54 protein-coding genes (1 of these 54 only partly in view) are annotated in these 56478 nt (G+C 65.6%); 35 read left to right on the top strand and 19 right to left on the bottom strand.

Features of this window, described 5'->3' with window-relative positions:
- Together glyA and V5F77_RS17840 are read right to left on the bottom strand one after the other, a co-directional pair.
- A protein-coding gene (gene glyA / locus V5F77_RS17845; RefSeq protein ID WP_429006688.1) for a serine hydroxymethyltransferase crosses the window boundary here: on the bottom strand, window positions 1-946 show its 5' portion. Its footprint begins 335 nt before the window's first position; the window shows 946 of its 1281 coding nt (coding positions 1-946); it begins with the start codon at window positions 944-946; its stop codon lies off the left edge, out of view.
- 101 nt (window positions 947-1047) lie between these two features.
- Window positions 1048-2397: an L-serine ammonia-lyase gene (locus tag V5F77_RS17840; protein WP_429006687.1), complete on the bottom strand. Its 1350-nt coding sequence runs from the start codon at window positions 2395-2397 to the stop codon at window positions 1048-1050.
- 206 nt (window positions 2398-2603) lie between these two features.
- Between V5F77_RS17840 and V5F77_RS17835 the strand changes: the two genes are divergently transcribed.
- On the top strand, window positions 2604-3680 hold the full coding sequence (locus V5F77_RS17835) for a GlxA family transcriptional regulator (protein ID WP_429006686.1): 1077 nt from the start codon (window positions 2604-2606) through the stop codon (window positions 3678-3680).
- A 9-nt stretch (window positions 3681-3689) separates the two neighbouring features.
- Here V5F77_RS17835 and V5F77_RS17830 read toward each other — a convergent pair whose 3' ends face one another.
- Together V5F77_RS17830 and V5F77_RS17825 are read right to left on the bottom strand one after the other, a co-directional pair.
- Window positions 3690-4199 (bottom strand): prolyl-tRNA synthetase associated domain-containing protein, encoded by a 510-nt coding sequence (locus V5F77_RS17830; RefSeq protein WP_429006685.1) that lies wholly within the window; start codon window positions 4197-4199, stop codon window positions 3690-3692.
- 120 nt (window positions 4200-4319) lie between these two features.
- Window positions 4320-5213, bottom strand: a complete 894-nt coding sequence (locus V5F77_RS17825) for a LysR family transcriptional regulator (protein ID WP_429006684.1) — start codon at window positions 5211-5213, stop codon at window positions 4320-4322.
- A gap of 124 nt (window positions 5214-5337) precedes the next feature.
- Between V5F77_RS17825 and V5F77_RS17820 the strand changes: the two genes are divergently transcribed.
- Genes V5F77_RS17820 through V5F77_RS17790 form a run of 7 tightly spaced genes read left to right on the top strand, consistent with a single transcriptional unit; the run spans window position 5338 to window position 11570 of the window.
- Window positions 5338-6042 (top strand): isochorismatase family protein, encoded by a 705-nt coding sequence (locus tag V5F77_RS17820; protein ID WP_429006683.1) that lies wholly within the window; start codon window positions 5338-5340, stop codon window positions 6040-6042.
- 44 nt (window positions 6043-6086) lie between these two features.
- Window positions 6087-7154: an ABC transporter substrate-binding protein gene (locus V5F77_RS17815; protein WP_429006682.1), complete on the top strand. Its 1068-nt coding sequence runs from the start codon at window positions 6087-6089 to the stop codon at window positions 7152-7154.
- Entirely contained in the window at window positions 7127-8068 is a 942-nt protein-coding gene (locus V5F77_RS17810; RefSeq protein WP_429006681.1) for an ABC transporter permease, read from the top strand. Before V5F77_RS17815 ends, V5F77_RS17810 begins: the two co-directional genes overlap by 28 nt.
- A gap of 1 nt (window position 8069) precedes the next feature.
- Window positions 8070-8876, top strand: a complete 807-nt coding sequence (locus V5F77_RS17805) for an ABC transporter permease (RefSeq protein ID WP_429006680.1) — start codon at window positions 8070-8072, stop codon at window positions 8874-8876.
- Between the two features lie 30 nt (window positions 8877-8906).
- Window positions 8907-9968, top strand: a complete 1062-nt coding sequence (locus V5F77_RS17800) for an ABC transporter ATP-binding protein (RefSeq protein WP_429006679.1) — start codon at window positions 8907-8909, stop codon at window positions 9966-9968.
- A 55-nt stretch (window positions 9969-10023) separates the two neighbouring features.
- On the top strand, window positions 10024-10998 hold the full coding sequence (locus V5F77_RS17795; protein ID WP_429006678.1) for a dipeptidase: 975 nt from the start codon (window positions 10024-10026) through the stop codon (window positions 10996-10998).
- A 44-nt stretch (window positions 10999-11042) separates the two neighbouring features.
- On the top strand, window positions 11043-11570 hold the full coding sequence (locus V5F77_RS17790) for a DUF5943 domain-containing protein (RefSeq protein ID WP_429006677.1): 528 nt from the start codon (window positions 11043-11045) through the stop codon (window positions 11568-11570).
- 27 nt (window positions 11571-11597) lie between these two features.
- On the opposite strand, the gene V5F77_RS17785 is transcribed toward V5F77_RS17790, so the two are convergent.
- Window positions 11598-11735 carry a hypothetical protein gene (locus tag V5F77_RS17785; RefSeq protein WP_429006676.1) on the bottom strand — a complete coding sequence of 46 codons (138 nt, stop codon included), beginning with the start codon at window positions 11733-11735 and terminating at the stop codon, window positions 11598-11600.
- A 271-nt stretch (window positions 11736-12006) separates the two neighbouring features.
- Window positions 12007-12219 (bottom strand): cold-shock protein, encoded by a 213-nt coding sequence (locus V5F77_RS17780; RefSeq protein WP_429006675.1) that lies wholly within the window; start codon window positions 12217-12219, stop codon window positions 12007-12009.
- Between the two features lie 409 nt (window positions 12220-12628).
- Between V5F77_RS17780 and V5F77_RS17775 the strand changes: the two genes are divergently transcribed.
- A complete protein-coding gene (locus V5F77_RS17775; RefSeq protein ID WP_429006674.1) occupies window positions 12629-14122 on the top strand; it encodes a carboxypeptidase M32 in 1494 nt (497 codons plus the stop codon).
- A gap of 3 nt (window positions 14123-14125) precedes the next feature.
- Here V5F77_RS17775 and V5F77_RS17770 read toward each other — a convergent pair whose 3' ends face one another.
- The 5 genes from V5F77_RS17770 to V5F77_RS17750 all read right to left on the bottom strand — a co-directional run bounded on the left by V5F77_RS17770 (window position 14126) and on the right by V5F77_RS17750 (window position 19821).
- On the bottom strand, window positions 14126-15652 hold the full coding sequence (locus V5F77_RS17770) for an AMP-binding protein (RefSeq protein ID WP_429006673.1): 1527 nt from the start codon (window positions 15650-15652) through the stop codon (window positions 14126-14128).
- A 20-nt stretch (window positions 15653-15672) separates the two neighbouring features.
- Window positions 15673-16653 carry a quinone oxidoreductase family protein gene (locus V5F77_RS17765; protein ID WP_429006672.1) on the bottom strand — a complete coding sequence of 327 codons (981 nt, stop codon included), beginning with the start codon at window positions 16651-16653 and terminating at the stop codon, window positions 15673-15675.
- 82 nt (window positions 16654-16735) lie between these two features.
- A complete protein-coding gene (gene mmsB, locus V5F77_RS17760) occupies window positions 16736-17644 on the bottom strand; it encodes a 3-hydroxyisobutyrate dehydrogenase (RefSeq protein ID WP_429006671.1) in 909 nt (302 codons plus the stop codon).
- 27 nt (window positions 17645-17671) lie between these two features.
- Window positions 17672-18874: an ABC transporter substrate-binding protein gene (locus V5F77_RS17755; protein ID WP_429006670.1), complete on the bottom strand. Its 1203-nt coding sequence runs from the start codon at window positions 18872-18874 to the stop codon at window positions 17672-17674.
- A gap of 122 nt (window positions 18875-18996) precedes the next feature.
- Window positions 18997-19821 (bottom strand): enoyl-CoA hydratase/isomerase family protein, encoded by an 825-nt coding sequence (locus tag V5F77_RS17750; protein WP_429006669.1) that lies wholly within the window; start codon window positions 19819-19821, stop codon window positions 18997-18999.
- 112 nt (window positions 19822-19933) lie between these two features.
- Between V5F77_RS17750 and V5F77_RS17745 the strand changes: the two genes are divergently transcribed.
- Together V5F77_RS17745 and V5F77_RS17740 are read left to right on the top strand one after the other, a co-directional pair.
- Window positions 19934-20614, top strand: a complete 681-nt coding sequence (locus tag V5F77_RS17745) for a GntR family transcriptional regulator (RefSeq protein WP_429006721.1) — start codon at window positions 19934-19936, stop codon at window positions 20612-20614.
- A gap of 79 nt (window positions 20615-20693) precedes the next feature.
- Window positions 20694-22181, top strand: coding sequence for an aldehyde dehydrogenase family protein (locus V5F77_RS17740; protein WP_429006668.1), 1488 nt, complete (start codon window positions 20694-20696; stop codon window positions 22179-22181).
- Here the strand turns inward: V5F77_RS17740 and V5F77_RS17735 are convergent.
- Window positions 22178-23098, bottom strand: coding sequence for a LysR family transcriptional regulator (locus V5F77_RS17735; protein WP_429006667.1), 921 nt, complete (start codon window positions 23096-23098; stop codon window positions 22178-22180). The genes V5F77_RS17740 and V5F77_RS17735 overlap by 4 nt on opposite strands.
- Window positions 23099-23217: 119 nt before the next feature.
- On the opposite strand from V5F77_RS17735, the gene V5F77_RS17730 reads away from it, so the two are divergent.
- The 8 genes from V5F77_RS17730 to speB (V5F77_RS17695) are packed head-to-tail and all read left to right on the top strand — an operon-like array spanning window position 23218 to window position 30130.
- On the top strand, window positions 23218-24213 hold the full coding sequence (locus V5F77_RS17730; RefSeq protein WP_429006666.1) for an ABC transporter substrate-binding protein: 996 nt from the start codon (window positions 23218-23220) through the stop codon (window positions 24211-24213).
- Window positions 24210-25088 carry an ABC transporter permease gene (locus V5F77_RS17725; protein ID WP_429006665.1) on the top strand — a complete coding sequence of 293 codons (879 nt, stop codon included), beginning with the start codon at window positions 24210-24212 and terminating at the stop codon, window positions 25086-25088. The genes V5F77_RS17730 and V5F77_RS17725 overlap by 4 nt, the downstream gene beginning before the upstream one ends.
- Before the next feature lie 10 nt (window positions 25089-25098).
- Complete coding sequence (locus V5F77_RS17720; RefSeq protein ID WP_429006664.1) at window positions 25099-25872, top strand: ABC transporter ATP-binding protein; 774 nt, start codon at window positions 25099-25101, stop codon at window positions 25870-25872.
- The gene (locus tag V5F77_RS17715; protein ID WP_429006663.1) at window positions 25869-26639 is read left to right on the top strand and encodes an SDR family NAD(P)-dependent oxidoreductase; all 771 of its coding nucleotides are present in this window, start codon (window positions 25869-25871) and stop codon (window positions 26637-26639) included. Before V5F77_RS17720 ends, V5F77_RS17715 begins: the two co-directional genes overlap by 4 nt.
- Window positions 26633-27358: an SDR family NAD(P)-dependent oxidoreductase gene (locus V5F77_RS17710; protein ID WP_429006662.1), complete on the top strand. Its 726-nt coding sequence runs from the start codon at window positions 26633-26635 to the stop codon at window positions 27356-27358. The genes V5F77_RS17715 and V5F77_RS17710 overlap by 7 nt, the downstream gene beginning before the upstream one ends.
- Window positions 27359-27369: 11 nt before the next feature.
- Complete coding sequence (locus tag V5F77_RS17705; protein WP_429006661.1) at window positions 27370-28143, top strand: creatininase; 774 nt, start codon at window positions 27370-27372, stop codon at window positions 28141-28143.
- Between the two features lie 42 nt (window positions 28144-28185).
- Complete coding sequence (speB, locus tag V5F77_RS17700) at window positions 28186-29163, top strand: agmatinase (RefSeq protein ID WP_429006660.1); 978 nt, start codon at window positions 28186-28188, stop codon at window positions 29161-29163.
- A 10-nt stretch (window positions 29164-29173) separates the two neighbouring features.
- The gene (speB, locus tag V5F77_RS17695) at window positions 29174-30130 is read left to right on the top strand and encodes an agmatinase (RefSeq protein WP_429006659.1); all 957 of its coding nucleotides are present in this window, start codon (window positions 29174-29176) and stop codon (window positions 30128-30130) included.
- A 2-nt stretch (window positions 30131-30132) separates the two neighbouring features.
- Here the strand turns inward: speB (V5F77_RS17695) and lhgO are convergent, their stop codons facing one another.
- Both lhgO and V5F77_RS17685 read right to left on the bottom strand, forming a co-directional pair.
- Window positions 30133-31332 carry an L-2-hydroxyglutarate oxidase gene (lhgO, locus tag V5F77_RS17690; protein ID WP_429006658.1) on the bottom strand — a complete coding sequence of 400 codons (1200 nt, stop codon included), beginning with the start codon at window positions 31330-31332 and terminating at the stop codon, window positions 30133-30135.
- A 239-nt stretch (window positions 31333-31571) separates the two neighbouring features.
- Complete coding sequence (locus tag V5F77_RS17685; protein WP_429006657.1) at window positions 31572-32543, bottom strand: D-2-hydroxyacid dehydrogenase family protein; 972 nt, start codon at window positions 32541-32543, stop codon at window positions 31572-31574.
- Window positions 32544-32691: 148 nt separating this feature from the next.
- On the opposite strand from V5F77_RS17685, the gene edd reads away from it, so the two are divergent.
- From edd to V5F77_RS17640, 9 genes are all read left to right on the top strand, one after another.
- Entirely contained in the window at window positions 32692-34533 is a 1842-nt protein-coding gene (edd, locus tag V5F77_RS17680; RefSeq protein ID WP_429006656.1) for a phosphogluconate dehydratase, read from the top strand.
- Window positions 34534-34772: 239 nt separating this feature from the next.
- Entirely contained in the window at window positions 34773-35792 is a 1020-nt protein-coding gene (locus tag V5F77_RS17675; protein WP_429006655.1) for a LacI family DNA-binding transcriptional regulator, read from the top strand.
- Between the two features lie 220 nt (window positions 35793-36012).
- Window positions 36013-37494, top strand: a complete 1482-nt coding sequence (locus tag V5F77_RS17670) for an FAD-binding oxidoreductase (protein WP_429006654.1) — start codon at window positions 36013-36015, stop codon at window positions 37492-37494.
- 26 nt (window positions 37495-37520) lie between these two features.
- Window positions 37521-39035, top strand: a complete 1515-nt coding sequence (xylB, locus tag V5F77_RS17665) for a xylulokinase (RefSeq protein WP_429006653.1) — start codon at window positions 37521-37523, stop codon at window positions 39033-39035.
- Window positions 39036-39070: 35 nt separating this feature from the next.
- A complete protein-coding gene (locus V5F77_RS17660; RefSeq protein ID WP_429006652.1) occupies window positions 39071-40162 on the top strand; it encodes an ABC transporter ATP-binding protein in 1092 nt (363 codons plus the stop codon).
- A gap of 79 nt (window positions 40163-40241) precedes the next feature.
- Window positions 40242-41570: an ABC transporter substrate-binding protein gene (locus V5F77_RS17655; protein ID WP_429006651.1), complete on the top strand. Its 1329-nt coding sequence runs from the start codon at window positions 40242-40244 to the stop codon at window positions 41568-41570.
- A 114-nt stretch (window positions 41571-41684) separates the two neighbouring features.
- The gene (locus V5F77_RS17650; RefSeq protein WP_429006650.1) at window positions 41685-42545 is read left to right on the top strand and encodes a carbohydrate ABC transporter permease; all 861 of its coding nucleotides are present in this window, start codon (window positions 41685-41687) and stop codon (window positions 42543-42545) included.
- Between the two features lie 5 nt (window positions 42546-42550).
- A complete protein-coding gene (locus V5F77_RS17645; RefSeq protein WP_429006649.1) occupies window positions 42551-43378 on the top strand; it encodes a carbohydrate ABC transporter permease in 828 nt (275 codons plus the stop codon).
- A 55-nt stretch (window positions 43379-43433) separates the two neighbouring features.
- A complete protein-coding gene (locus V5F77_RS17640) occupies window positions 43434-44513 on the top strand; it encodes a glycerol dehydrogenase (RefSeq protein ID WP_429006648.1) in 1080 nt (359 codons plus the stop codon).
- A gap of 111 nt (window positions 44514-44624) precedes the next feature.
- On the opposite strand, the gene sdhC is transcribed toward V5F77_RS17640, so the two are convergent.
- Complete coding sequence (sdhC, locus tag V5F77_RS17635) at window positions 44625-45014, bottom strand: succinate dehydrogenase, cytochrome b556 subunit (protein ID WP_429006647.1); 390 nt, start codon at window positions 45012-45014, stop codon at window positions 44625-44627.
- A gap of 137 nt (window positions 45015-45151) precedes the next feature.
- Here sdhC and V5F77_RS17630 point away from each other — a divergent pair, with 137 nt between their 5' ends.
- A complete protein-coding gene (locus V5F77_RS17630; protein ID WP_429006646.1) occupies window positions 45152-45706 on the top strand; it encodes a TetR/AcrR family transcriptional regulator in 555 nt (184 codons plus the stop codon).
- A 137-nt stretch (window positions 45707-45843) separates the two neighbouring features.
- Here the strand turns inward: V5F77_RS17630 and V5F77_RS17625 are convergent, their stop codons facing one another.
- Together V5F77_RS17625 and V5F77_RS17620 are read right to left on the bottom strand one after the other, a co-directional pair.
- Window positions 45844-47097: a Zn-dependent hydrolase gene (locus tag V5F77_RS17625; protein ID WP_429006645.1), complete on the bottom strand. Its 1254-nt coding sequence runs from the start codon at window positions 47095-47097 to the stop codon at window positions 45844-45846.
- Window positions 47098-47231: 134 nt separating this feature from the next.
- A complete protein-coding gene (locus V5F77_RS17620; RefSeq protein WP_429006644.1) occupies window positions 47232-47891 on the bottom strand; it encodes a GntR family transcriptional regulator in 660 nt (219 codons plus the stop codon).
- Window positions 47892-48003: 112 nt separating this feature from the next.
- On the opposite strand from V5F77_RS17620, the gene V5F77_RS17615 reads away from it, so the two are divergent.
- Genes V5F77_RS17615 through V5F77_RS17590 form a run of 6 tightly spaced genes read left to right on the top strand, consistent with a single transcriptional unit; the run spans window position 48004 to window position 53847 of the window.
- Entirely contained in the window at window positions 48004-48411 is a 408-nt protein-coding gene (locus V5F77_RS17615; protein ID WP_394083697.1) for a cobalamin B12-binding domain-containing protein, read from the top strand.
- A gap of 14 nt (window positions 48412-48425) precedes the next feature.
- Window positions 48426-49859 carry a phenylacetate--CoA ligase family protein gene (locus tag V5F77_RS17610; RefSeq protein WP_429006643.1) on the top strand — a complete coding sequence of 478 codons (1434 nt, stop codon included), beginning with the start codon at window positions 48426-48428 and terminating at the stop codon, window positions 49857-49859.
- Window positions 49859-50845: a methylmalonyl Co-A mutase-associated GTPase MeaB gene (gene meaB / locus V5F77_RS17605; RefSeq protein WP_429006642.1), complete on the top strand. Its 987-nt coding sequence runs from the start codon at window positions 49859-49861 to the stop codon at window positions 50843-50845. The genes V5F77_RS17610 and meaB overlap by 1 nt, the downstream gene beginning before the upstream one ends.
- Window positions 50832-52520, top strand: coding sequence for a methylmalonyl-CoA mutase family protein (locus V5F77_RS17600; RefSeq protein WP_429006641.1), 1689 nt, complete (start codon window positions 50832-50834; stop codon window positions 52518-52520). Before meaB ends, V5F77_RS17600 begins: the two co-directional genes overlap by 14 nt.
- 2 nt (window positions 52521-52522) lie before the next feature.
- Entirely contained in the window at window positions 52523-52801 is a 279-nt protein-coding gene (locus V5F77_RS17595) for a hypothetical protein (protein ID WP_429006640.1), read from the top strand.
- Entirely contained in the window at window positions 52798-53847 is a 1050-nt protein-coding gene (locus tag V5F77_RS17590) for a gamma carbonic anhydrase family protein (RefSeq protein WP_429006639.1), read from the top strand. The genes V5F77_RS17595 and V5F77_RS17590 overlap by 4 nt, the downstream gene beginning before the upstream one ends.
- Before the next feature lie 229 nt (window positions 53848-54076).
- Here the strand turns inward: V5F77_RS17590 and V5F77_RS17585 are convergent, their stop codons facing one another.
- Both V5F77_RS17585 and V5F77_RS17580 read right to left on the bottom strand, forming a co-directional pair.
- Entirely contained in the window at window positions 54077-55282 is a 1206-nt protein-coding gene (locus V5F77_RS17585) for an ABC transporter substrate-binding protein (protein WP_429006638.1), read from the bottom strand.
- A 498-nt stretch (window positions 55283-55780) separates the two neighbouring features.
- A partial coding sequence (locus V5F77_RS17580) for a hypothetical protein (RefSeq protein ID WP_429006637.1) occupies window positions 55781-56478 on the bottom strand: 698 nt, incomplete at its 5' end.

Here is a 56478-nt window from a genome sequence, read left to right as displayed (position 1 = left end):
CGGTGCCGCCGGAAACGATGGCCGCGCCGCGTTCGCTGAGCCGCGCCGCGAGTGCTCTTGCATTGGAGACCACCTGGAGCGCGTAGGTGCGGAAATCCTCTTCCAGCGCCTCGCCGAACGCCACCGCCTTCGCGGCGATCACATGCATCAGCGGGCCGCCCTGGAGGCCGGGGAAGACCGCCGAATTCAGCTTCTTCGCCAGCGCCTCGTCATTGGTCAGGATCATGCCGCCGCGCGGGCCACGCAGGGTCTTGTGGGTGGTGGTGGTGACGATATGGGCGTGCGGGAAGGGGGAGGGATAGGCCCCCGTCACGATCAGCCCGGCATAATGGGCGGCATCCACCAGCAGATGGGCCCCCACCATGTCCGCTATGGCGCGGAAGCGGGCGAAATCGATGATGCGGGGATAGGAGGAGCCGCCGGCGATGATCAGCTTGGGGCGATGCTCCAGGGCGAGGCGCTCGACCTCGTCATAATCGATCAGCGCCGTGTCCGGCTTCACGCCATAGCCGATGGCCTTGAACCATTTGCCGGAGAGCGTGGGCGGGGCGCCATGGGTGAGATGGCCGCCGGCGGCCAGCGACATGCCGAGGATGGTGTCGCCGGGCTGGAGCAGGGCCATCATCACCGCCCCGTTGGCCTGCGCGCCCGAATGCGGCTGCACGTTCGCGAACCCGCAGCCGAACAGCGCCTTGGCGCGGTCGATGGCGATTTCCTCCACCACATCCACATGCTCGCAGCCGCCGTAATAGCGCTTGCCGGGCAGGCCTTCGGCATATTTGTTGGTCAGCACCGAGCCCTGGGCGGCGAGCACCGCCTGCGAGACGATGTTCTCCGATGCGATCAGCTCAATCTGATCCTGCTGGCGGGCGAGTTCGGCGCCGATGGCGGCGAATACGGCCGTGTCGGCGAACGGGGCGGCACTTGCTTTCACCTGTATGTTCATGGGTTTTTCCTCTGGATTTGGGCAATGGAAAACCGTTCGGCCAGCGGCTGAGCCGGGCCGTTCTTCAGTGCGGGCGGGCGCCCCTCAGGCGGGGCGGCGCCTCAGCATTCGGGTACGTTCACCGCGAGGCCTCCCTGGGAGGTCTCCTTGTATTTGGACTGCATGTCGGCGCCGGTCTGGCGCATGGTTTCGATCACCTGGTCGAGCGAGACGTGGTGGATGCCGTCGCCCCGCAGCGCCAGCGAGGCGGCGGCGATGGCCTTGTTGGCGCCGAAGGCGTTGCGCTCGATGCAGGGGATCTGCACCAGCCCGCCGATGGGATCGCAGGTCATGCCGAGATGGTGCTCCATGGCGATCTCGGCGGCATTCTCGATCTGCTCCGGGCTCGCGCCCAACACCGCCGCGAGCCCGGCGGCGGCCATGGAGGCGGCGGAGCCCACCTCGCCCTGGCAGCCCACTTCTGCCCCGGAGATGGAGGCGTTGCGCTTGATGAGCGCGCCCACCGCCGCCGCCGTCAGCAGGAAGGCGCGCAGGTGCTCCTGCGTCACGCCGGGGCAGAAATCGCGGGCATAGCGCAGCACCGCCGGCACGATGCCGGCCGCGCCATTGGTTGGCGCCGTCACCACGCGGCCGCCGGCGGCATTCTCCTCGTTCACCGCGATGGCGAACACCGAGACCCAGTCCATGATTTCGTGCGGAGGCCGCTGGTTGCGCAAATGGTCGCCCTCCAGGCTCTCGCGGATCGCTTTCGCCCGGCGCTTCACGCGCAGGCGACCGGGCAGGCTGCCGGAGACGCTCAGGCCCCGGTCGATGCAGGCGAACATCGCCTCGGCGATGGCATCGAGCCCCGCTTCCACCTCGGCGCGGGAGCGGGACGCGCACTCGTTGGCCATCTGCACCTCGGCCATGGCAAGGCCGCTGCGGGCGCAGGCGGTCAGCAGGTCCACTGCGCTGTCGAACGGGTAGGGGACGGGATGCATGTCGGCTGCCAGCGTCTCCCCGTCCTCCACCACGAAGCCGCCGCCGATGGAATAGAACACGCTTTCGTTCAGAAGCGCGCCGTCGGTGTCGAACGCGCGGAAGCGCATGGCGTTGGAATGCAGCGGCAGGAGCGTCTCGAAATCGAAGATCAGATCGGCGTCGGGATCAAACGCGACGCGCTGGCCATCCGCGGTTTCGACGGCCTTCTCGATGGCGAGGCGGGCGATCAGGGCGGGAACATCGTCCGGGTCGAGCGTGGCGGGCACCGCGCCCATGAGGCCGAGGCAGATCGCGCGGTCGGAGGCATGGCCCTTGCCGGTCCAGGCGAGCGAGCCGAACACTTCCGTGCTCACGCGGCGTGCATTCGCCGGCAGCGCGTCGCGAAACCGCCGGGCCGCGACCATGGGCCCGACCGTATGGGACGAGGACGGGCCGATGCCGATCTTGAAGAGGTCGAATACGCTGATCATTGCTTGTCCGCCCTCCCCGGTGGCGTTTCGGCCGGTCTCTCGCCGGCAGGTTCGACCTTGCCCGAACGCGCGTCTTGCATCTCGGCCCGGTACGACTAGCATCTGGAACAAATGCGACATGTAAGCGACCAACCCGCGCATCCCCTTGGCCGTGCCACCTGCGGGGCCTGTGCGCGCGCCGAAACTGCGCGGGCCCGGTGATGTCCATGGCGACAGCGCCTCGCACGCGGCCGGACGCTTCCGCCGCCGCCCGCCGTCCCGCGGCGCCGGCGGCAAAGCTGCGGGTGGGGTTCGTGCTGATGCACAATTTCACCCTCACCGCCTTTTCCAGCTTCGTGGATGTGGTGCGCCTCGCGGGCGACAAGGGCGATCGCTCACGCCCCATCGACTGCTCCTGGCAATTGATGAGCCCCAATCGCCGGCCGGCGCGCTCATCCTGCGGCATCGAGATCCAGCCCACGGCCGATCTGCTGGACCCGGTGGGTTTCGACTATATCGTGGTGGTCGGCGGCCTCCTGCACGGCATGCCGCCGCTGCCGGCGCCCATCGCCCGCTATCTTGAGGCTGCGGCCCAGGCGGGCGTGACGCTCATCGGCGTGTGCACCGGCTCGTTCGTGCTATGCCGGCTCGGCCTGATGACCCAGCGCAAATGCTGTGTGAGCTGGTATCATTACCGCGATTTCCTGGAGGAATTCCCAGCCCTGGTGCCGGTGGCGGACCGCCTGTTTGTGATCGACCGTGACCGCATCACCTGCTCCGGCGGCGCCGGGGTGGCGGACCTTGCGGCGCGGCTGGTGGCCGATCATCTCGGCCCGGCGACGGCGCAGAAGGCGCTGAACATTCTTCTGATTGACCGTCCCCGCACGGCGGAAAGCGCCCAGCCGGCGCCGCGCCTCGCGGAAGGGACCAGCGATGACGCGCGGGTCTCACGGGCACTGCTGCTGATGGAGCAGAACATTGCCGAGCCGCTGCCGGTTTCAGCGCTCGCCGGCACCCTTCATGTGAGCGTGCGGCAATTGGAGCGGCTGTTTGCCGAGCGTCTGGGGGAGACGCCGCAGGAGAGCTATCTGGCGCTGCGGCTGAAACACGGCCGCTGGATGCTGGCCAATACGGCATTTTCCGCCGGCCAGATCGCGGCGGAATTGGGCTTTGCCGACGGCTCGCACTTCGGCCGCGCGTTCAAGGCCAAGTTTGGCGTGACCCCGGCGGCTTTTCGCAAGGATGCGAAAAGCCCGTCGATGAGCGGTGGGGGCGAGAATGCCGACCGCCGCGTGTTCGAATAGCGGGGCGCGTCACGCCTGTGGGTCTTCCGCCATGGAGATGCGCAGTGGTGTGTGCCCTGTCAGCTCCAGGAACGTGAGCAGGCGCTCCGGGGTGAGGGAGGTGGTCTTCTCATTGGTGAGGGGATGGCAATTGACGAACGGCGCCTCAAGCAGCGCCTCGTCGAGCGCAACCGTCACATGGCGGTCCTTGTCGTTCAGCACCGCCAACAGCGATACCGCGCCCGGCAGCACGCCAAGATGTTCGTAGAGCGCTTCCGCCGAGCCGAAGGAGAGCCCACCGCGCGCACCGATCTTGCCGCGCAGGGCCTTCAAGTCCACCGGCGTATTCTCCTCGATGGACACTAGGAAATAGGTCTTCTTGCCGTCGCGCAGGAACAGGTTCTTGGTGTGGAGGCCGGGAATATCGCCGCGCAGCGCCTGGGATTCCGCCACCGTGTGGACCGGGGGATGGCTATAGGTGCGCGCGTCCATCTGGTTGAGCTCGAGGAAATCCAGCACGTCGTCGGGGGTCAAGGGCATGGGGGCTCGCCTGCTGCGGGGCCGGCCTGTTCGGCCGTCAGGGCCGGGTTCATCGTCCATTTCGGGGAAGATGACAAGGCTGCCCGGCACAGTGCTCCCCTGCGCGGAGCAAGATGTCGTTCAGTTTCCGCCCCAAATGGTGGAGAGGAATTCTGTAAATACCGCGACGCTGGGAGATTGCACCGGGGTCGCCCATACCGCGCAGGTGTAGAGCTTCTCCGGCACGTCGTCGAGATCGCGAATGACGATACCGCGTCGCTGCACATTGCGGACGCAACTGGCATAGACGCTGACCCCGGCGCCCGCTGCGACAAGGCCGAAGATGCCTTCGGAGGAGGAGGCTTCCTGCACGATGTCCGGGGTGAAGCCGGCGCGATGGCAGAGCGAGAACAGGCTCGCGCGATAGGCGCCCCAATTTTCGCCAGAGCCCAGCACGAACGGCTCGCGCGCCAGGTCCGACAGGCGCAGCGCGCGCACGTTGGAGAGCGGGTGGGTGATTGGCAGCAGCGCCACATAGCGGTTGTCGTCGAAGGTGTAGCTGGCCATGCGCGGCTGATCGAACGGCCCGATCATGAAACCGATGTCGATGCGATCGGCCAGCAAAGCCTCCTGCTGCTTCATGGTGGCGTAGAAGGAGAGTTCGAGACGGATTTCTGGCCGGAAACGGCTGAACGCGCGCAGGAATTCGGGCAGGCGGCCGTTGATGGCGAAATCCATGTAGCCGATCCGTAGCACGCCGGTTTCCCCGCTCGCGGTGCGGCGGGCCACCGAAACCGCGCGCTCCAGCCGCTCCAGCGAAAGCCGCACCTCGGCGAGGAAGGCCTTGCCGGCCTCGGTCAGTTCCACCGTGCGGGTGGTGCGCCGCAGCAGCGGCACGCCCACGTCCTGCTCCAGTTCGTTGATCAGGCGGCTCATGCCGGGCTGGGTCATGTGGGCCCGCTTCGCGGCGCGGCTGAAATGCAGTTCCTCCGCCAGGAGCAGGAAGCAGCGCAGATGACGGAGATCGAAACGCATGGGGAATTCATACCCGTTTCGGTATTAAAAAGGCGGAAATAAGAATTTCTCATTTCCAAACCCTGTGCGCAACCTGTCTTCAACCGCCCCCGCAGAGGGGCGCACCAGCACAGGGAATATTGGCATGGCCATCGAGAGCGATCTCGAGGCAGCCCTCGCGGCTGCCTTCCATCAGGCGACGTCCCTCTATCAGGGCCGCGGCTTCCAGCGCCGCGTCGGTTTCGGGCGCCGCCCGGCGCTGATCAATGTGGATCTCGCCAATGCCTGGACCCGCCCCGGCAATCCGTTCACCTGCGAGAAGATCGACGAGGAGATCATCCCCGGCGTCCAGGCCCTGCTCGCCGCCTGCCGCCGCAACGGCCACCCGGTGGTGCACGTCACCACCTGCTATCAGGTCACCGATCCCAACGGCCCCGCCACCGACATGGGCTTGTGGCACAAGAAGATCCCCATCGAGGTGGTGGATCAGTCCAAGCCGGAACTGTGGGCCATCGACAGTCGCATCGAGCCGGTGCCGGGCGAACAGGTGCTGATCAAGAAGCGCGCCTCCGCCTTCCACGGCACCTATCTCGCCGGCTTCCTGCGGGCGAACAATATCGACACCATCCTGGTCACCGGCGTCACCGCCTCGGCGTGCGTGCGCACGACGCTGTGCGACGGTCTGGCCGAAGGCTTCCGCACCATCGCGGTTAAGGAATGCATCGGTGACCGCGTGCCGGGCGCCGTGGCCTGGAACCTGTTCGACATCGACGCCAAGTTCGCCGATGTGGAGCCGCTCTCGCGCTGCGTTGCCTATCTCGACGAAGTCGGTACCCGCGCGGCGGCTTGATCCGCTTTCGCACCCCGCTCCCCAATAAAAATCCAGAGGCGGATATGACGAAATCACTCGAAACCTTGCTTGGCACGCCCTCGCGGCGTGCCGTTCTCGCTGGCATCGGCGCAGGAGCCGTCGCCCTGGCGGCCCCCCGTATCGCGCGCGCGGCGGAGGGGACCCTCGTCGTCTCCAACTGGGGCGGCGACTGGAACGAACGCACCATCAAGTTCGTCGAGGCGCCGCTGGTGGAAAGCCAGGGCATCAAGATCGTCCGCGATCTCGGCATGGAGCCGGAGCGGAAGGCGAAGCTTATCGCCGAGAAGCGCCTGAAGCGCGGCAGCATCGACGTCATCCACATCAACGAGGGCGACAGCGTCGAACTGTTCGGGCAGGAGGTGATCTCGGACATCGATTTCACCAAGGTGCCGAATTACGCGGACGTGGTGCCGGCGCTGAAGTCCAAGCCCTTCTTCGTGCCGTGGCTCTATAGCGGCGTGTCGATCATCTACAACAAGGACAAGGTACCGAACCCGCCAAAGTCCTATGAAGAGCTGTGGGACAAGAAATGGGCCGGAAAGCTCGGCCTCACCAACCAGCTGTATTTCAACTACATCATGATGGCCGGCCTGATCAAAGGTGGGAACGTCACCAATACCGAGGCCGGCAAGGAGCGGCTGATCCAGTTGAGGGAGCTGACCCAGCCCCGCATCTATGCCGCCCACCAGCAGCTCGGCGCCGGGCTCGTCAACGGCGAGGTGGACATCGCGGTGAACTACAAGGCGCGCGGTCTGCAATGGGCCAATGACGGCGCCCCGCTCGCGATCCAATATCCCTCCGAAGGCGCCATCGCCGTGATGTTCGGTGCCTCCCTGCCGACGCGCGCCCCGAGCCCGGATCTTGCCTCTATCTATTTCAACGCCATGCTGGACCGCAAAGCCATGGCGGGGCTCGCCGGCGCAAGCTTCTACGCCCCTGCCAACGGCAAGGCGGAGCTTTCGCCCGAACTGAAGGCGAAGGTGGATTTCACCGCGGCCGAAGCAGCCGCCCTGAAATTCCCCGATTATCAGCACGTGGCGAAGAATACGGCGGAATGGCTGGAATGGTGGAACAAGAACATCGCGAGATGACCGAGGCTGCGATGAATTCCGCCACCGCAACCGTGCCCCTTCCCGCGTCCCCCACGCGGGAAGGCCGGCGCCGCTCGCCGGCCTTCGGCCTCGCGGCGCCGGCGACCCTCTTCGTCGTACTGGCCCTCCTCGGTCCGCTCGCCCTGATGTTCCGTTATAGCCTGAACCGCTTCGTACCGGGACAGATGATGGTGGAGGCGCTGACGTTCGCCAATTACCAGAAGTTCTTTGCCGACAGCTTCTATCAGCACGTGCTTTTCACCACCGTGTGGATTTCCGCCGTTTCGACCCTGCTGTGCTTGGTCGCAGGTTTCCCTGTCGCCTATTTCCTGGTGCGGCAGGCGAGCGCGAAGTGGAAGGGCCGCCTGCTGCTGCTCATCATCCTGCCCTTGCTCATGGGCAATGCGGTGCGCACCGCCGCCTGGATGGTGATCCTTGGCGACAAGGGCCTGTTCAATGCCACCATCGGCACGCTCGGCCTGTCATCGGTGAAGCTGATGTATACGCCGATCGCGGTGATCATCGGCCTGGTCTCGGTGATGCTGCCGTTCATGATCGTGACCTTGCAGAGCGTGCTGGAAGGCATCGACGAGAATCTCGAATCCGCTGCCGCAAGTCTCGGTGCCGGCCATGCCACGATCCTGAAGCGGGTGGTGCTGCCACTCGCCTTGCCGGGGCTGCTGGCGGGCACCATGCTGTGCTTCATCCTCTCGATGAATGCCTATGCGACGCCGGTGCTGATCGGCGGCCCGCAGTTCCACATGATGGCGCCCACCGTTTACCAGCAGGTGGCGAAAGCCATGAACTGGCCGTTTGGCGCGGCGCTGGCGTTCGTGCTGATGGGCGTGACCCTGGTGCTGACCACCACCGCCAATGCGCTCGTGCAGCGGCATTACCGACGCTGGAGCGAGTGAGATGGGACAGGTCGCGATCAATCGCATCTATGCCGCGCTCTCGGCGCTGGTGCTGGCCTTCGTGGTGCTACCGCTGGCGGCGATCGTGTGGGTGAGCTTCTTCGCCAACAAGATCCTCTCCTTCCCGCCCACGGGCTATACGCTCTCCTGGTATGCCCGCGCCTGGGAGCAGGATGCGTTCCGCGACGGCTTCATCACCAGCGTACAGACGGCGACCTGTGCCGTGGTGATCTCGCTCGCGCTCGGCGTGCCAGCCAGCCTTGCCCTGGTGCGCTATCGCTTCCCCGGACGGGATGCGATCCAGACCCTGCTGCTCGCGCCCATGATCGTGCCGGGCATCGTCGGCGGCGCGGCGCTGTTCATGGCCTTCATCGAGCTGGAAGTCCTGTTCGACGTGGAAGTCGCCGGCACCTTGCCGGGGCTTCTGGTGGCTCACGGGCTGATCGCGCTGCCGTGGACGGTGCGGCTGGTCACGGCGTCCCTGGCGGGAACCAACCGCTCGTTCGAGGAGGCGGCGGCCTCCCTGGGGGCGGGACCGCTCACGGTGTTCTTCCGTGTGACGCTGCCGCTCATCAAGCCGGCGCTGGTGGCGGCGGCGCTGTTCTCGTTCGTGATCTCGTTCATTGACCTGGAGAAGTCGATCTTCCTGGTCGGCCCCGGCCGCACGACGCTGCAGATCGCCCTGGTGTCCTACCTGGAATGGAACCTCGATTCCACGGTGGCGGCGGTGGCGACGGTGCAAATTCTCATCATCGGCGCGCTGTTGCTGGTCAGCGACCGTTACGCACGATTGGCCCGCGCCTTCTGAAAAGGTCCGGTTCTGGAAAACGGGTGAGCCATGTCCGACGTCGTCCTCCATTCCATCGTCAAGCGCTATGAGTCCATGCTCGCCGTGGACAATGTCTCGCTGAACATTCGCCACGGCGAACTGGTGGCGCTGCTTGGGCCGTCGGGCTGCGGCAAGACCACCATCCTGCGCATGATTGCCGGCTTCGTGCCGGTGAGCGAAGGGCGGATCACGGTGGGCGGGCGCGACCTGACCACCTTGCCGCCGGCCAAGCGCAACATGGGCTTCGGCTTTCAGAATTACGCGCTGTTCCCACACATGAGCGTGGCCCAGAATGTCGCGTTCGGCCTTGAGATGCGCAAGCTTCCAAAAGTCGACATCGCCCGCAAGGTGAAACTGGCATTGGACCGGGTGCGCCTCGGCCATCTCGCCGAGCGCCTGCCGAAGCAATTGTCCGGCGGCCAGCAGCAGCGCGTGGCACTGGCCCGTGCCCTGGTGATCGAGCCCGACGTGCTGCTGCTGGACGAGCCGCTCTCCAATCTCGACGCGCAGTTGCGCAACGACATGAAGCTTGAGATCCGCGAGATCCAGCATTCGCTCGGCATCACGACGATTTTTGTCACCCACGACCAGGACGAGGCGCTTTCGGTGGCCGACCGGGTGGTGGTGATGCGCGCCGGCCGGATCGAGCAGCAGGGCACGCCGGACGAGGTCTTCTCCACGCCCGGTTCCCAGTTCGTCGCCGAATTCATGGGTGTGACCAATCTGCTGCAGGGCCGGGCGGAAGGCAGGGACCGGTTTCGCCTCGCGACCGGCGAATTGGTTGCGGTGCCCGCCGCAAGCCCCACCGAAGGGGAGTTCGCCATCGCGGTGCGACCGGAAAGCGTAAGCCTCGGGGCCCGCGACCCTCTCTCCTCCAACGCCTTGTTCGCGCAGATCGACCTTGCCACCTATCGCGGTCTGGTCATCGACTACCGGCTCAAGACGGCCTCCGGACTCACAATCATCGCCCGCCGTCCCTCCCCCGCGGTTGGCGGCCCGGCGCCGCTGATAGCTGGGGAGAAGGTGCAGATGTCCTGGCGGCCCGAGGCCGGGGTCCTCGTGCCACTATAGAGCAGTGCGCCTCTAAATTTCGATTTTCTTTACGTTCGTTCACGAGGAACAGATCTTGTCCAAGCTCCACGACTCGCTCGTCGTCATCGACGGCCTCATCATCTCGGATTTCAGCCGGCCGGTGTTCGAGGACATGCGCAAGGGCGGCCTTACCGCGGCCAACTGCACCTGCTGCGTATGGGAAAATTTCACCGAGACCATGCGCAACGTGGCGAAATGGAAGCAAGACTTCCGCGCCAACGCCGACCTGATCACCCAGGTCTACACGACGGAAGACATCCTGCGGGCCAAGGCCGAAAACAAGACCGGCATCATCCTCGGCTGGCAGAACACCTCCGGCATCGAAGATCATATCGAATATCTGGAGCTGTTTCAGGAACTGGGCGTGCGCATCATTCAGATGACGTACAACACGCAGAACTGGGTAGGCTCTGGCTGCTACGAGGGCACGGACAGCGGCCTGTCCGATTTCGGCCATGACGTGGTGGCGGAGATGAACCGGCTCGGCATTCTGTGCGATCTCTCCCATGTCGGCCCGAAGACCTCGGAAGATGTCATCGTCGCGTCCAAGCAGCGCGTCGCCTATTCCCACTGCCTGCCTGCCGGCCTGAAGGCGCACAAGCGCAACAAGACCGACGAACAATTGCGCTTCATCGCCGACAAGGGCGGCTTCATCGGCGTCACCATGTTCCCGCCATTCCTGCAGAAGGGGCCGGAGGCGACCGTGGGCGATTATGTCGAGGCGATGGAATATGTCATCAACATCGCGGGCGAGGATATCGTCGGCGTGGGCACAGACTTCACCCAGGGCTACGGCAAGCCGTTCTTCGACTGGATCACCCACGACAAGGGCTTCGGCCGCAAGCTCACGGATTTCGGTGCCGTGATCAATCCCGAAGGATTCCGCGAGATCGGCGATTTCCCGAACCTCACCGCGGCCATGGAGCAGCGCGGCTGGGCGACCGGGCGCATCGAGAAGGTGATGGGCGGCAATTGGCTGCAATTGCTGAAGGATGTGTGGGGCAAGTGAGCCCCGCGCGTCGCTCTCCCGCCGCGAGCTGAAAGAGACGTGACATGGCAAAGCCGGAAATCGAAATCGACGTGGATCCGCAGACCGGGCGCTGGTTCGTCGACCAGATGCCCATGATCCTGGTGCCCCAGCATTTCTACAACAACAACCATTTCGCCATTGAAGAGGCGCTGGGCGCGCAGGCGTTCGACGCCGCGCTGGCACCCGCCGGGCACACCTCGGCCTATGTGTGGTGCAAGAAGCAGAGCGAGGTCTACGCTCTTAAGGGGGCGGACGTGTTCGCCCATTATATGAAGCGCCTGTCACAGCGCGGATGGGGGCTGTTCTCCATCCTCGCCATCGATCCGGCGGCGGGAATGGCCACCATCAGGCTCGACCATTCCTCCTTCGTCACGGACGCGACGCGCGGCGCGAACCGCAAGCTCTGCTACATGTTCGCGCCCTGGCTCGCCGGGGCGCTGGAATTCGTGTGTGAGCAGCAGGGGGCGCCCCGCAAGCTTGCGTCAAAGGAGGTGCAATGCGCCGCCGAGGGGCACGATTTCTGTCTGTTCGAGGTGACGCCGGCCACATGAGCCCGGCGCCCGGATCCGCCGTGCGAATCAGCCCTTCTTCTTGGGCATTGCGGCGGGGGTGAGCAGGCCCTTGGTCATGAGGCCGGCTGTGGAGGGGGCGGCTGCCACCTTTACGGCCTTCGGCTTGCGGACTTCACGGTTGCTGCGTTTTTGTGATTTTGCCATGGATGTCTCCTGCGTCCGGGAATGAGGTCGGCGCAAACGAAAAAAAGCCCCGCGACCTGGAAAGGTGCGGGGCCATGAGGCGTTGAATGCGTCGCCCGGTGGACCAGGTGGCGCAAAGCGCCGTATCTGGCTTACCAAGTTTGGCGCGAAACGCCTCTTCAGGCTTCATGCGGTCGCGGATCGATCGAGATGCTGCCAGTACATCCGTGGTCGGCATCTCAGAGATTTCGCGAACTTCGGGCCGGCGGGAAACCCGGCGGCCGCGCTGCAATCAGTCCAGAACGGTCAGCTTGTCGGCCGACATCTTGCCGCTCTTGCGATCGGGCACGAGTTCGAAGCCGACCTTCTGGCCTTCCCGAAGGTCGCCAAGACCCGAGCGCTCGACGGCGCTGATGTGCACGAAGGCATCGCTGCCACCGTCGTCCGGCGCGATGAATCCGAAGCCCTTTTGAGCGTTAAACCACTTCACGGTTCCCGTAGACATGGGAATCCCTCTTCATAGACATAGATCTGCTGGCGCGTAGCCAAGGCCACGCGCTGTCGAAATCGCATTTTTCAGGCAAGAAGAATTTCAGTTCGGCGCGGAATTAAATCGGCGCAAAGCCAAGTCATCTGGCTATCTATCGACAGGCTCAATATAGGGGGGTCCCTCGCGGAATACAAGAGCGATAAATCTGGCGTCGGCAAAACGCGCTGCAGAATGGGGTTGAAGGCCGCCTGTCACAAGGCGGGTGTGCGGGTCTTGCCGGCCCAGGCAGGGGAATTGGCCTGATTCCACCAGGGCGATCGCGGCGCTGAAGGGCCGAGCAGCAACCGGGTCGCAGTCGAGCTCACGGAAAAACTGGGCTATCACAATCCGGCGCGCGCGGACCTGCGCGGCTGGGGACCCCGTGATGACCGCCTATTCCGATCTCTCCGCTCATTTTGATCGTATCGCCGCTTTGTCCAACGCGGTCGGCATCCTGCAATGGGACAATTCGGCGATGATGCCCAAGGGCGCCGCCGGGACCCGCTCCGACAGCATGGCTCTGCTGCATGTGCTGCGCCACGGCATGGTAACGGACGCGCGCATCGGCGATTTGTTGGACGAAGCCGACAAGGACAATGGGCTCGGCGCCTGGGAGCGAGCCAATCTGCGCGAGATCCGCCGCATCTGGACGGTGGAGACCGCTCTGCCGCCGGATCTGGTGGAAGCTTCCAGCAAGGCGGTGTCGGCCTGCGAGATGATCTGGCGGCAGGCGCGCGCCGATGCCGATTTCAAGGCCCTGCTGCCTTCGCTCGGGGAAGTGCTGAAACTGCAGCGCGAGATCGGCCGTGCCAAGGGCGAGAAGCTCGGCCTTTCCCCCTATGACGCGCTGCTGAACGATTATGAGCCGGGCGGCCATTCCAGCCGCATCGATGCCCTGTTCGACGATCTCGCCGACTTCCTGCCCGCCTTCACCGAGGACGTTCTGGCGATCCAGGCCAGCCGCCCCGCCGATCGGGCGCTGGAAGGTCCGTTCCCCGTGGAGGCGCAGCGCGCACTCGGCCTCAAGATGATGGCGATCGTGGGGTTCGATTTCGAGCGCGGGCGGCTCGATGTCTCCACCCATCCCTTCTGCGGCGGCGCCGACAATGATGTGCGCATCACCACCCGCTACAATGAGGCGGATTTCACCAGCGCCCTCATGGGTGTGATGCACGAAACCGGCCATGCGCTCTACGAGCAGGGTCGCCCGCAAGCCTATCTCAGCCAGCCGGTCTCCATGGCGCGCGGCATGAGCGTGCATGAGAGCCAGTCTCTGCTGATGGAGATGCAGGCCTGCCGCTCGCGCGAATTCATCCGCTATGCCGCCCCCATCATGCGCGAGGCGTTCGGCGGCAGCGGTCCGGGCTGGGAGGCGGATGCGTTGTGGCGGCGCTATACCCGGGTCGAGCGCGGCTTCATCCGCGTCGATGCGGACGAGGTCACCTATCCCGCCCATGTCATCCTGCGCTATCGCCTGGAAAAGGCGCTGATCGCCGATGAGATGCCGCTGTCCGAGCTACCCGCCGCCTGGAATTCCGGGATGCAGGATCTGCTCGGCGTCACGCCGCCCGATGACCGCCTTGGCTGCCTGCAGGATATTCACTGGCCGAGCGGCGGCTGGGGCTATTTCCCCACCTATACGCTGGGCGCCATGACGGCGGCGCAGGTGTTCGACGCCGCCTGCAAGGCTGATACGGACATCCTGCCCGGCATCGGCAAGGGCGATTTCTCGCCGCTCCTGCACTGGCTGCGCGCAAACATCCACAGCCAGGGTTCGCTTTATGAGACCGACGAGCTGCTGACCCGCGCCACCGGCCGGCCGCTGGATGCCTCGGTGTTCAAGGCCCACCTCATCCGCCGCTACGCCAGCGCGGCATAAGGCTCACGCCGGGTCGTCGCCATGCTGGAAAATTCCGGCATGGAGGCGGCGCAGCTCGGTCTTCTGCACCTTGCCCATGGCGTTGCGGGGCAAGGTGTCCTGCACGATGACGTGCTTGGGCAGCTTATAGCGGGCAAGCTCGCCCGAGAGGCCGGCGAGTAGCATTTCAGGCTCAGGCCCCAGGCTGCCGGGCCGGCGTTCCACCACCGCGATCACGCCTTCGCCGAAATCGGGATGGGGCACGCCGATGACGGCGCAATCCTCAACTCCGTCGAGGCGGGCGAGGGCGGCTTCCACTTCCCGGGGATAGACATTGTAGCCGCCGGAGATGATGAGATCTTTCGCCCGGCCGACGATGGTGATGCGGCGTTCTTCGTCCATGCGGGCGAGATCGCCGGTGCGAAAGAAACCGTCGAGCGTAAAATCCTGCTGCGTCTGTTCCGGCATGCGCCAATAACCGGCGAAGACGTTGGGTCCGCGCAGCACCACCTCGCCCACCTCGCCGCGCGGCACCTCCGTGCCAGCGTCGCCGAAGATGCGCACATCCACACCTGGCACGGCGAAGCCCACCGTGCCCTGGATGCGTTCGCCCGCCAAAGGGTTGGAGGCGATGATGGCGGTCTCGGTGGTGCCGTAGCGCTCCAGAATGGCGTGGCCGGTGCGCGCGCGAAACGCATCGAACGTCGCGCCCGAGAGCGGGGCCGAGCCGCTGGTGAACAAGCGCATGGGGGCGCACAGATCGTGCGTCAGCCGGGCATCGCCCAGCAGGCGCGTATAGAGCGTCGGCACGCCCATGAAGAGGGTGGAGCGCGGCAAGAGATCGATCACCGGCTCCACTGCGAATTTCGGCAGAAACCACATGGGCGCGCCGGCGGCGAGCGCGCAATTGATGGCGATGAACAGGCCGTGCGCATGGAACACGGGCAGCGCATGCAGCAGCACGTCGTCGCCGGTGATGCCCCATAAGTCATTGAGCGCCTCGGCGGCGAAGATGAGATTGCCATGGGTAATCATGGCGCCTTTGGCGCGGCCGGTGGTGCCGGAGGTGTAGAGGATGGCGGCGAGATCGCCGCGGGCGCGGGGTACGCTCGCCTGCAGGGGGACGACGTCCTCAGCCGCCGTGCTCAATGTGCCAGAGCCGGTGGCGTCCAGGGTGAAGCGGGCGCAGTGCGTCGGCAAATGGGGGGCGAGACCCGCCATGGCGTGGGGCTGGCCGACGAACACGGTGGGGGCCGCATCGCCGAGGAAGGCCGCCATTTCGTGCGGCGTATAGGCGGTGTTGAGCGGCAGATAGACCGCGCCCGCCTTCAGGCAGGCGAGATAGAGGGCGACCGCTTGAGCGCTCTTCTCCACCTGCGCCGCCACCCGGTCCCCCGGCGCGACGCCAGCATTCAGCAGCACCTGCGCGAGCCGGCCCGCAGCATCCTGGAGCCGCGCCCGGCTCCATACGTTCCCTGCGCTCAGGGTGAGGGCCGAGGCCTCGCCGCCAATTGCTGCGGGAAAAAGCAAATTGAACAGATTGTGGCTCATGGCGGGGTTTTTGGCAGGGTTCATGGCAGCAATACGATGGAGCCGGTGGTGCTTCGTGCCTCAAGCGCGCGATGCACCTGCGCGACGTCCGCCAGAGGTGCGGTCAGGCCGATGTCCACCTTGATCGCCGACGACAGCAGCGCCTCGAACACGCCCTGTGCCAAGGCGAGGATGCTGGCGCGATCCTTCACGAAGGTCGCAAGCGTCGGCTTGGCGAGAAACAGCGAGCCCTTCTGCGCCAGCACGCTGATGTCGAACGGCGGCACCGGGCCGCTCGCCTGGCCGAAATTCACCATCATGCCCAGCGGTCGCAGCGTATCCAGCGATTGGTCGAACGTATCGCGGCCGATGGAATCGAACACCGCATCCACCCCCGCGCCATGGGTGTAGGCCCGCGCCTCGGCGACGAAATCCTGTTCGCCGCTCACCACCACATGGGCGCAGCCGGAGGCGCGGGCGATCTCGGCCTTCGCGGCGGAACCGACGGTGCCGATCACCTTCGCGCCGAGATGGGTCGCCCATTGGCACAGGATGCGCCCGACCCCGCCGGCCGCCGCATGCACCAGGATCGTGTCGCCAGCCTTCACGGGATAGATGCGGTGGATCAGATAGAAAGCGGTCGCGCCCTTCAGCAGGGCCGCTGCGGCGGTGGCGTCGTCGATGCCGTCGGGGATCTTCAGGGTCCGCCACGCGGGAAGGGTGCGCCGCTCCGCATAGGCGCCCAGCACGTTCCAATAAGCGACCCGGTCGCCCGCCTTCAATTCGGTGACGCCCGGCCCCACCTGCTCGACGATGCCGGCCGCCTCCACGCCCAGGATGGCGGGACGGGGAATGGCATATTGGCCGGAGGTGACGGAGCGGTGGTAAGTGTCCACGAGATTGACGCCGATGGCGGTGTGCCTCAGCAGCACCTCGTCGGCGCCGGGCGCGGCAACCTCCACGTCTTCCAGCCTCAGCACGTCGGGGCCGCCGGCCTCGTGGACGCGGATCGCCTTGTTCATCTCGCCTTGCTCCGGTTTCTTGGGGCGGCGGGACGGTCGCCGCATCCACGCGCGAAAGTTTCCCGTGGATGCGGCATGCCGCTCAGCCCTTTTGCGGCGTGCTCATGCGCCCCGAGAGCAGGTTGAACACATAGCTGAAGTCGCGTTCGCCATAGCCGGCGGCCACCACCGTCTGATAGATCGCGGCGGCGGCACCCGCGAGCGGCGTGGCCGCGCCGCCCACGCCCGCTTCCTGCTGGGACAGGCGCATGTCCTTCAGCATCATGGCCACCGTGAAGCCGGGGTCATAGCCGCGATTGGCGGGCGAGGTCGGCACCGGGCCGGGCACCGGGCAATAGGATTGCAGCGCCCAGCAATTGCCCGAGGATTTGGTCATCACGTCATAGACGGTCTGATTGTCGAGCCCGAGCTTCTCGGCCAGTGTGAACACTTCGCTGATGGCCACCATGCTCATGCCGGCCATCATGTTGTTGCAGATCTTCAGCGCCTGCCCGAGGCCCGCTTCGCCCACATGGAAGAAGTTGGCGCCCATGGCCTGGAGGATCGGCAGTGCGCGCGCATAGCCGTCCTTCGTTCCGCCGACCATGAAGGTGAGCTTGCCACTTTCCGCCGCCGGCACCGCCCCGGAGACGGGAGCATCCACCATCTCGAACCCAGCAGCGATGGCTGCCTTGCTCACCGCCCGCGCGCTCGCAACATCGATGGTGGAGCTGTCGATGAGGATCGCCTGCTTCGGGGCGCTGGCGAGAATGCCGCCCGGTCCCTCATAGACTTCGCGCACATGGCGGCCCGTGGGCACCATGGTGACGATGGTATCGGCACCGGCGACCGCCTCCGCGATGCTGCCGGCTGCCCGTCCGCCCGCCGCCACAAGGGCGTCGCGCGCGGCTGGCGAGAGATCGAAACCGGTGACGGTGTGGCCGGCCTTGATGAGGTTCGCGCTCATGGGCCGGCCCATGTTGCCGAGCCCGATAAAGGTCACGTTTGGCATTTCAACTCCCCTTATGGCCGGTTCGGCTCACTTCTTGACCAGCGAGCACTTGCTTTCCGACAGCGGCATGGTGGCCTCGGCGGCGGGAATGGTGCGCAGGATCTTGTAATAATCCCAGGGATACTTGGATTCGCTCGGATCCTTCACCTGGATCAGATACATGTCATGCTCCATGCGGCCGTCGGCGCGAACCTTGCCGTTGGTGACGAAGAAATCGTTCACCGGCATCTCGCGCATCTTCTCGGCGACCACTTTGCCATCGTCGGAATTGGCCGCCTGCATGGCCTTGAGATAATGCAGCACCGAGGAATAGACGCCGGCCTGGATCATGTCCGGCATGCGGCCGGTCTTCTTCATGTAGCGCTCGCCGAAGGCGCGGCTGGCGTCGTTGCGGTCCCAATAATAGGCCGTGGTTGCAATCAGGCCCTTGGCGGCTTTGAGGCCGAGGGCGTTGACGTCGCTGATCATGATGGCGAGGCCCACCAGACGCTGGCCGCCGTCGGTGATGCCGAATTCGGCTGCCTGCTTGATCGAGTTGATGGTGTCCATGCCACCGTTGGCAAGGCCGATGATCTGCGCCTTTGACCCCTGTGCCTGCAGCAGGAAGGAGGAGAAATCCGCCGAGCCGGTGGGATAGCGCACCTGGCCCACCATCGTGCCGCCGTTGGCCGTGACGGTCTTGGCAATATCCGCCGACATCTGATGGCCGAATGCATAATCGACCACCACGAGATACCAGCTCTTGCCGCCATCCTGGAGCACCGCGCGGGCGGTGCCCACGGCCTGGGAATAGGTGTCCCACGGCCAATGGAAGCCGGTGGGGGAGCAATCCTCATTGGTCAGGCGCGTGGTGGCGGGCCCGGACGCGAGCGTGATCTTGCCGCGCTCCTTCGCCATGCCCTGCACAGCCAGCGCGACCGCCGAATTGGTCAAATCGGCGATGGCGAGGACATTTTCCTCATCGAACCATTTGCGCGCCGTGGCGGCGCCGACATCGGTCTTGTTCTGATGGTCGGCGGAAAGGATCTCGATGGGGCGGCCGAGCACCTTGCCGCCGAAATCCTCTACCGCCATTTTGGCGGCCTCCACCGAACCGACGCCGCCGAACTCGCTGTAGAGGCCCGACTGGTCGTTCAGCACGCCGATGCGGACGGGGCCGTCCGCGGCGTTCGCGGCCGAAAGCGCGAGCAGCGACGCTGCCGCGACCCCGGCGATCAATCCAAGGCGCATGATCATCCTCCCAGGTTTCGGGCGTGACGAAGGTCCGCCCGTTTTCGTTTCCACCCCGCGTTCGCCGGCTTCTTGAGCGTCGTGGGGCATGATTGTCTTTGCGTGCCGAAGCCGCGCGGCCGTCAGGGCGCGACAGCCCGGTCCGCGAATGCCGGCGCGCGTTTTTCCTTCCAGGCCAACAAGCCTTCCTGCGCCTCCGCTGACGTCAGGCTGGCGTCGAAGCGGGCCTGGATCTCGACGGGATCGGCGGTGCCGCGCGCCAGGGCATCGAGCGAGGCCTTCAAGCCGCGCACCGCGTCCGGCGCCCGCTCGGCGCAGGCGGCGGCAAGCGTCTCGGCCCGCGCCATCAGCGCATCCGGCGCCACCAGTTCCTGCAGGAAGCCGAGGCGCAGCATGGCGTCGGCGTCGATGGGCTCGCCGGTCAGCATCAGCAGCTTGGCGGCGGCGGGGCCAAGGCGTTCCACATAGCGGCGCAGGCCGCCATAGGCATATTGGATGCCGAGGCGGGCTGGCGGCATCATCATGCGCGATCCCGCGACGCCGATGCGGATGTCGCAGGCCAGGGCGAAGTCGGTCGCGCCGCCATAGACGCTTCCGTTGAGCGCACAGAGGGTTGGGATCTTGACCGCCTCAACGCGGTCGCACAGCGCGCTGAACGCGTGGGGCTGCGAGACGGCCGAGGTGCCGAAGCCGCCGATGTCGAACCCCGCGCTGAAGCTCGGCCCCTGCGCGGTAAAGACCAGGACCCGGATGCGGCGGTCGTCCTCCACCGCATCCAGCAAGGCGACGAGGCGCGCGATATCCTCACCCTGAAACCGGTTGTGCTGATGGGGCCGGTTCAGCCGGATCACGGCTTGCGCGTCCGCCACGCCCAGGGTGGGCGGGCCGCCTTCGGAGCTGGGCGTGGGTGAGGGAGAGGCGGGTCGTTGCCCGTTGGCGTTCGTCATTCCCTCTTTTTTGATTTCAAAAAAAATATGAGTCAATCTAAAAAAAATATGTGATGGTCGTGGCGTGACGCGGACGGCTTGGACTCGTTAGAGGGAAGGATCTGGCGACTTGGTGGGCGAAACGGCGGTGCAGAAGATCAATCGGACGGGCGAGATCGCGAAATGGATCCGCGGCGAGATCGAATCCGGCGCGCTGCCCCCTGGTGCGCGGCTGGAGGAACGGCCCCTGTCCGAACGGTTTGGCGTCTCCAAGACCCCGGTGCGCGAGGCGCTGATCCAGCTCGCCTCCCTCGGCCTCGTCGACCTGCGCCAGCGGCGCGGCGCCACCGTCACCGTGCTGAGCGTGGAGCAGGTGGTCTCCATGTTCGAGGTCATGACCGAGATGGAGGGCATGGCCGCCAAGCTCGCGGCGGCGCGCATGTCGGCGGAAGACCGCAGAGCGCTCGCTGAAGTTCACGCGAACAGTGCAGAACATGTGGAGAGCGGAGATTCTTCCGCATATGATTTGGCGAACACGCAGTTACATGAGCGAATTTACCGCGGAACATGTAACGAATATCTGGAATTCAACATCAGAGACATGCGTGCGCGGCTGCGGGTCTACCGCCGCTATCCGTTCCAGAAACCGGGTCGGATCGCGCGCTCCTATGATGACCATGGCCAGATCGTCGCGGCGATCCTGGCGGGCGACGGGGCGACGGCCAGCCGGGTGATGCACGAGCATATTACCACGGGCGGTCGCGTGTTCGCCGATCTGGTCGCACAGATGCCCCGCGTCTGGGAGCAGGTCTGACTTCAAGGCTTTGTTATAGAATGGAAAACCGGCGTCACGCCGGAGCGGGGCCGCAGCTTCGCGAACAAGGGAGGACGATATGAACATGGGCGAAAAGACCCTCACCGGCGCGCAACTCCTGCGCCATCCCATGCTGATCGGCGGCGACTGGGTCTGGGCCGCATCCGGCGAAACCCTCGCCGTGGAGAACCCGGCGCGGCGCGAAATCTTCGCCGAGGTGCCCCGGGGCGGCGCCGTAGAAGTCGACCTGGCCGTCGATAAGGCACTGGAAGCATTCATCTCCTGGCGCAAGGTGCCGCCGCGCGAGCGGGGCCGGCTGTTGATGCGGATCGCCGATGGCATCGATGCCCGGCACGAGGAAATCGCCAGAACCGTCGCGACCGAGACCGGCAATGCCCTGCGCACCCAGGCCCGTCCGGAGACCAAGGCGGCAGCGGAGATGTTCCGCTATTTCGGCGGCCTTTCGGGCGAGTTGAAGGGTGAGACCCTGCCGTTCTCAGACGATCTCCTCAGCTACACCCAGCGCGAGCCGCTCGGCGTCGTTGCGGCCGTCATCCCATGGAATGCCCCGTTTTTGCTGGCTGCCGTGAAGATCGCTCCGGCCCTTTGCGCGGGCAACACCATGGTCATGAAGACCGCCGAGGACGCCCCCCTGGCGGTGCTGATGCTGGCGGAGATCTGCGCCGAGCATTTGCCCCCTGGCGTCGTCAACATGTTGACCGGCACCGGCCCGGAATGCGGTGCGCCGCTGATCAACCATCCGAAGGTGGCGAAACTCTCCTTCACCGGCTCCACCGCTGTCGGCAAGCTGGTTATGGAAGCTGCCGCGAAGCGGATTCTTCCGGTTTCCCTTGAGCTTGGCGGCAAGAGCCCCTCCATCGTCTTCCCGGACGCGGATGAGGATTGGGTGGTGGACGGCATCATTTCCGCGATGCGCTTCACCCGTCAAAGCCAGTCTTGCACCGCCGGTTCGCGCCTGTTTCTCCACCGCAAAATCTACGACGGGTTCCTGGAGCGCCTAGCCGACAAGGCGTCGAAGCTGCGCCTCGGCGATCCGCTCGCGGAAGACACGGACATCGGCGCCATCATCAATGAGAAGCAGTTCAAAAAAGTCTGCGGCTATGTTGAAGAAGGCTTGCAGCAGAAGGGCTCGCGCCTCGTCATGGGCGGCCTGCCGGATAAAGATGGGCCGCTGAGCGCGGGCTATTTCATGCGCCCGACCGCGTTCGCACAGGCTGAAAACGATTGGCGTTTGGCGCGCGAGGAAATCTTCGGCCCGGTGCTCGTCGCCATTCCCTGGGAGGACGAGGCGGACGTGGTGAAGATGGCCAATGACAGCCATTATGGCCTTGCCGCCTATATCTGGACCCACGACATCGGCAAGGCGCTGCGCACCGCCCGCGATGTCGAGGCCGGCTGGGTGCAGATCAACCAGGGGGCGGGTCAATTGCCCGGCCATTCCTACGGTGGCTACAAGCAGAGCGGCCTCGGGCGCGAGTTCTCGCTTTCGGCGATGCTGGACAGCTTCACCCAGTCGAAGAACATCACGGTCAACCTCACCCGTTAAATCCGGGCAGGGCGGGCAGCATCGCCGACTTGGGCCTTCAATTCCTTGATGAAGGCATCCACCAGCGGCTGCTCGCCTTTCAGCCGACGCGTCGCGACGAAATGTGCCGATTCAAAGCCGTAGCTTTCCGGCTTTAGGGCCCGCATCTCGCCGCGCCGCGCCCAGTCGTCGCCGATGTGGCGCGGCAGATAGCCGATGAAATGACCGGACAGGATCATCATCACCTGTGCCTCCATATGCATGACCGAGGCGCTCGCGCGCGGATGGTTCACCCGGTAGAGATCGTCGAGGTGTCGATAGCGCCGCACGGAGAAGAGCGCCGCCTCGATCTGCGCGTGTTGCATCTCCCGCATCGGGACCGTGAACAGCGCGTGCCCTTTGCCGCAATAGAGCGCATGGGGTTCGCGGTGCAGGGGGATATAGGTGATGCCCGGCACCTTCTGCGAGAACGGGCCGACCACGATATCGCGGGCGCCATCCATCAACGCCTGCTCAAGCACCAGCGGCGTGCCGAGTTCCAGATCCACGAACACCTCTGAGGCATAGTCCATGTATCGCGCCAGGGCGGTCTGCAGCCCGAGCGTGGGATTGGTCACGACCCCATCGACAATCCCAAGCCGCAGCCGTCCGACCAATGTGCGTTGGTCGCGCCCGATGCGGCTATGGAAGGCATCGACATCTGCAAACAATTGCTTGGCCGCCGCAAAGGTGGATTCCCCGAACGGGGTGAGGCGGAAGCCGGCGCGCCCGCGCTCGCACAATTGCCCGCCGAGCTTGCGCTCCAGGGCCGCCAGATGGGTGGACAGGGTGGATTGAGAAAGGTTGAGGGTGATCTGCGCATCGGCAAACCCGCCTGCTTCGGCCAACGCCACGAACACGCGCAGCAGCCGAAGGTCGATATTATCCAGTCGCCGCATGCACTTTCCTTCACTCAGTGTCTCACATTTAAAATTATCGATGTGAGGTTCCAATAAAAACGATTTTTCCGGATGTGAATATGCCGGAGCATGGCGCCACTTCCAAAGGAGCGACCGCCATGAGGCATAAAGATCGCATTGCCGCTTTTGCCGTTCTGGGCCTGCTGGCCCTTTCGGCCCCGGCTTCCGCCGCCGATAAAATCAGGGTTCTCGCGCCCACCTGGCCGGGTTTTGCGCCCGTCTTCGTGGCCATGGACAAGGGCTATTTCAAAGCCCTCGGCCTTGATGTGGATATGCGGTTCGAGGACGACCGCTCGAACGTCATGGCCGCCATGGCGCGTGGTGACATTGAGGTGGACATGCGCACGGTGGGCGAGCATCAGGGCCGCCCGCGCGATGCCTCCACCCCTGGCATCATCATCGGCACCATCGACAAGTCGGTGGGCGGCGATGGCGTGATCGCGGACGGGTCGATTTCTTCCGTCGCGGCGCTGAAGGGCAAGACCGTGGCGTCCGAGGTCAACATTCCCGCCCGCCTGTTGCTGCAACTGGCGCTGAAGAAGGAGGGGATGACCCTCAAGGACCTGAAGATGAAGGAGATAGCGACCGCCGACACCGTGGCCGTATTCGCCGACCCCTCGATCATGGCGATCGCCACCTACGAGCCCGTCCTGTCGCAGGCGATCACCGCCAACGCGAACCGCAAGGGCAAGATCCTGCTCTCCTCCAAGGATAGCGACATCATCGTCGATATCATCGCGGCGCGTCAGGACGATCTGAAGGCTAACCCGAAGAAGTATCAGGCCTTCCTGAAGGGGATTTATGAAGCGGTCGATCTCTACAAGAAAAATCCGGCGGAATTCATCAAGCTCGCCGCGCCGCACTTCAATTTGAGCGAGGCCGAGGTGAAGGACATTCTCGACACCTCGCTTGCTTATACCTCGCTTGCCGATGCCGAGGCCTATATCGGCACGGCCGGCAAGCCGGGCACGCTCTATGGCATCTTCAACACGGTGATGGAGCTCAACCTGGAGAATGGTGCCGCCGACACCAAGCTCGACCCCGCCCAGCAGATCGACCCCTCGGTGGTTTCCGCAATCGCGGGGACAAAGTGAGCGAGCCTGCCGCAGCATCTTCATCGCCGGCACAGGCCGGCGGTGAGTCCGGCGCGTCATCGGACGGCGCGCCGGCGATGGGCGGTGGGTTCGCGCTGCGCGACCTGTTCCGCCTGCGCGCGCCCTTGCCGCGCACCGTCAGTGCGCTGATCGCGCTGGGCGCCAGTGCGCTCGTTCTGGCGGTTTGGGAAGGGGTCGCGCGGCTCGGGCTTACGAACCCGGTGTTCTTTCCCGCGCCGAGCGCCGTGATTTCGGCCATGGGGCGCATGTTCGCGGACCAGCATCTCGCCTGGAACGCCTGGGTCTCGATCCTGCGGGTTTGGAGCGCGTTTCTGCTGGCGGCGGTCATGGCCATTCCCATCGGCATGATGATGAGCGCCTATCGCGCCATCGGCGCCGCGCTCGAACCCATCGTGGATTTCATCCGCTATCTGCCGGTGCCCGCTTTGGTGCCGCTCTCCATCATCTGGTTCGGCGTCGGGGAGGAGACCAAGATCTTCCTGCTCTGGCTCGGCACCTTCTTCCAATTGGTGCTGCTGGTTTCCGACGACATGCGGCGGGTGCCGCAGGAATATATCGAAATCGCCTATACGGTCGGCGCCAAGCCCGGGCAGGTGCTGAAGGATGTGGCCTTCCGCGCCATGCTGCCGGGGCTGGTGGACAATCTGCGCATCACGCTCGGCTGGTGCTGGACCTATCTGATCATCGCCGAGATCGTCGCGGCGGACAGCGGCCTCGGCTTCGTCATCTGGGCGGCACGCCGCTACATGAAGACGCCGGAAGTGATGGCGGGTGTGTTCCTTATCGGCATCATCGGCCTTCTCACCGACCAATTGCTGCGCGCCGCCCACCGCCGCGCCTTCCGCTATCTGTGAGGGTGCTCGGATGACCGCTCATCTCACCTTCACCAATGTCACCAAGCGCTTCGGCCAAGTCGAGGTGGTGGCGACGCCGTTCAACCTGAAAATCGCGCGCAACGAATTCGTGGTGTTCCTCGGGCCCTCCGGCTGCGGCAAGACCACGTTGATGCGCATGATCGGCGGTCTCGATACGCCGAGCAGCGGGGAAATCCGGCTCGACGGCGCGCCGGTGGGCGGGCCGGACTGGCGGCGCGGCATGGTGTTCCAGTCCTATTCCTCCTTTCCCTGGCTGACGGTGGCGGAGAACGTCGCCTTCGGCATGCGCTACCGCACCGATCTGTCGGAGGAGGAGAAGCTGGGCCGGCGGGATCATTATCTCGATCTGGTCGGCCTCTACGAATTCTCCGACACCTATCCAAACCGGGTCTCCGGCGGCATGCGCCAGCGCATCGCCATCGCCCGCACGCTCGCCGCCGGTTCCGACGTGCTGCTGATGGACGAGCCCTTCGGCGCGCTCGATGCCCAGCGGCGCGAGCAATTGCAGGGCGAATTGCGGCGCATCCAGCGCCGCGATGCCAAGACCGTGGTGTTCGTGACCCACGATGTGGAGGAAGCCGCCTTCCTCGCCGACCGGGTCATCGTGTTTTCCAAGCGCCCGGCGCGGATCATGGCGGAAATCGATGTGCGCGCGCGCCTCGGCGAGGACCGCACGCTGGAGATGCGCGACGGGGCGGATTTCTTCGCCCTGCGCAACGAGATGCTGCGCCTCGTGCGGGCGAGCGCGGGAGAAGAGCCATGATGGCGGGCGGATTGCTGGGCGGCCTCGCGGGGCGCGCGGTTCTGGTGACGGGATCGAGCCGGGGCATCGGCCTCGGCATCGCCCGCGCGTTCGCGGCCGCGGGTGCCGATCTGCATATGCTGGCGGAGGATGACGGCATCTTTGAAGCCGCCGAGCGGCTGGGCGCGCGCGGCCACAGGGCCGACATCACCCGCACCGCCGATCTTGAGGCCGTGGCGCAGGAGATCGCCCATCTCGATGTTCTGGTGAACAATGCAGGGTTGGAGCTGATTACCCCACTGGATGATCCGAGCGCGGAAAACGAGCTGAGATTCCGACGCGTCATCGAGATCAATGTGACGGGCACATTCTTGGCCACCCGCGCTTTTGCGCCGAAGCTCTCCCATGGCGGGCGGATCATCAACACCGCATCCATCTGGTCGCGCACCGCCGAACCTTTGTTCGCCGCCTATGTCGCCTCAAAGCATGCGGTCATCGGCCTGACCAAGACCTTCGCGAAAGAGCTTGGCCCGCGCGGCATCAATGTGAATGCGGTCTGCCCGGGCTGGGTGCGCACGGACGCTTCGCTGCGCTCCCTGCGCGCCATGGCCGAGCGCACCGGCCGGCCGGAGGACGATCTGCTGCGCGAGATCGTGGCGGTGCAGGCGCTGCCCGGCTTCATGGATCCGGACGATGTGGCCGGCACCTATCTGTTTCTGGCTTCCGACCTCGCCGCCAACATTACCGGCCAGAGCCTCGGGGTCGATCGTGGAGAAGCACCGTGGTGAACCCATCTGAGACCTTGCCGCACCAAGGCCTGTGCATCGTCGTCACCGGCGCGGCGAGCGGCATCGGCCGCGCTTGCGCCGACCGGCTGGCGCGCGCCGGCGCCCATGTGGTGGGGTTCGACATTCAGCCGGTGGAAACCACCGCCTGGCATCCCGTCACGGTCGATCTCACCGACGAGGCGGCGGTGGTCGCGTCGATGGATGCGGCGGCGGCGCACCTCGGCGGGCTCGACGTGATCGTGAACAGCGCCGGGCTGGATCTCGAAAGCCCGCTCTGCGCCTTCGATTTCGCCGCCTTCGAGAAGATGCTGGCGGTGAACGTGCGCGGCACCATCCTGATGGCGCGCGAAGCCGCACGGCTGTTCGGCGAACAGGGGCGCATCATCAATATCGCGTCCGAACTCGGCTATCTCGGCCGGCAGGGCGCCTCGGGCTATTGCGCCACCAAGGGCGCCATACTGGCGCTGACCCGTTCCTGGGCGCGCGAGCTTGCCCCGCGCATTTTGGTGAATGCCGTGGCGCCGGGGCCGGTGGATACGCCCTTGCTCAATTTCGCCGGCATGGATGCGGCCCAGCAGGCGCTGGAAACCCACAATCCGCTGCGCCGCATCGGCCGGCCGGAGGAGGTGGCCGAGGCCGTCGCCTTCCTCGCCTCCCGCCATACGAATTTCATCACCGGCCAATGCATCAGCGTCGATGGCGGCGCGGCCATGCACTGAGGGGACATAAGATGGTCGATAGCGTCTACATGGCCGAACTGAGCTGGCCGCAATATCAGGCGAAGGTCGCCGCCGGGGCGACGGTGTTCATTCCCCTCGGCACCACCGAGCAGCACGGCCCCCATTTGCCGCTGAACGTGGACGTGGTGCTGCCCACCGCCGTGTGCGCGCGGGTGGCGGCGCAGATCGGCGGCATCGTCGCGCCGGCGATTCCCTATGGCTACAAGTCCCAGCCCCGCTCCGGCGGCGGCGAAGCCTTTCCCGGCACCACGAGCCTCGATGCCTACACCTTTGCCCTGGTGCTGCGCGATGTGATCCGGGCCCTCGGCGCCGATGGCGTGCGGCGGATCGTGGTGGTGAACGGCCATTACGAGAACATGTGGCCCGGCGTCGAGGGCGTGGACCTCGGCCTGCGCGAGCTGCGCCGTGACGGCATCACCGGCATGCAGCTGATGCGCCTGGAATATTGGGATTTCGCCCGCCGCGAAACGCTGGAACGCCTGTTCCCCGACGGCTTCCCCGGCATCGACCTGGAACATGCGAGCCTGCTGGAAACCTCGCTCATGCTGCTGGTGCGGCCGGAACTGGTGGAGATGGAGAAGGTGCCGTCCGACGGGCCGGCGCAATTCCCCACCTATGACATGCACCCGGTGCCGAAAGGCTTCGTCCCAGCGTCCGGCGTGTTGGCGGTGGCCCATGGCTCCACCGCCGAAAAGGGCCAGTGGCTGATGGACGATTATGTCGCCGGCATTACCGCGGCGGTGCGCAAGGAATTCAATCTCTGACGGCGCGGGCGCGGCCCGCTTGAGCCAGATGGCAGGTTTTTCATGGTTGGAAAGTTCGAGCCGGCGGATTCCGGCAGCATCCCGCGCTTCGCCGGCATCGCCACCTTCATGCGCCTGCCGCAGGCGGAGCCCGGCGAGGTCGATATTGCTTTGCTCGGCGTGCCGTTTGACGGCGGGGTCACCAATCGCGCCGGCACGCGCCATGGTCCGCGCGAATTGCGCAACCAGTCGAGCCTGACCCGCCGGGTGCATCATGTCACCGGCGTCTCCCCCTATGACCAGGCGCGGATCGCCGATTGCGGGGATGCCCCCGTCGATCCCCTCGATCTGATGAAGACCTTGAAGCTGGTGGGCGATTTCTATGCCGGCGTGCGCACCGCCGGGGCGGTGCCGCTTTCGGCCGGCGGCGATCACCTGATGACGCTGCCGATCCTGCGCGGGCTGGTCCCCGACGTACCGGTGGGCGTGGTGCAGTTCGATGCCCATTCCGACACCTATGACGGCTTTTTCGGCGGTAATCCCTACAACCACGGCACCCCGTTCCGCCGCGCCATCGAGGAGGGGCTGATCGATCCCAAGCGCTTCGTCCAGATCGGCCTGCGCGGCGCGATCTCGGATGCCTCGAACTTCGATTTCGCCAAGGCCTGCGGCATCCGCATGATCTTCATGGAGGAATTCATCAAGCGCGGGCCGCAGGACGTGATGGACGAGGTCCACGCCATCCTGGGCGACAAGCCGGCCTATGTGACCTTCGACATCGACAGCCTCGACCCCGCCTTCGCGCCCGGCACCGGAACGCCGGAGATCGGCGGCTTCACCACCCGCGAGACGCAGCACATGGTGCGGGCGCTCGCGGGGCTGAACCTGATCGGCGCGGACCTCGTGGAGGTGTCGCCGCCGTTCGACCCGTCCGGCCTCACGGCGCTGACGGGCGCAAGCATCATGTTCGAGCTTCTGTGCGTGCTGGCCGATGCGGTCGCGGCGCGCCGGGGCGCCCCGCTCGCCCTGGAAGCGGTCTGAGGAGAATCCAATGGCCCACGGATATCAGAGCGGCCGGCTCGACCTGCCCTTCGTCGGCATCTGCACCTTCGGCAAATACCCGCTCGGGCTCGATTGGGAAAACATCGAGGCGGATGTCGCGATTCTCGGCGCGCCGTTCGACCTTGGCACCCAATGGCGTTCCGGCGCCCGCTCGGGCCCGCGCGCGATCCGCGAGGCCTCCACCTTGTTCGCCTTCGGTCATTCCGGCGCCTATGACCATGAGGATGACGTGGTCTATCTGCCCGCCGGTGCCGCGCGCATCCTCGACATGGGCGATGCGGATATGATCCACACCGACACCGCCCAAAGCCACGCCAATATTGAAGCCTGCGTGCGCAAGATCCTTCAGGCCGGGGCGCTGCCGGTGGTGATGGGGGGCGATCATTCCGTCAACATCCCCTGCGTCGCCGCCTTTTCCGACGAGGCGCCGATCCATCTGGTGCAGTTCGACGCGCATCTGGATTTCGTCGATGAGCGACACGGCGTGCGCAATGGCCATGGCAGCCCCATGCGCCGCGCCGCCGAGCGCGCCCATGTCACCGGCCTGACCCAGCTCGGCATTCGCAATGTCTCTTCCACCGCCCGCGAGGGCTATGAGGATGCCCGCCGCATGGGCAGCGATATCCTCAGCGTGCGGCAGATCCGAAAGCTTGGGACCGAGGCGGTGCTGGAGCGCATTCCGGCGGGCGCGCGCTATTATCTCAGCATCGACATCGACGGCTTCGACCCCTCCATCGCTCCCGGCACCGGCACGCCGAGCCATGGTGGCTTCACCTATTACGAGGTGCTGGAGCTGCTGGACGGCCTCGCCAAGCGGGGCACCATCGTCGGCGTGGATCTGGTGGAGGTGGCGCGTGAATATGATCCGGCCGGCGTCACCGCCATCCTCGCCGCGCAGGTGCTGCTGAACCTCATCGGCCGCATCCTGCACCAGCGCGGCCGCTGAGTTTAGGCCGCCCGCGCGCCCATGAGCTTGTCGGCGATCATCTCGCCGATGGGCAAAGCGGCGGTGGCGGCGGGGGAGGGCGCATTGCACACATGCAGCGAGCGCGGCGTCTGCTCGAACAGGAAGTCGTGCACCAAGGTTCCGTCCGCCAGCACCGCCTGGGCGCGGATGCCGGCTTCATAGGGCTGGAGGTCCGCCATGGTCAGGTCCGGGCAATATTTGCGGCATTGCGCGAGATAGCCGGCGGGCAGGAGGGAATTCTTCAGCTCCTTGATCGCCGCGCGCGGATTGTTGGCGAGCGTGTGCCAGAAGCCGGGGAAGCTGAGCGTATCGGCGAGATCGGCCGCGTTCACCGAGAGCTTGGGATAGCCCTCGCGCGCCATGCCGAGCACGGCGTTGGGGCCGACCGTCACCGAGCCGTCGATCATGCGGGTGAGGTGGATGCCGAGGAACGGCAAGGTGGGGTCCGGCACGGGATAGATCAGGTGCTTGACGATGGCATTGCGGCTCGGTGGCAGGCGATAATATTCGCCCCGGAACGGCACGATGCGGTGGGTGACCTTCAGCCCGGCAAGGCGCGCGATGCGGTCGGATTGCAGGCCGGCGCAGGCCACCAGCATCTTGCCGCGATGGGTGACGCCGCCGCTGCGCACCTCCACATCGCCCGCCCCCTCGCGGATCGCATCCACCTTTGCGCCGAGCCGGATGGTGCCGCCCGCCGCCTCGATCTCTCGGGCCAGGGCGACGCAGACCTGCTTGTAATCGACGATGCCGGTGGAGGGCACGAACAGGGCGCCGATGCCGGTGATGTTGGGTTCGCGCCGCCGCAGCTCGGCACCGTCCAGCCGCTCCACTTCCACGCCGTTTGAGGCGGCGCGCTGGTAGAGCGCGTCCATGCGCGCCAGTTCCTCCGCGTCGGTGGCCACCAGCAGCTTGCCGCAGGTCTCAAACGCGATGTTGTGGGCGCGGCAGAAGTCCTTGGTCGCCTGGGCGCCGGTGCGGCACAGCTCGGCCTTGAAGCTGCCGGGGGCATAATAGATGCCGGCATGGATCACGCCGCTGTTGTGTCCGGTCTGGTGGCGCGCGAGGCCGCCTTCCTTCTCCAGCAGCAGCACGCCCGCGCCGGGCCGGCGCCGGAGGATCTCGCGCGCGGTGGACAGGCCGACGATGCCGCCGCCGATGATGATGAAATCATAGAGCATGATGCTCGTTTCCTCCCACAGATTGCGGCGGTGTACCAGCGCCGGAGACCGCGCCCGATCGATGCGTGAGGCCTCAAGTGTTCTCGTTGCCGATTTCCGCACCCGCCGACCTGCCCCCTCCCTAACCCTCCCCCGCAGGCGGGAGAGGGGACAACGCGTTGCGGGAGAAGCAAGTCTCATCCTGATCAATCTTCTCCCTCTCCCGCTTGCGGGGAGCGGGAAGGCATCCCGGGGTGCCCTCAGCCCTCCAGGGGGCGGATCGGCACGCCGGCCCGCCAGGCGGCGATGGCCTCGACGATCTGCGGGAAGGCGATACGATAGGTGTTTTCCGTGACATAGCCGATGTGGGGCGTCGCCAGCACATTCGGCAGGAAGCGGAACGGGTGGTCCGGCGCCAGCGGCTCGGTGTCGAACACGTCGAGCGCGGCACCGGCGATGCGGCGGGCCTGGAGCGCCTCGATCAGCGCCGGCTCGCTCACCAGCGGCCCGCGCGAGGTGTTGACCAGGAAGGCGCCCGGCTTCATCAGGCCGAGTTCTGCCGCCCCGACGATGCCCTGCGTGCGGGCGCCGAGCTTGAGGTGGATGGTCAGCACATCGGCGCGGGCGAACAATTCCTCTTTCTCCACCCGCTTCACCCCGGCCTCGGCGGCGCGCTCTGCGGTGAGGTTCTGGCTCCAGGCGATCACCTCCATGCCGAACGCCTTGCCGAATTGCGCCACCGCCGTGCCGATCCGGCCGAGGCCGAGCACGCCCAGCGTCTTGCCGGCGATGTCGATGCCGAGGCCGGTTTGCCAGCCGCCGGCGCGCACCGACGCGGCCTCGCGGTGCAGGCCCCGCGTCACCGCCAGCACCAGCGCCCAGGTGAGGGCCGGCGTCGCATGGGGATCGCCGCCGGCGGTGCCGCACACCGCGATGCCGCGCGCCTTGGCCGCTGCGGTATCGATCGAGGCATTCCACATGCCGATGGTGACGATGAGTTTGAGCTGCGGCAGGCGGGCGATCAGCGCCGCGTCGACGGGGGTGCGCTCGCGCGTGAGCACCAGTGCGTCGAACGGCGCGAGGCGGGCCGCCAATTGGTCCTGATCGGCCACGGTGTCGTGGAAGAACACCACGTCGGCAGCGGGTTTGAGGCTGCCCCAATCTGCCATTCCCTCGGCGACGCTCTGGTAGTCGTCCAGGACGGCGACGCGGGCGGGTACAGGCTGTGTCATTGAAATGCTCGCTATTGGGCGCATGTGTTGCGGATGCCTTTGATCCGGCTTCGGGGCTAAAATGGCAATCTCAGTCCGTGAATCGGATCGCGCCGGAGCGGCAGCGCTCGCCCGCCGGGTCATCCATCCAGCCAGCCAGGAGGTCCGAATGGCCATCCAAGCCAGTCTCAATGCCCGCATCGGCGAGGTGACGCAGCGCATTGCTGAGCGCAGCCGCGCCAGCCGCGCGCGCTATCTCGACCGCATCGCCGCCGCCGGCGAGGCCGGACCCCGCCGGCGCGCGCTCGGATGCGCCAACCAGGCCCATGGATTCGCCGCCTGCCTGCCCGGCGACAAGGCCGAGCTGCGCGCCGGGGAGGGCGGAAATCTCGCGATTGTGACCGCCTATAACGACATGCTCAGCGCCCACCAGCCCTATGAGCGCTTCCCCGAGATGATCCGCGAAGCCGCCCGCGACGTGGGCGGTGTCGCGCAGGTGGCGGGCGGGGTGCCGGCCATGTGCGACGGCGTCACCCAGGGCGAGGCGGGCATGGAGCTGTCCTTGTTCTCCCGCGAGGTGATCGCGCTCTCCACGGCGGTGGCGCTCTCGCACCAGACCTTCGATGCCGCCGTGTTCCTGGGCATCTGCGACAAGATCGTGCCCGGCCTGATCATCGGCGCGCTGTCCTTCGGCCATCTGCCGGCGGTGTTCATCCCGAGCGGCCCCATGACCTCGGGCCTGCCGAACGACGAGAAATCCCGCATCCGCCAGCTCTTCGCCGAGGGCAAGATCGGCCGCGATGCGCTGCTGGAGGCGGAGTCCCAATCCTACCACGGGCCCGGCACCTGCACCTTCTACGGCACCGCCAACACCAATCAGATGATGATGGAAATCATGGGCGTGCATCTGCCGGGCGCGTCCTTCGTCAATCCCAACACGCCGCTGCGCGATGCGCTCACCCGCGAGGGCACCAGGCGGGCGCTCGCCAATAGCGCGCTCGGCAATCATTACACCCCGCTCGGGCGGATGCTGGACGAGAAGGCGTTCGTGAACGGCGTGGTGGGCCTGCACGCCACCGGCGGCTCCACGAACCACACGCTCCATATCGTCGCCATGGCGGCGGCGGCGGGCATCGTCCTGACCTGGAACGACTTTTCCGATCTTGCCGAAGTGGTGCCGCTGCTCACCCGCGTCTATCCCAACGGCAAGGCGGACGTGAACCATTTCCACGCCGCCGGCGGCATGGGCTTCGTCATCCGCGAACTGCTCTCCGCCGGCCTGCTGCACGAGGATGTGGAGACCGTGTGGGGCACCGGCCTTTCCGGCTACACGGCCGAGCCGGGCCTGGATGAAAACGGCGCTTTGGTGTGGCGCGACGCCACGGCGGCGAGCGGCGACGAGGCGGTGTTGCGTCCGATTGCGCGAGCGTTCCAGCCCACCGGGGGGCTCAAGGTGCTGGACGGCAATCTCGGCCGTGCGGTCATCAAGACCTCGGCGGTGGCGCCGGAGCGCCATGTCATCGAGGCGCCGGCGCGGGTGTTCCATTCCCAGGAGGCGCTGCAGGCGGCGTTCAAGGCCGGCAGCCTCACGGGGGATTTCGTCGCCGTGGTGCGGTTCCAGGGACCGAAGGCCAATGGCATGCCGGAATTGCACAAGCTCCTACCGCCGCTCGGTGTTTTGCAGGATCGCGGGCAGAAGGTGGCGCTGGTGACCGATGGGCGCATGTCCGGCGCCTCGGGCAAGGTGCCATCCGCCATCCACGTGACGCCGGAAGCCGCCGCCGGGGGGCCGATCGGCAAGATCCGCGATGGCGATCTGGTGCGGCTCGATGGCGTTTCCGGCCATCTCACCGCGCTGGTGGATGCGGACGAATGGGCCGCCCGCGCACCGGCACAGGAGGATCTCTCGGACTCCCACGTGAATGTGGGCCGGGAATTGTTTGCACCGTTCCGAAATGCGGTGGGGACGGCGGATACCGGGGCGAGCATCTTTTCGCTCACGGCGGCCTGAGCGAAAGCAAGTGATCGCAACGGGTTTTGGCCCTCGATGTTTCACGTGAAACGTTGAGGGCCGTAGAAGAACACGTGAAATCAGGCCCTGAACTTCGTGAACATTGCAACTAAACCTGAATTTCCGCGCAGAATTTCTGAATTGCTAAAAAAATGCGTCCCATTGCCGGTGGATGCGGGCGCGATGTAAGCTTCGCCCCGCGATCGAGCGCGGGGCAGGGAGATGGGTCAGGGGTCGGCATGGCGCGAGTGACACTGGCCAGGGTGACGCTTGCCGACGTGGCGCGCGTGGCCGGGGTCGACATGTCCACGGCCTCGCGCGTGCTGCGGGGCGAGGCGACCCAGCGGGTGCGCGAGGAGACCCGCGCCCGCATCCTCAAGGTGGCCGAGGAGATGCAGTATCTCGCCAATCCCCTGGCGCGGGGCCTGCGCACGGCGCGCACCTATACCCTCGGCATCCTGGTGCCGCAGCTCGACAATCCGGTATTCGCCTCGGCCATTCGCGGGGCCGAGCTGGCGGCGGCGGACCTTGGCTATTCGCTGCTGATCTCCCATCGCGAGCCGGGGGCGGCGGCCTCCACCATCGCCAAGCTCTCGCAGATGAACCGGGTGGACGGCCTGCTGGTGGCGAGCCTCGATGATGACGCGGTGCTGCGCACCGACCTGAAGGCGGCGCAGGTGCCCTATGTGCTGCTCAACCGCACCTTGCCGGGCGCGCCGCTGAGCGTGGTGCTGGACAGCCGCGCGGCGGCGCGCACGGCGGTGGAGCATCTGGTGGAGCTGGGCCACCGGCGCATCGCCCATCTCGCCGGCCGGGCCGGCGGCTTCAACGCCGCCGAGCGCCAGCAGGGCTATCGCGAGGGGCTGGAGGCCGCCGGCATCGTCTATGATCCCGCCTTGGTGGCGGTGGCGGGCTATACGGCGGAAGGCGGCATGGCAGCGATGCGCGACCTGCTGGCGCAGCGGCCCACGGCGGTGCTGGCCGCGACCCTGGTTTCGGCGGCGGGCGCCATGGTGGTGCTGCACGAGCAGGGCATCCGCATTCCCGAGGATGTCTCGGTGCTCGGCCTGCACGACGCGCCGGTGGCGCGCATGCTCTATCCCGCACTCACCACGGTGATGATGCCGACCGAGGAAATGGGGCGGGTCGCCGCCTCGCTGCTGATCCGCAGCCTCAATGGCGAGGCGCCGGAGGCGGTGCCGCCGCTGCCGCCCGGCGCGCTGATGCCGCGCGCCTCCACCGGCCCCGCGCCGCGCTGAGCGCGGCTTTCCTGCGCCGCGGCCCCTCCCTCGCAGGGACCCTCCAATAAAGCCGCTTGACGGGATGGGTTGCGTCTGACAGCTTTGAACAAACGATTGTTCAGACGTGAAACAAGCCGTCAAGGCCATCGCGGCGAACGAGAAGACTGAAACGGGAGGACGCCAAGATGTCGGCACGCATGTGCCAGCACGTCTGCGCCTCCGCTTGCGAGAGGTGCACATGACCGGGCCAGCCATCGCCGCGAACCAGGATGCGGATCAGGCCGACAGCGCGTTGGCGGCAGAGTTCGCCGCGATCGTCGGGGCGGACAATACGCTGACCGAACTGGAGGCGCGCAGCGCCTATGCCCACGACCGGCTGCCGTTCGCCAATTTCCGCGCCCGCTCCGGCAAGCTCGCCGGGGTGATGCCGCGCCTGGTGGTGCGTCCGCGCTCCGCCGCCGAGGTGGCGCAGGTGGTGCGGTTCGCCCATGACCGCTCAATCCAGCTGATCCCGTTCGGCAACGGCTCCGGCGTGCTGGGGGGCGCCATTCCGCTCGGCCGCGAGGTGATGGTGGACCTGCGCTTGCTGGACAAGATCGTCTCCATCGACCCGGTCAACGCCATGGTGACGGTCGAGGCCGGCATGAATGGCGCGGTGTTCGAGGCGGCGCTGAACGCCGAGGGGTTCACCACCGGCCATCTGCCCCAATCGATCGAGATTTCCACCGTGGGCGGCTGGGCCGCCTGCCGGGGCGGCGGGCAGGCGTCCAGCCGCTACGGCAAGATCGAGGACATGGTGGTGGGGCTGAAGGCGGTGCTGCCGGACGGCACGCCGCTGGAGATCCGCCCGGTGGCGCGGCGCTCCGTCGGCCCCTCTTTGCGCGACCTGCTGGTGGGCAGCGAGGGCGCGTTCGGCATCATCACCGAACTCACCTTGCGCCTGTGGAAGCTGCCGGAAGTCGAGCGCGGCGTGGTGCTGGCCTTCCCCTCGCTGGAGGCCGCCTGGGAGAGCGCGCGCGGCATCATGCAGGCGGAGTTGCGGCCCACCATCGCCCGCATCTATGACGCCGCCGAAAGCGCCGAGCGCACCGCCGACATCGCCTTGTTCAAGACCAAGCCGATCCTCGCCATCCTGGTGTTCTCGGGCGCCGAGCCGGTGGTCAGCGCGGAACAGGACGCGGCGCTTGCCATCGCCCGCGCCCACGGCGCCGAAATCGGCCCGGACGGGCCGTTCCACCATTGGAAGGAAAACCGCTACGTCGCCTATTCCCAGAAATGGCAGGCGGCGGGCTATTACAACGACACGGTGGAGGTCACGGGAAACTGGTCCGCCATCCCCGGCATGTATGCGGCCATGGTCGCGGCGGTGCGGGAGATTTATCCCGACATCCATTTCGGCGCCCACTGGTCGCACATCTATCCCGAGGGGGCGTGCCAATACATGACCATCCGCCTGCCGCCCATGGAGGAAGCCAAGGCCCTGCCGCTTCATGCCCGGCTGTGGGAGGCGCTGCAGACCCTCGCCCTCGACCATGGCGGCTCCATCGCCCATCATCATGGGGTCGGGGTGTTCCGCAATCCGTGGATCGCGCGCGAATTGGGGACGGGGCTCGGCGTGCTGCAGGCCATCAAGGATGCGCTCGATCCCGGCAATCTCATGAATCCGGGCAAGCTCGGCCTGCGCCCGGCCGCCGGCGCGCGGGACGTGCGCAATGGTTGAGCGTGGCGCAAGCGTGGAGATGATCCATGGCGGGTGATCTCCTGCTCGGCATCGATCTTGGCGCGGGCTCGCTGAAGGCGAGCGTGATCCGCGCCGACGGCACGCTGGTGGCCGAAGCCTCCGCCCTCATCGCCACCTCCAGCCCCCATCCCGGCTGGAGCGAGCAGGACCCGCACGATTGGTGGCGGGCGGTGTGCGAAGCGGTGCCGCGCGCGGTGGAGGCGGCGAGCGCCGATCCCCGTTCCATCGCCGCCGTGGCGTTTTCCGCCGGCGCCCACACCCAGGTGCTGGAGGACAAGGCCGGCGCGGTGATCCGCCCTGCCATCTTGTGGAACGACCAGCGCTCCGGCGCCGAGACGCGTGAACTGCGGGAGATGGCGGACGCCCGCATTCTGGAGATCGGCGCCAACCGCGCCAACCCCACCTGGACCCTGCCGCAGATGGCCTGGCTGCGCCGCCACGAGCCCGAAGCCTTTGCCCGCGTGCATCGGCTCTATGTGGCCAAGGATTGGCTGCGCGCCCAGCTCACCGGCACCTGGGAGACCGACCCGATCGACGCGGTCGGCACCCTGATGGCCGATGCCCGTACCGGCGGCTGGTCACAGGAATTGTGCGATATGATCGGCTGGCCGATGCACACCCTGCCGCCCATCGTGCCGGCGAAATCCGTAGTCGGCGCCGTCACGGCGGCGGCGGCGCGGGCCACCGGGCTCGCGGAAGGCACACCCGTGGTGTGCGGCACCTCCGACACCGCTACGGAGACCTATGGCGCCGGCATGGTGCGCGAGGGGCTGGGCGTGGTGAAGCTCGCCACGGCGGCCACCGTGAGCGTGCTTTCGCCGTATGCGCGGCCGGATTTCACGGTGATCAATTATCCCCACATCGTGCCCGACCATTGGTATGTGATCGCCGCCACCAATTCCTGCGCCTCGGCCCACAAATGGCTGCGCGACACCTTCTATCGCCGTCCCGGCGAGGACGGCGGGGCGGTGTTTTCCGCCATGGACGAGGCCGCCGCAAAGGTGGCGCCGGGATCGGAGGGATTGTTCTTCCATCCCTATCTCAACGGCGAGCGCAGCCCCCATTGGGACCCGTTGCTGCGGGCCGATTATGTCGGCATCGGCTTCAACCACGGCCCCGGCCATTTCGTGCGGGCGCTCTATGAGGGCATCGCCTATTCGCTGCGCGACTGCCTGTTGGCGCTGCGGGCGAAGGACCTCGATTTCACCACCGCCCGCCTCACCGGCGGCGGCGCGAAAAGCGCGCTGTGGCGCCAGATCGTCGCCGACGTGCTGAACGTGGAGGTGGAACTGCCCGCGGTCGCCGATGCCTCGTTCGGCGCGGCGCTTCTGGCGGGGGTCGGTGTCGGCCTCTATGCCGACGAGCGGGACGCCGAACGCGCCATCCATGTGGTCTCGCGCGCCAAGCCCGATCCCGAACGCGCCGCGCTCTATGCGCGCGGCCATGAAATCTATGTGGATGTGCAGGCCGCGATGGCACCGCTCAATCATCGCATCCGCGCGTTCGTGGAGGCGCGATGATGCGCGCCTTTCCCCTTTCGAGAAGCGAGTGACACATGGGACGGGTGAGCCTGAAACAGGTGCGCAAAGCCTATGGCGCGGCGGTGGCCGTGCACGGCGTGGACCTCGACATTGCCGATGGAGAATTCGTGGTGTTCCTCGGCCCCTCCGGCTGCGGAAAATCCACCACCCTGCGCATGGTCGCGGGCTTGGAGGAGATCACCTCCGGCAGCGTGGAGATCGGCGGGCGCGACGTCACCAAGCTGGAGCCGAAGGACCGGAACATCGCCATGGTGTTCCAGAACTATGCGCTCTATCCCCACAAGACCATCTACGAGAACCTCGCCTTCGGCCTGCGCATGCGCAAGATGGAGCGCGAGGAGATCGACCGCCGGGTGAGGGCGGCCTCCACCATGCTGGGGCTCGATCCCTATCTGGAGCGCAAGCCCAAGCAATTGTCCGGCGGGCAGATGCAGCGCGTGGCGCTCGGCCGGGCGCTGGTGCGCGACCCGCAAGTGTTCCTGCTGGACGAACCGCTCTCCAACCTCGACGCCAAGCTGCGGGTGCGCATGCGCGAGGAAATCGCCCGCCTGCACCAGGAGGTCGGCACCTCCATGATCTATGTCACCCATGACCAAGTGGAGGCGATGACGCTCGCCAACCGCATCCTGATCATGCGCGATGGGCACGTGCAACAGGTGGGCGCGCCGCTGGAGGTCTACGACCGGCCGGCGAACCAGTTCGTCGCCGGCTTCATCGGCTCGCCGGAAATGAACTTCCTCGACGGGCGCATCGAGGGCGGGCGCTTCACCGCCGCCGGTTTCTCCCTGCCGCTGCCGGACGTTGCGGCGCGCGAGGGCGCCGAGATCGTGCTCGGCGTGCGGCCGGAACATATCCGCGTGGGGGAAGGGCCGGGCGCCCATGCCTTCCACGTGGCGGTGATCGAGCAGCTCGGCGCGCAGACGCTCTGCATCGGCGAACTCAACGGGCTGCGCCTGCGGGTGCTGATGGACCGCTCCGACCAGATCCGCCACGGCACCAGCCTGCCGGTGTCGTTCCAGGCGGAGCGGCTGCACGTGTTCGACAAGGCCACCGGCGCGCGGCTGAACGCAGGGCGTGCCGCAAGCGGGCACAGACCGGCTGCGTAAAACCACAGCCGCGCACGGAATATCGCGTCACGCGTAAGTCAAAGGCCAAAAAGGCCGGACCATAGGGAGGAACGCCACCATGGACGAGACCAAGACCACTTCCGGCGGCTTATCCCGCCGCTCGCTTCTCAAGGGCGCCGGCGTCGCGGCGGCGGGGCTCGCGGCGGGTGCCATCGGCGCCCCGGCGGTGCACGCCCAGGGCACGAAGACCATTCGCTTCCTCAATACCGAGACCTCCATCGACAGCATCCGCGCGCTGAAGGTGGCGGCGGCCGAATATGAAAAGCAGTTCGGCACCAAGGTGGTGATCGATTCCGTGCCGCTGGACGGCGCCTTCACCAAGGTGACCACCTCGCTGCGCGGCGGCACGCCCTATGACATCGCCACCTTTGCCTTCGTCGGCCACGTGCTGATCCTCGCCTCCGAGGGGCATCTGATGCCGCTCAACGAATTGACCGACAAGTACAAATGGGGCCCGAACATTCTCTTCCCCATCGACGGGAAGGTCTATTGGTATCCCTACGACTATAATCTCGCCTGGATTTATTATCGCAAGGACCTGTACGAAAAGAAGGGCCTCTCCGTGCCCAAGACCTGGGACGGCTTCCTGAAGAACGCGCAGGAGCTGAACGGCGACGGGCGGTTCGGCGCGCTCTATCCCATCGGCTCCAACGGCGCCACCAACTGGCTCTCGCCGGGCTTCATGTGGGCCGAGGGCGTGAAAATCTTCGACGACAAGTGGAACATCGTGTTCGACAGCGCCGACATCGGCCCGCGCGTGACGCGCTATCTCGATTTCTTCGGCGAGCTTTACAAGACCATGCCACCGGGCACCAGCCAGGCCAGCTTCGGCGAGGTGCTCTCCAATTTCACCTCCGACAAGGTGGCCCATTCCGCCTATGCCGGCCGCATGATCGAGACCCTGGAGCGCAATGCGCCGCAGCTCGCCGACAAGTACGGCATCATGCCCTATATGGATTCCGCCGGGAAACATCAGGCGGTCAACCACGGATATGACGGCTGGGTGGTGCTGAAGACCCCGAACTCCGATGAATCCATGAAGTTCATGAAGTGGTTCACCGAGACCCAGTACATCAACTTCCTGCACACCGCGCCGCTGCACTTCCAGCCGCCGCGCCTCGACGTCTATGAGGATCCGCGCTGGCGCGCCCATCCGCTGATCGAGAAGCACAATGCGGCGGTGGAGACCATGCGCTCCTTCCTCACCGACAAGAACATGATTCTCACCTCCATCGACACGCAGGGGCCGAAGCCGGACCTGCGGCCGGGCAAGATCTTCGAGGCCTTCGTGTTCCCGGAGATGTTGCAGAACAAGTGTCTCAAGAACATGGCTTCCGCCGACTGCGTGAAGATCGCCGCCGACAAGATGCGTCAAGTGATTGCGTAAGGTGATCGCTTAGCGCTTCGTCGTCCGGCCCAAGCGCGCCGTCCCTCTCCCGCCTGTGGGGAGGGGCGGCGCTCGCGACGATGTCTTCTCCCAATCTTCTGCGAGGCGCCCGAGGTGAGTTCCAAAGCGACGATCTATTCTTTCCTGGGGCTCGGGCTCGCCGTGACGATCCTGCTGATCGTGGCGCCGGTGGTCTATGCGATTTCGCTGAGCTTCTACCAGATGGATTCCTTCGTCGGCACGCCGAAATGGGTGGGCGCCGACAATTACATCCGCGTGCTCTCGCAATGGAGCTTCTGGCATGCGCTGATCAATGGTTTCGTCTATTCCTTCGGCACCATCATCTTCCAAGTGGTGCTGGGCATCGGCTTCGCCCTGGTGCTGAACCAGGTGTTTCCCGGCCGCAACATCGTGCGCGGGCTCTCCATCCTGCCCTATCTTCTGCCCACAGTGGTCGTGGTGCTGACCTTCAAATGGATGGTCGACGGCTCCATCGGCGTGCTCACGGCGGCGATCGCCGCGCTCGGCCTGCCGCCGGTGCATTGGTTCGAAAGTCCGGGCGCGGCCATGGCCTCGGTGATCCTGGTGAGCGTGTGGATGTGGACGCCGTTCGTCACCACCACCTTCCTCGCCGCCCTGCAGACCGTGCCGGCCTCGCTCTATGAAGCCGCCAAGGTGGACGGCACCACCGCCGTCCAGCGTTTCTTTCACATTACCTTGCCGATGCTGAAGCCGATCCTCACCGTGATCGTCTTGCTGCGGGCGGTGTGGATGTTCAACAAGTTCGACGTGATCTGGCTGCTCACCCAGGGCGGCCCGGTGGGCGCCACCGAGCATCTCGCCATTCTGTCCTACCGCACCGCCTTCTCGCTGTTCGATATCGGCGGCGGCGCGGCCATCGCCACCATTTCCTTCCTTATCCTGTCGGTGACGGTGTTCATCTATTTCCACCTGTTCCCGCTGGATACGGAGTGAAGCTCATGGTCCGCTCCCTGCCTGGCCGCCTCGCGCTCTATCTCGCGGCGCTCGTCATCGCGATCTATTCGGCCTTCCCGATTTACTGGATGGTGGTGTCCTCGTTCCGCGCGCCCGGCGTGCTGCTCACCAGCACGTCGCTCGTCCCGGGGCCGTTCACGCTCGAATATTATTGGAACCTGCTGGAGCTGACGGATTATCCGACGCAATTCATGAATAGCGTGATCGTCGCGGTGGTCACGGTGGTGATCACCATGGTGTTCTCCATCATGATCGCCTATTCGGTCACGCGCCAACGCATGCCTGGCAAGAAGCTGATCGTCGGCGCGATGCTCTATGCCTATATGTTCCCACCGCTGCTGATCGCCATTCCGCTATTCTCCTTCTTCGCCAAGGTGGGGCTGGGCGATACGCTGACCAGCGTCATCGTCTCCCATCTCACCCTCACCCTGCCGCTCGGCGTATGGTTCCTGTGGGGCTTCTTCAAGAGCATGCCGTTCGAGCTGGAGGAGGCCGCCATGGTGGATGGCTGCACCCGCATCGGCGCGTTCCTGCGGGTGGTGCTGCCGCTGTCGCTGCCGGGGCTGATCACGGTCGCCATCTTCTCCTTCCTGCTGTCGTGGACCGACTACACCTTCGCCCTCATCATGATCGGCTCGGACGCCAACAAGACGATCCCGGTCGGGCTCGCCTCCATGGTGGGTTCGTTCGATCTGCGCTGGGGCGAGATCATGGCCGGCTCCACCTTGATCGCGCTGCCGCTGTTCGGCGCTTTCGCCCTGCTCAGCCAATATTTCATCCAGGGCCTGGGCGCGGGTGCGGTGAAGGGCTGATGGCAGGTTTCCCGGCAAGGCCCGGCCGCGCGCCGGGCATCTCCACAGGTGGTTCATGACGCTTCGCGCTTTCGGCTCGCCCCATCGCTATGTCCAAGGTCCGGGCGCGCTGGCCCGATTGGGCGAATTCGCCGCCCTCTACGGGCGCCGACCGTTCGTGGTGGCCGATGCGGTGGTCACCCAATTGCTCGGCGCGCGGCTGTGCGCGGAACTCGCCGGCTGCGAAGAGGCACACGTCGCCGCATTCGCGGGGGAATGCACGGCGGGCGAGATCGACGCCTTGGCCGCGCAGGCGCGGGCGGCCGGCGCGGACCTGGTGATCGGGGTCGGCGGCGGCAAGGCCATCGACACCGCCAAGGGCGTGCGCATGGCGCTCGGCGTGCCGGTCATCATCGTGCCCACCATCGCCTCCAACGACAGCCCCACCTCGCGCCTCGCGGTGCTCTACACGCCGGAGCACGTGCTGTCGGAAGTGCGGCTCATGAGTGCCAATCCCGACGTGGTGCTGGTGGATACGACGGTGATCGCAAAGGCCCCCGCGCGCTTCTTCGCGGCCGGCATCGGCGATGCGCTGTCGAAGAAATTCGAGGTGGAGCAATGCCACCGCGCCGGCGGGCTGAATTTCTACAAGGCCCGGCCGACCCGTCTCGCCCTGGTGGCGGCGGATGCCTGCTACCGCACCATCCGCGCCGAGGGCGAGGCCGCGCTGGCGTCGGTGGCGCGCCATGAGGCCGACGCGGCGGTGGAGGATGTGGTGGAGGCCACCATCCTGCTCAGCGGGCTCGCGTTCGAGAGCGGCGGCCTCTCCATCGCCCATTCGCTGACGCGCGGCTTCTCCGCCATCGCGGACATGGGCCGCGCGCTGCACGGCGAGCAGGTGGCGTTCGGCCTTCTGGTGCAATTGGCCGCCGAGGGGCGCGACGATGCCTTCCTCGCCGATGTGCGGGCGTTCTGCGTGCGTCTCGGCCTGCCGGTGTCGCTCGCCGCGTTCGGCATCGGTGATGTGGCGGCGGCGGTGGAGCGGATCGTCGAGGTGTCGTGGGAGACCGCGCCCTATATCCGCAATTTCGCCGCGCCGATCTCGCCCGACGTGCTGAAGCAGGCGTTCGCGCGGGTGGAGCAGGGCGCGGGCTGAGGGGTCGGTTCCGACGGGTTTTCTTCCGCGTTGCAAAAGTCAGAAATTCAAGCGTCGCTTTAATCGTAACTTTCGCGAGGTTTGAACGGAGGCAACCGAGCCCGGTGTTCTCTACGTCAGCCAAATGTAAAGCCACAAACAAACAGTAAGAGTTATCGAGCTAACAAACGTGGCTGTGGCCGAGTGACGCGAAACAACACGCCCAAAACCGGTTCCGGTATCCATAAAGAGGTGCCTGACGCCCGAGGCCATGTGTTGGAACACTGCCCATGTCAGGCCAATCAGGATGAATTGCCCAAACCAGCTTCCGGCAAATGAGCAAAAGACCGCATATTCATCCGGGCCCGATGCCAATGACACCAGAAACCAGGTGAACATCAGCATTCCGACAAAGTACAGACCAACCCCGGTTATGCGATGCGTGATCGAGGCAATGGCCGGTATCTGCCAACGCCAGATGGTCAGATGTGGCGACTGGGGGCGATGGCGCGGGTTCGGCACAAACGGTCCTACTCTGCAGCACGGGAATCATATCCGTTGCGCATCCAGATACACTGTGTATCTGGATGCGGCAATGCTAATCTACCGGTATGAAGCCGACCAAAGCGAGAAAACCGCGCCTGACGCGGACAGAGAGCATGGCGCTTACGCGCGAAAGGCTGCTCGATTCCGCCCTGAAGACCTTCTTGCAGGAGGGCTATTCCAGAGCAACGATCGAAGTCATTTGCGAAGAGGCGGGGTACAGTCGCGGCGCGTTCTATGCGCATTTCACTTCTAAAGAAGATGTGTTCCTTGAGATTATCGCCTCTCAAGCCGACACGATAACGCCGATCCTGATCAAGCGTATCGAGATGGCTTCTTCTACATCCGGACTGATCGAGATCGTGTCGGAATGGGCGGAAGAGCGCAGCCAGACCCAAAGCTTGGCCGTCCTGATGTTCGAGGCGATGCAGCAGGCGCGGCGAAACGGCACCTTGGACGAACGGTATGCGGCGCTCTTCAGCAAGAACTGGCGTAGCATCGGTGAAGCCATGCGGCCGTTCTTTCCCGACCATCGGTTGCCCTGCACGCCCGAGGAAATCGTTGCGATCATTGTAGCGCTGTCTTACAGCCCGGTCGTCAGTGGTGCGAGTGGGCACAAGGCCGGCAGGCTGGTGGAGTTGACGCTAAAGGCGTTGATGCAACAGGCCTGATTTACCAAGTTTGAACGCCTGGTTTTGCGCGCGCATGGGGGCAAAAATCCTAAGTTCAGCGACAGATTGCTCGGCGCTGAAAAATGAGAGAATTTTTGTCGCAGAACTCGGGCCGGATGGTTCGCTCCCCGCGCCTCCTATCCCTTCGCCTGCGCCTCCAGCTTCGCGTCGAAGGCGAGCACCGCATTCAGCAGCACCGCGGCGCCGGCGGCGCAATCGGCCGGCGAGGTGTCTTCCGCCTCATTGTGGCTGATGCCGTCCTTGCAGGGCACGAACACCATGGTGGTGGGCGCGACGCGGGCGACATAGGCGGCATCGTGCCCGGCGCCCGAGACGATGTCGCGATGCCCGTAGCCGAGCGTCTCCGCCGCCGCGCGGATGGTGGAGACCAGGCTCTCGTCGAAATGCACCGGCGGGGCGTTCAGGATGCAGTCGAGCTGGAGGGTCAGGCCGAGGGCGGAAATCGCCGCCTCGATCTTCGCGCACAGCTCGGCATGCATGGTGTCGAGCACGCCTTGGTCGGGATGGCGCATCTCGATGGTGAGGAAGACTTCGCCCGGAATGACATTGCGCGAATTGGGCTTCACTTCCATCAGCCCGACCGTCGCCACCGCCAGCGGAGGATGGGCGAGGCCCACCGCATTGACGATCTCCACCACCTTGGCGGCGCCGAGCAGCGCATCCTTGCGCCGCGCCATGGGCGTGGTGCCGGCGTGGGAATCCACCCCGGTGATGGTCGCTTCGTACCAGCGGATGCCCTGCACGCCGGTGACCACGCCGATGGTCTTGCCCTCGGCCTCCAGGATCGGCCCCTGCTCGATGTGCAGTTCGAACATGGCCGACATGGGATGGCCGCCGAGCGGCTTCTCGCCGCGATAGCCGATGGCGTCCAGCGCATCGCCGAAGCGGATGCCCTCGCGGTCGCGCTGGTCCATCACATAGTCTTTCTCGAACACCCCGGAAAAGCCCCCCGAGGCCAGCATGGCGGGGGCGAAGCGGGAGCCTTCCTCATTGGTCCAGTTCACCACCTCGATGGGCGCCAGCGTCTCGTAGCCGCTCGCCTGCAGCGCGCGCAGAACCTCCAGCCCCGCCAGCACGCCCAGCACGCCGTCGAACTTGCCGCCGGTGGGCTGGGTATCGAGGTGCGAGCCGATGCAGATGGGGGGAAGGGCATTGTCGCGGCCGGGCCGGCGCGCGAACATGTTGCCGGCTTCATCCACGGAAACGGTGCAGCCGGCGGCGATGCAGGCGTCCTTGAACCAGTCGCGGACCTGCCGGTCCTCCTCGGTCAGGGTGAGGCGGTTGATGCCGCCCTTCTCGGTGCCGCCGAAGCGAGCGGTTTCCATGAGCGCGGCCCAGAGGCGGTCGCCGTCGATCGTCAGATTCGCCATTATTCAGGTTCCGTTGGGGTCGGATCGGTTTGCAAAACCGGAGGCAATGCACGTGCCACGCACGCGCATGCACGGGTCCGTACTGCCGGGCGCGGGGGGATGCCTCTCTTTTGGGCGCCGCGTGCGGGCACGGCTCAGGTGATGTCCTTATCGCCCATCATCACGCGGCGGTAAGCGCCGACCAGATGGTTGCGCATCAGTTCGGCGGCGACTTTCGCTTCGCCGCGGATCATGGCCTCCAGGATCTCCTCATGCTCGCGCCACACGCGGATGGAGAGGCCGGGAAAGGAGAGGATCTCGCCCATGGCGCGGCGCAAATGCTGCCAGTTCAGGCGCATCGTATCGATGACCAGGGAATTGCCCGAGAGGTCATAGATGAAGGAGTGGAACTCCATGTCGGCATGGACCACGCCCTTCTGGTCGTTGGCGAGCACCAGATTGCGCCCGTGCACCACCAGGTCCCGCCCCTTGCGGATGTGCTCCGGCTTGAGATGGGCGGTGGCCAGCTCGGCTGCCAGGGGCTCCACGGCGGAGCGGAATTCGTAGATCGCCTTCAATAATTCGGGCTGCACCGGCGCGACGGAAACGCCGCGCTTGCCCGATTCGATAACGAAACCCTGGGAGCGCAGGATCACCAAAGCATGGGTGACCGGCTGGCGCGAGACATTGAGGCGCGCGGCGATGTCCTCCTGCGTCAGGCGCTCCCCCGGTTTCAGGGTGCCGTCGCAGATGGCGTCGAGAATGACGTCGTAGGTCTGTTCGACCAGTCGTTTCGGTGCGGCCAGAGATTCCATCAAATCTGCATATCCCGTGTGCGCGCCGTTTTCCATCTTGACCATCTCGCGGGAACCTGCGACCGTTTGTTGAACTCGGAATTCAGAATTCAATAATAGGACGGGGATGGAAATGGCTCAACCGATTCGGGTGCTTCTCGCCAAGGTGGGACTCGACGGACACGACCGCGGCGTAAAGGTCGTTGCCCGTACCCTGCGCGATGCGGGGATGGACGTGATCTATTCCGGCCTGCACCGCACGCCGGAGGAAGTGGTCACCGCCGCGATCCAGGAGGACGTGGACGTGCTCGGCGTCAGCCTGCTGTCGGGCGTGCAGCTCACGGTGTTTCCGAAGATCTTCAAGCTCTTGAGCGAGAAGGGCGTGGACGACCTGATCGTGGTCGCCGGCGGCGTGATGCCGGACGAGGACGTGGTCGCCTTGAAGGAGATGGGCGTGAAGGAGGTCCTGCTTCAGGACACGCCGCCCGCCGCCATCGTCGCCACGTTGGAACGGCTCGTCACCGAGCGCGGCGCGCGCTGAGCCCGGAGGGCCCCATGGAAGACTGGTCCTTCCCGCCGCGCTATGACGAAACCTATCTGCCGCCGTCCGACGCGCGACATTGGTTTCCCAAGCGCGAAACCATGCATCCCGCCGACCGCGAGGCGGCGATCCTCGCCCGCCTGCAGCAGGTCTGCGCTTATGCCTATGACAGCTCCCCGTTCTACCGGCGCAAATGGGACGAAGCGGGCTTTCACCCCTCGCACCTGAAGTCGCTGGAGGATTTCGAGGACAAGGTGCCGGTCGTCACCAAGGCGGATCTGCGGGCCAGCCAGGCAGCGCATGCCCCGTTCGGCGATTATCTGTGCGTGCCCGACGCGGAAGTCTTCCACGTGCACGGCACCTCCGGCACCACCGGACGGCCCACCGCCTTCGCCATCGGCCGCAACGATTGGCGCGCCATCGCCAATGCCCATGCCCGCATCATGTGGGCGATGGGGCTGCGCCCCGGCGACATGGTTTGCGTCGCCGCCATCTTCAGCCTCTACATGGGCTCCTGGGGCGCGCTCGCAGGGGCCGAGCGGCTCGGCGCCAAGGCGTTCCCGTTCGGCGCCGGCGCGCCGGGCATGAGCGTGCGCTGTGCCCAATGGCTCGCCGCCATGAAGCCGGCCGGCTTCTACGGCACCCCCACCTATGCGCTGCACCTTGCGGAAACCGCGATCAAGGAAGGTCTCAATCCGCGCGATTTCGGCCTGCGGGTGATGTTCTTCTCCGGCGAGCCCGGCGCCTCCATTCCCGGCGTGCGGGACCGCATCGAGGATCTCTATGGCGCCAAGGTGTTCGACAGCGGCTCCATGGCCGAGATGACGCCCTGGATGCATGTGGGCGGCTCGGCGCAGACGCCCGGCATGCTGTGCTGGCAGGATGTGGTTTATACGCAGGTCTGCGACCCCCACAGCTTCCGCCGCGTGCCCTATGGCGAGCGGGGAACCCCAGTCTACACCCATCTGGAGCGCACCTCCCAGCCCATGATCCGCCTTGCCTCGGGGGATCTCACGCTGTGGACCGACGAGCCCAGCCCCTGTGGGCGCACCTATCCGCGCCTGCCGCTCGGCATCTTCGGGCGCATCGACGACATGTTCACCATCCGCGGCGAGAACGTCTATCCAAGCGAGATCGATTCCGTGCTCAACCAGACCGCCGGCTACGGCGGCGAGCACCAGATCGTCATCACCCGCGAAGCCACCATGGACGAACTGGTGCTGCGGGTGGAGGCGGACGCGATGACGCTCGCCCTTGGCCGCGACCATATGGAAAAATTCCGCGGCGACATCGCCAGATCCATGCAGAAGCTGCTCGGTCTGCGCACCGTGGTGGAGATCGTGGAAGGCGGCACGCTGCCGCGCACGGACTTCAAGGCCCGCCGCGTGGTGGACGACCGCGCCGTGTTCCGCGACATGCACGCCCAGCTTAAAGCGGGGGGTGCCTGATGGGCCGCTATGTTCCCTCGCTGGAGCTGATCCCACGCGTGGAAGCCGGCGAGATGGGCGCCATCGGCCGGCTCATCTCGCGCGCGGAATCCGGCACGCCGGAAGCGCGCGAAGCGCTCGCCACGGTCTATCGCCGCGCCGGCAAGGCCCATGTGATCGGCATCACCGGCGTGCCCGGCTCGGGCAAGTCCACCCTCGTCGCCCATTTCGCCAAGCTCCTGCGCGAGCAGAACCTGAAGGTGGGCATCGTCGCGGTGGACCCCTCCAGCCCGTTCTCCGGCGGCTCGATCCTCGGCGACCGGGTACGCATGACCGAACTCGCCACCGATCCCGGCATCTACATCCGCTCCATGGCGACACGCGGCGCCATGGGCGGCATGGCCCGCGCGGCCCTGGACGCGGTGGACATCCTCGATCTCGGCGGCTTCGACACGGTGATCATCGAGACCGTCGGGGTGGGGCAGGACGAGGTGGAGATCGCCCGCGCCTCCCACACGACGGTCGTGGTCTCCGCCCCCGGCCTCGGCGACGAGATCCAGGCCATCAAGGCCGGGATACTGGAGATTGCCGACATCCATGTGGTGTCGAAATGCGACCGTTCCGACGCCAACCGCACGCTGACCGATCTCAAGAGTATGCTCACGCTCGGCGCCCTCACCTCCGCGAAGGGGGAATGGGCGGTGCCCGTGGTCGGCGTCTCGGCCATCAGCGGGGAGGGGTTCGCGCAGCTCCTCACCAAGGTCCAGGCTCATCGCCGCGTCGCCTTCGAGACCGAGACCGGCCTCGCGCGGCTCGCCCGCATCGCCCGCTTCCGCCTCGTGAAGACGGCGGAAAATCTCCTGATCGAGCGCTTCACCGCTGCGGCGGAGCGCCTGGCCCCGAAGCTCTCCGCGCGCCTCCAGCGCCGCGAGAGCGATCCCTACACCCTTGCCAACGAGATGCTGCTCTCGTCCGCCCAGAAGGAACTCGCAGATGAGCATGCTTGAGACCCGCACCCTCGCCAAGCTCAGCGATGATGTGCGCGACTGGGAAGAAAACGAAGTCGCCGCCTTCCTGAAGAAGCAGGCGGAGCGCAAGGAGCAATTCTTCACGCTCGGCGATTTCCCGGTGAAGCGCACCTATACCGCCGCCGATCTCGCGGAAACCCCGCCGGAGGATATCGGCCTGCCGGGCCGTTATCCCTTCACGCGCGGCCCCTATCCCACCATGTACCGTTCCCGCAACTGGACCATGCGCCAGATCGCCGGCTTCGGCACCGGCGAGGATACGAACAAGCGCTTCAAATACCTGATCGCCCAAGGCCAGACCGGCATTTCCACCGATTTCGACATGCCGACCCTCATGGGGTACGACAGCGACCATCCCATGAGCGAGGGCGAGGTGGGGCGCGAGGGCGTCGCCATCGACACGCTGGAGGACATGGAGGCCCTGTTCGAGGGCATCGACCTTGAGAAGATCTCGGTCTCCATGACCATCAATCCCTCGGCCTGGATACTGCTCGCCATGTACATCGTGCTGGCGGAAAAGCGCGGCTACGATCTGAACAAGCTTTCGGGGACCGTCCAGGCGGATATCCTCAAAGAATACATGGCGCAGAAGGAATATATCTATCCCATCGCGCCCTCGGTCCGCATCGTGCGCGACTGCATCACCCACTGCGCCAAGACCATGAAGCGCTACAATCCGATCAACATCTCGGGCTACCATATTTCGGAAGCCGGTTCCTCGCCGGTGGACGAAGTGGCGTTCACCCTCGCCAATCTCATCGTCTATGTGGAGGAGGTGACGAAGACCGGCATGCATGTGGACGAATTCGCCCCGCGCCTCGCCTTCTTCTTCGTCTGCCAGGCCGATTTCTTCGAGGAAGTGGCGAAGTTCCGCGCCGTGCGGCGCTGCTATGCCAAGATCATGAAGGAGCGGTTCGGCGCCAAGAACCCCGAGAGCATGCGCCTGCGCTTCCATTGCCAGACCGCCGCCGCCTCCCTCACCAAGCCGCAATACATGGTGAACGTGGTGCGCACGGCGCTGCAGGCGCTCTCGGCGGTGCTGGGCGGGTGCCAGTCGCTGCACACCAACGGCTTCGACGAGGCCTTTGCGATCCCCACCGAGGAAGCCATGCGCATGGCCCTGCGCACCCAGCAGGTGATCGCCGAGGAAAGCAACGTCACCCAGGTCATCGATCCGCTCGGCGGCTCCTATTTCGTGGAGGCACTGACCACCGAGTACGAAAAGCGGATCATGGACATCATCGCCGAGGTGGACGAGCGAGGCGGTGCCATCAAGCTGATCCAGGAAGGTTGGTTCCAGAAGCGCGTCGCCGACTTCGCCTATGAGACCGCCTTGCGCAAGCAATCGGGCGAGAAGCCGGTGATCGGCGTCAACACCCTGGTGGAGACGGAGGAGGTCCACGACATCGAGACCCATCCTTACGATCAGACCACCGCCGAGCGGCAGGTTTCGCGCACCCAGCGCATCCGCCGCGAACGCGATAATGTGAAGGTCAACGCGTTGCTGGAGCGCCTGGTCGAGGTGGCCAAGGACGACACCCAGAACATCATGCCCGTCACCATCGACCTGGTGCGCGAGGGCGCGACCATGGGCGACATCGTGGAGAAGCTGAAAGGTGTGTGGGGGGTCTATCGCGAAACCCCGGTCTTCTGACCATGCGGCTGAAGCGGGACGAAGTGAAAGCCGCGCGCATGCGGGCGCGCGGCGGCGACGTGGGGGCGGCGCGCCTGCTCCTGGCGCATAGCGTCGCGTGCGGGCATGAGCGGTTGGCCTTGCGCCGCTATTTCTTCGCGCGGATGCTGGGGGCACGCGATCTCGCCGAGTTCGAGCCCTTCTGCGGCCAGGTGGCAAACCGCCTCGCGGAGGACGAACTTAAAGCCATGGCCCGTGATGCCGTGGTATTGGCGGATCGCCTGCAAGGGAGCACCGCATGAGTGACCTGTTGTCCACCCCGCCCTTCATCCTGCCCTATCACGGCATTCTGCCTGTCATGCCCGATCTGCGCCATGCCGGCGCGCGTTCCGCCGTGATCGGCCGGGTGACGCTCGGGCCGCGCGCCTCCCTCGGCGCGCTCGCCTTGCTGCGGGCGGACGGGCATGTGGTGGAAATCGGCGCCGATTTCTTCATCGGCGATCGCGGCACCGTGCATATCGCCCATGAGCTTTATCCCGCCTTGATCGGTGATCGCGTCACCGTGGGACGCAACGGCGTGGTTCATGCCTGCACCGTGGGCAATGACTGCGTGATCGAGGAAAATGCCGTCATCCTCGATGGCTCGGTGGTGGAAGACGGGGTGATCCTGGAAGCGGGCGCCGTCGCCTTCCCGCGCTCCAAGCTGGAGGCGGGCATGGTCTATGCCGGCATTCCGGCAAAGCCGGTGCGCCCTGTGGAGCCGGGCGAGATCGCACGCCGCGCCGCGCTGGTGAAGGCGGTGCCGAGCGAGCGGCTTGCGCCGCCCCGCGCGCCGGCAAAGCTGGAGATCGATCCCACCACCTTCATTGCCGCAACCTCCACGGTGGCCGGCACGTTCCGGGCCGGCGCGCATTCCAGCGTGCTGTTCTCCTGCGAGCTGGATGCCGGCGACAGCGAGATCGTGCTGGGCGAGAATTCCAACATCCAGGACAACACCATCATCCGCTGCACCAGCGGGCCGTTCGTCATGGCCGCCGACGCGGTCATCGGCCACAATGTGATGCTGGAGAATTGCACCATCAGCACCGGCGTGCTGGTCGGCATGGGCAGCCATGTGGCGGCGGGCACGGTGTTCGAGCCCGACGTGCTGCTGGCGGCCGGTGCGCGTACCGAGCCGGGGCAAGTGCTGGAAGGCGGCTGGCTTTGGGGCGGCAGCCCCGCCCGCAAGATCTCGCCCATGGATGACCGCAAGCGCAGCATGATCCCCTGGATCATCGGCACATACTGCGAATACACCGCCGACTTCCTGGCGAGCCAGACCAAGATGCAGGCCAAGGTCTCCGCCTGAGGGCACCTTATCCCGCCTCCGCCCCGGGGAAGGCATCGCGCCGCGCCGGGAGCCTGCGTGGAATGGCTGCACGACGGGCCAACTTCTCCCTCTCTTAGTCCGCTCCCGTCCCTTTCCTCCCCGTAAGCGGGACAGGAAAGGGAGGGGCGTTTTGCAGAGATGCCATCATGGCCGGACTGAACCCGGCCATGATGCGCGTTCCCGTGCGCGCCTCTACCTGGCGCCGCGGTCAGCTCTTGACCAGCGGGCAGTTGCCTTCGCTCATGGGGCGGAAAGCTTCGGCTGCGGGGATGGTGGCGAGGGTCTTGTAGATGTCCCATTCGCCCTTGGATTCTGCCGGGGTCTTCACCTCGAACAGATACATGTTGTGGATGTGGCGACCGTCGGCCCGCACTTCGCCCTTGCCGAACAGCGGATCGTCGGTGGGGATCGCCTTCATCTGCGCCACGACCTTGGCCGAATCCTTGGACTTTGCCGCTTCGACCGCCTTGAGATAATGGGTGAGCGCGGAATAGACGCCGGCATGCACCATGGTGGGCATGGCGCCGTTCATGCGTTCGCCGAAGCGCTTGGAGAAGGCGCGGGTGCCTTCATTCTGGTCCCAATAGAAGGCTTCCGTCAGCACCAGCCCCTGCGCCACCTTCAGGCCGAGCGAGTGCACGTCGGTGAGGAAGATCAGCAAGCCCGCGAGTTTCTGGCCGCCCTGGGTGATGCCGAATTCGGACGCCTGCTTGATGGTGTTGGTGGTGTCCGCCGCTGCATTGGCGAGGCCGATCACCTTGGCCTTGGAGCCCTGCGCCTGTAACAGGAAAGAGCCGAAGTCCGAGCCGCCCATGGGGGCGCGGGCATTGCCGAGCACCTTGCCGCCGGATTCCGTCACCACCTTGGCCGTATCGCGCTCCAGCGCATGGCCGAAGGCATAATCGGCGGTGATGAAGAACCAGGTATCGCCGCCCCGCTTCACCATGGCGCTGCCGGTGCCGTGGGCGAGCGACCAGGTGTCGAACGTCCAGTGGATGGTGTTCGGCGCGCATTTCGGCCCGGTGAGGTCGGACGTGCCGCCGCCGGAGACGATGAGGATCTTGTTCTTCTCGCGGGAGACTTCGTTGACAGCGAGAGCGACGGCCGAGTTCGGCACGTCCACGATCATGTCCACGCCGTCCTCGTCATACCATTTGCGGGCGATGGCCGAGCCGACGTCCGCCTTGTTCTGGTGGTCGGCCGCGACGATCTCCACCTTGAGGTCGGGATGGGTCTTCTTGAAATCCTCCACCGCCATCTGGGCCGCGACGACAGAGCCCTGGCCGGCAAAATCGGCATAGATTCCGGTGCGGTCGTTGAGCACGCCGATCTTGATGGGGGGCAAGGTCTGGCTGAGGGCAGGCCCGGCCACGACGGCGCATAGGGCCGCGATCACGAGGCGTGATGCGATCATGAGTTTTCTCCCGCTTGATCTTTGTTTTCGGCTTTGGCGAGCCTTCACTGAATTCGGAATTCAGTGTTCAGATCGTGGCTGAAATGTCAGGGGAGTCAACCGCTCATGGCGTGTATCGCGCGAATTAAACGCGCCGCGAGATAGAAAATGCGTGAGAAGAAACATGCCCATAGGTCATGCCAGGGAGAGAATGGAATTTAGATCGCGGTCTCGGCGAGGGGCGTGCCAATGGGGTAAGCGCATCTTTGGCGGCGATTCGCGTGCATATGCATTCGGAAGAGGCTCTTTCCCTTCGAAAGCGAGCTGACGGCCCTTGGAGCGTTGCATCCGCCCGAAGGCCGCGGTGGATGCGCCGCCCTGTCGCGGCACCAGCCAGACGCGGCTCAGGATCAAGGGCGAGGTTGGTGCACGCTCAGCATTGGCCTGTGGAACGCATCGCATGGCCGAGATGCCGGACGTCACTTTGCGTTCCGACATCCACCGTAATCCCTCCACCCCTTATTGCGACCAGGCGTCGCGCAATACGATCTTTTTAATTATATATGACGCACTGGGAATATCCGAAATGATAGAAATCTCGTGTCCAGATCCTGAGAAGTAATAGGTCCGTGTCACGTCCCCCAGCGGGAGTTCCGCTACCGGATTGCCGTCGACCATGATCTTCAACGCTCCAACCGACCGCGTCGCTGTAGAGGCCCGGGCAGAAATCCGCCCCGAGAAATTGCTTATGGCTGCGGGAAGGCGCAGCATCGCATCTGGTGCCAGAGGCGTGACCCTAACAACGCCGCCTTCGACTTTGGCCACAACTTCCGCCGCCAAGCCCGATGCTCTGGCATGCTCCGCTATGTCGGTTGGAGAGTAAGTGAATGCGGTTGGATTTCCCGCAGTGTTCAAGGCTTGTCCTGCTTCTTTGAAGCGCTTGAGGATATTCCTTTCGCCCTGCGGCGGGCGATACGAATATATGACTTCCTCCGGCGGCGACTGAACCATAACGTCTCCCACCTCCAATCCCTGGAAGCGTGGCGGATAAGGGCGTTTCTTGGGTGAGGCGACTGCTTGCGGTGTGAAGGAGATATGGCCCGACTCTGATGGAGCGATATCCTTCGATAGGTTAACCAGCCGGGCCTCAAAGTCTCGCGTCGAATAGGGAACAATATCAAAATCTTCCAGCGCCTCTCCCGTTCCGCTGATTTTCG

This window comes from Roseixanthobacter psychrophilus (genome assembly GCF_043195195.1).
In the GTDB taxonomy this organism is placed as follows: Bacteria; Pseudomonadota; Alphaproteobacteria; order Rhizobiales; family Xanthobacteraceae; genus NCEH01.
The sequence above is the reverse complement of the archived record's forward strand: the minus strand, read 5'-3'. Positions and strand labels throughout refer to the sequence as shown.

Bases quoted from the DNA above. Each gene is read 5' to 3' on its own strand.
- V5F77_RS17840 (WP_429006687.1), bottom strand. From the start codon at position 2,397: ATGATCAGCGTATTCGACCTCTTCAAGATCGGCATCGGCCCGTCCTCG.
- V5F77_RS17835 (WP_429006686.1), top strand. From the start codon at position 2,604: ATGGCGACAGCGCCTCGCACGCGGCCGGACGCTTCCGCCGCCGCCCGC.
- V5F77_RS17830 (WP_429006685.1), bottom strand. From the start codon at position 4,199: ATGCCCTTGACCCCCGACGACGTGCTGGATTTCCTCGAGCTCAACCAG.
- V5F77_RS17825 (WP_429006684.1), bottom strand. From the start codon at position 5,213: ATGCGTTTCGATCTCCGTCATCTGCGCTGCTTCCTGCTCCTGGCGGAG.
- V5F77_RS17820 (WP_429006683.1), top strand. From the start codon at position 5,338: ATGGCCATCGAGAGCGATCTCGAGGCAGCCCTCGCGGCTGCCTTCCAT.
- V5F77_RS17815 (WP_429006682.1), top strand. From the start codon at position 6,087: ATGACGAAATCACTCGAAACCTTGCTTGGCACGCCCTCGCGGCGTGCC.
- V5F77_RS17810 (WP_429006681.1), top strand. From the start codon at position 7,127: ATGGTGGAACAAGAACATCGCGAGATGACCGAGGCTGCGATGAATTCC.
- V5F77_RS17805 (WP_429006680.1), top strand. From the start codon at position 8,070: ATGGGACAGGTCGCGATCAATCGCATCTATGCCGCGCTCTCGGCGCTG.
- V5F77_RS17800 (WP_429006679.1), top strand. From the start codon at position 8,907: ATGTCCGACGTCGTCCTCCATTCCATCGTCAAGCGCTATGAGTCCATG.
- V5F77_RS17790 (WP_429006677.1), top strand. From the start codon at position 11,043: ATGGCAAAGCCGGAAATCGAAATCGACGTGGATCCGCAGACCGGGCGC.
- V5F77_RS17785 (WP_429006676.1), bottom strand. From the start codon at position 11,735: ATGGCAAAATCACAAAAACGCAGCAACCGTGAAGTCCGCAAGCCGAAG.
- V5F77_RS17780 (WP_429006675.1), bottom strand. From the start codon at position 12,219: ATGTCTACGGGAACCGTGAAGTGGTTTAACGCTCAAAAGGGCTTCGGA.
- V5F77_RS17775 (WP_429006674.1), top strand. From the start codon at position 12,629: ATGACCGCCTATTCCGATCTCTCCGCTCATTTTGATCGTATCGCCGCT.
- V5F77_RS17770 (WP_429006673.1), bottom strand. From the start codon at position 15,652: ATGAGCCACAATCTGTTCAATTTGCTTTTTCCCGCAGCAATTGGCGGC.
- V5F77_RS17765 (WP_429006672.1), bottom strand. From the start codon at position 16,653: ATGAACAAGGCGATCCGCGTCCACGAGGCCGGCGGCCCCGACGTGCTG.
- mmsB (WP_429006671.1), bottom strand. From the start codon at position 17,644: ATGCCAAACGTGACCTTTATCGGGCTCGGCAACATGGGCCGGCCCATG.
- V5F77_RS17755 (WP_429006670.1), bottom strand. From the start codon at position 18,874: ATGCGCCTTGGATTGATCGCCGGGGTCGCGGCAGCGTCGCTGCTCGCG.
- V5F77_RS17750 (WP_429006669.1), bottom strand. From the start codon at position 19,821: ATGACGAACGCCAACGGGCAACGACCCGCCTCTCCCTCACCCACGCCC.
- V5F77_RS17740 (WP_429006668.1), top strand. From the start codon at position 20,694: ATGAACATGGGCGAAAAGACCCTCACCGGCGCGCAACTCCTGCGCCAT.
- V5F77_RS17735 (WP_429006667.1), bottom strand. From the start codon at position 23,098: ATGCGGCGACTGGATAATATCGACCTTCGGCTGCTGCGCGTGTTCGTG.
- V5F77_RS17730 (WP_429006666.1), top strand. From the start codon at position 23,218: ATGAGGCATAAAGATCGCATTGCCGCTTTTGCCGTTCTGGGCCTGCTG.
- V5F77_RS17720 (WP_429006664.1), top strand. From the start codon at position 25,099: ATGACCGCTCATCTCACCTTCACCAATGTCACCAAGCGCTTCGGCCAA.
- V5F77_RS17715 (WP_429006663.1), top strand. From the start codon at position 25,869: ATGATGGCGGGCGGATTGCTGGGCGGCCTCGCGGGGCGCGCGGTTCTG.
- V5F77_RS17705 (WP_429006661.1), top strand. From the start codon at position 27,370: ATGGTCGATAGCGTCTACATGGCCGAACTGAGCTGGCCGCAATATCAG.
- speB (WP_429006660.1), top strand. From the start codon at position 28,186: ATGGTTGGAAAGTTCGAGCCGGCGGATTCCGGCAGCATCCCGCGCTTC.
- speB (WP_429006659.1), top strand. From the start codon at position 29,174: ATGGCCCACGGATATCAGAGCGGCCGGCTCGACCTGCCCTTCGTCGGC.
- lhgO (WP_429006658.1), bottom strand. From the start codon at position 31,332: ATGCTCTATGATTTCATCATCATCGGCGGCGGCATCGTCGGCCTGTCC.
- V5F77_RS17685 (WP_429006657.1), bottom strand. From the start codon at position 32,543: ATGACACAGCCTGTACCCGCCCGCGTCGCCGTCCTGGACGACTACCAG.
- edd (WP_429006656.1), top strand. From the start codon at position 32,692: ATGGCCATCCAAGCCAGTCTCAATGCCCGCATCGGCGAGGTGACGCAG.
- V5F77_RS17675 (WP_429006655.1), top strand. From the start codon at position 34,773: ATGGCGCGAGTGACACTGGCCAGGGTGACGCTTGCCGACGTGGCGCGC.
- V5F77_RS17670 (WP_429006654.1), top strand. From the start codon at position 36,013: ATGACCGGGCCAGCCATCGCCGCGAACCAGGATGCGGATCAGGCCGAC.
- xylB (WP_429006653.1), top strand. From the start codon at position 37,521: ATGGCGGGTGATCTCCTGCTCGGCATCGATCTTGGCGCGGGCTCGCTG.
- V5F77_RS17660 (WP_429006652.1), top strand. From the start codon at position 39,071: ATGGGACGGGTGAGCCTGAAACAGGTGCGCAAAGCCTATGGCGCGGCG.
- V5F77_RS17655 (WP_429006651.1), top strand. From the start codon at position 40,242: ATGGACGAGACCAAGACCACTTCCGGCGGCTTATCCCGCCGCTCGCTT.
- V5F77_RS17645 (WP_429006649.1), top strand. From the start codon at position 42,551: ATGGTCCGCTCCCTGCCTGGCCGCCTCGCGCTCTATCTCGCGGCGCTC.
- V5F77_RS17640 (WP_429006648.1), top strand. From the start codon at position 43,434: ATGACGCTTCGCGCTTTCGGCTCGCCCCATCGCTATGTCCAAGGTCCG.
- V5F77_RS17630 (WP_429006646.1), top strand. From the start codon at position 45,152: ATGGCGCTTACGCGCGAAAGGCTGCTCGATTCCGCCCTGAAGACCTTC.
- V5F77_RS17625 (WP_429006645.1), bottom strand. From the start codon at position 47,097: ATGGCGAATCTGACGATCGACGGCGACCGCCTCTGGGCCGCGCTCATG.
- V5F77_RS17620 (WP_429006644.1), bottom strand. From the start codon at position 47,891: ATGGAATCTCTGGCCGCACCGAAACGACTGGTCGAACAGACCTACGAC.
- V5F77_RS17615 (WP_394083697.1), top strand. From the start codon at position 48,004: ATGGCTCAACCGATTCGGGTGCTTCTCGCCAAGGTGGGACTCGACGGA.
- V5F77_RS17610 (WP_429006643.1), top strand. From the start codon at position 48,426: ATGGAAGACTGGTCCTTCCCGCCGCGCTATGACGAAACCTATCTGCCG.
- meaB (WP_429006642.1), top strand. From the start codon at position 49,859: ATGGGCCGCTATGTTCCCTCGCTGGAGCTGATCCCACGCGTGGAAGCC.
- V5F77_RS17600 (WP_429006641.1), top strand. From the start codon at position 50,832: ATGAGCATGCTTGAGACCCGCACCCTCGCCAAGCTCAGCGATGATGTG.
- V5F77_RS17595 (WP_429006640.1), top strand. From the start codon at position 52,523: ATGCGGCTGAAGCGGGACGAAGTGAAAGCCGCGCGCATGCGGGCGCGC.
- V5F77_RS17590 (WP_429006639.1), top strand. From the start codon at position 52,798: ATGAGTGACCTGTTGTCCACCCCGCCCTTCATCCTGCCCTATCACGGC.
- V5F77_RS17585 (WP_429006638.1), bottom strand. From the start codon at position 55,282: ATGATCGCATCACGCCTCGTGATCGCGGCCCTATGCGCCGTCGTGGCC.